Source organism: [Haemophilus] ducreyi (assembly GCF_900109315.1).
Taxonomy (GTDB): domain Bacteria; phylum Pseudomonadota; class Gammaproteobacteria; order Enterobacterales; family Pasteurellaceae; genus Haemophilus_B; species Haemophilus_B ducreyi.
In genome coordinates, this window is sequence record NZ_FOJC01000001.1 from 57,672 (window position 1) to 115,342 (window position 57,671).

A 57,671-nucleotide genomic window follows, 5' to 3' on the forward strand; every position below is an offset into this window, starting at 1 on the left:
CTTGAGCTAATTCTTCTTTATTGGTTGAGGAAGCGGATAGATTCTGTTCAGTAGGTTTATTTCCAACACGAATCGTAATTTTAAGCTGTTCGTTTTTTGATAAAAAGCGAGCTAAATCAATAATTTCGGTTAAGAATTTATCTTTTACCCAATTTTCAACAAATGGATTTTGAGCATAGAGTGTTAGTTCTTCATTGGCGAAGCTTGCTTGTAAAGGACGTAGCCAAGTGCTGTAATCAATTGGTGAAACTTTCGTTTGTAAGTGATTAAGACAATCAGACCAAAGAGAAGACACGATTTGCTCCAAAGGAAAAAAGTTAAAATGAACCTATAATAATACCTTAAAATCCTGTGGAAATCTTGTAGATTTTTATCAAAAATCGTACTTTTTAATGATTGACAATCAACGATTAGCCAGAATAAATATGATTTAACCTATTATATATTTTATTTATTGCTAATTTGTTGGTTGTAAAATATCCTTAATAGCTTGATAGGCATTATTGCTTATGTTTTTATACAAAGGAATTTTATGAAATTTAAATGTTCAACTTGGCAGCTTTCCTCTACTCAATTAGTTGCTATTGTTTCTTTCTATCTTACAGCTGTGCTTAACATTCCGTTTTTTCGTGAAAGTTTCAAGCTTTATGAGTTTACTCAGACATCTGCTGATTATTTTATTTATACGATGCCATTAGTGCTTTTTGTTGCACTTAATATTGTTCTTAATATTCTTGCATTACCGATTGTACATAAAATTATTATCCCTCTGTTATTAATATTAGGCAGTGCTATTAGTTATAACTCATTATTTTTTAATGTTTATTTTGACCGTAATATGCTGAATAATGTGTTACAAACAAATGTGGCAGAAAGTTATCGAATGTTGACACCTAGCTATTTAGCTTGGTTATTTTGTTTGGGGATTTTACCAGCGTTAGTTTACCTCAATATCAAAATAAAATATCGTAAATGGTATAAAGAAATAGCGGTCAGATTAGCCACTATTTTTGCAGCCTCTTTAGTTATTGGCTTGATTGCTTCACAGTATTATCAGAGCTATGCTTCATTTTTCCGTAATCATAAATACCTTACGCATTTAATTGTGCCAAGTAATTTTGTTGGGGCCACCATCGGCAAAATTAAGCGTGATCGTTTAGCGAACCAACCGTTTATCAAACAAGCGGAACAGGTGAAAATGCTGAAAAAGGATAACTATCGCACCGTAAGTGTTATTGTTGTTGGTGAAACAACACGAGCGGCAAACTGGGGATTAAGTGGTTATGCACGTCAAACTACGCCTAAAATGGCAGCGCGAATAGCACAAGGCGATAATCTATTTAATTTTAGTGAAGTAACCAGTTGTGGAACGGCTACGGCAGTTTCTGTACCTTGTTTATTCTCGTCGCAAACCCGTAAGCAATATGATGAAGTTATCGCTAAAAATCAGGATAATTTGATTGATATTCTCAATCGTGCGGGCGTGAAAATCGTTTGGATACAAAATAATAGTGACAGTAAGAATGTAGCGGACCGAATTGGTGAAATTAATGTATTTAAAGGCGTAGAATCACCATTATGTGTAGATGGTGAATGCCAAGATAATATTATGTTGCCTGAATTAGATAAAGCGTTGGCTGAAAATCCAACGCAAGATCTTGTGGTAGTATTACATACGATCGGTAGCCATGGACCAACTTACTATGAACGTTATACAGAAGCGGAGCGTTTATTCACACCTACTTGTGATACAAATAACATTAATAAATGCAGTAGAGAAGAATTAGTCAATACTTATGACAATAGCGTGGTTTATCTTGATCAATTTCTTGATAAAGTGATTGAGCGGTTAGAAGCGCATAATGAGTGGAAAAGTAGCCTATATTATTTCTCTGATCACGGTGAATCATTAGGTGAAAAAGGTATTTATTTGCATGGTACTCCTTATGCTTTTGCACCAGAAGAGCAAACGCATATCCCAATGTTGTTATGGTTTTCACCTACTTGGATAAAACATAAACCTTTTGATTTAGCGTGTGTGCGAAAAAATGCGGCAAAAGCTTATTCTCATGATAATGTTTTCCATACAGTCTTTAGCTTAATGGATATAGATATGAGTAAAGCATCATTACCTATGTATGATAAAAAACTAGATATGTTGGCTGAATGTGCTCATAAAGTAGAATAATATGCTTGTAAGCGGCTTTTTTAGCAAAATTTTTGTAAAAAAGACCGCTTATTTTCTACAAGCAATTCAAGTAAATTTCCGCTATAATCCCTACTATTTTATATCTACATTTAACCCAATAGAGAACAATGAAAGCATCTATTATTCATAAATTAGACTGTTTAAGTGAACGACACGAAGAATTACAAGCATTATTAGGCGATGCTTTAGTGATTGCCGATCAAGATAAATTCCGCGCTTATTCAAAAGAATATGCACAATTAGAAGAAGTAGTGGCAACCTTCAACCGTTGGAAAAAACTCAATAGCGATATTGAAGAGGCTGAGTTATTATTAGATGATCCTGATATGAAAGAAATGGCAACAGAAGAGATTGCTCAGAATAAAGCCGAAATAGAATGCCTTGAACAACATTTACAGATTTTATTGTTACCTAAAGATCCGAATGATGAATATAACGCCTTCTTAGAAATCCGAGCCGGTACTGGCGGTGATGAAGCGGGTATTTTTGCGGGTGATTTATATCGTATGTACAGCCGTTATGCAGAAAGTAAACGTTGGCGGATCGAAGAAATGTCCGCTAACGAAAGTGAACAAGGCGGTTATAAAGAAATTATTGTAAAAATTTCTGGTGAAAGCGTTTATGGTCAGCTTAAATTTGAATCAGGTGGTCACCGTGTGCAACGGGTACCTAAAACTGAATCGCAAGGCCGTATTCATACTTCTGCTTGTACAGTTGCGGTAATGCCAGAATTACCAGAATCTGAAATGCCAGAAATTAATCCTGCCGATTTACGGATTGATACTTATCGATCATCTGGTGCAGGTGGTCAGCACGTTAATACGACCGATTCTGCGGTCAGGATTACGCACTTGCCAACAGGCATTGTGGTAGAATGTCAAGACGAACGTTCGCAACATAAAAATAAAGCAAAAGCACTCGCCGTGTTAGCGTCACGGATTGTGCAAGTTGAGCAAGAACGTCAAGCAATGGCACAAGCAGATACACGCCGTAATTTATTAGGAACAGGTGACCGTTCAGATAAGATTCGTACTTATAATTATCCTCAAGGGCGGGTAACAGATCACCGTATCAACTTGACGGTTTACCGTTTAGATGAAGTGATGAATGGTAAAATTGATGAATTAATTCAACCGATTATCACCGAATATCAAGCGGATCAATTAGCGGCATTATCAGATCAGGCTTAATGGTTAAGGTGAGGTTACTCACCTTTTTTATTTTGGTAAAATCAATATTACCACTACTTGTGAGCGCCATAGCGTTCAGTAAGCGGTTTAATTTAGCGTAAATTTTGCAAAAAAGAATGAATTACACAGAATGGTTGAATTATGTAACTACGGTGCTTCAAGCTAACCTTGTCCACGATCCTTATCTTAATCCTAAAATAGATGCTAATTTATTGTTACAAGCGGTCACAAAAAAATCAAAAGCAATGCTGTTTGCTTTTGGCGAAACACACCTTTCTCACGATCAATTAGCTGAATTAACGCTATTATTGCAACGTCGGCAAAAAGGTGAGCCAATCGCTTATATTTTAGGCGAAAAAGAGTTTTGGTCATTGCCTTTGAAAGTGTCTAAACATACGCTTATTCCGCGGCCAGATACAGAAAGAGTGGTAGAAATTGCACTTGATTGGGCTTATAAGCGCTTAGAACAGCAAACGAATTTGCATATATTAGATTTAGGTACTGGCACGGGCGCCATTGCGCTAGCATTAGCTTCAGAGCTAGGTGATAAGGCCGTTATAACGGCGGTTGATATCAAGGCAGAAGCGGTCAGTTTAGCAGAAGAAAATCGCCAACATTTGGGTTTTAATTTTAAGCAAGTTACTTTTTTACAGAGTGATTGGTTTAGTGCGTTACAATCTCAACAATTTGATTTGATTGTAAGTAATCCTCCTTATATTGATAAAACAGATGAAAACCTAAAGCTGGGTGATGTACGATTTGAGCCACTTTCTGCTTTAGTTTCAGCGCAACAAGGGTTGAGTGATTTGTATAAAATTATTGAAAATGCCCCCCTTTATTTGACAGCTAAAGGTGCATTAATCTTAGAACACGGTTGGCAGCAAGCCACAGCCGTTCAGCAGTTTTTTCAACATTATGATTGGGACGAAATTCAATCTTGGCAAGATTATGCAGGTTTGGATCGTGTGACCAAGGGAGTAATAAAAGCAAAATAATGGACGATATTATTCAACAACTATTTAAAGAGGTAGAACGACCGCAATTGACTGTTAACGAACAAGCATTACAGCAATACTTATACCGTGAAATAGTCAGGCTGACTTTATTAGTTGAGCCAACGATCAGCAAACCGCAGATAATTGGCTTATTGTCAGCATTGGTCAAAAAAGCGCGTCATTATGTTAATGCGGATAATCAAGCAGAGTGTATCCAGCAATTACTTGATTTAGTTTATCAAGAATGGCGATTTCATTGCGATTATCAAGAATATTTTTATACGGATAATTTATTGTTACACCATGTTATCCGTTCGCATCGAGGTATGCCACTTTCTATTGGTGCTATCGTGCTTTATTTAGCCGCTAAATTGCAATTACCTATTTATCCCGTTAATTTCCCCACACAACTTATTTTACGAGCAGAAATAACCGAAAGTAGCGGTAAAAAAACGGTTCGTTTTATTAATCCTTGGGATGGACAATTTTTGCCATTAGAATTATTGTTGAAATGGTTAGAAGGAGAAGTTGGTTACGGCGTTGAGCTTTCACCTGAGTTATTACGTCGAGCCGATCCTGCTGAATTGCTAGAGCGCGTTGAAACGGTCTTTAAAATGGTACTCACGCGAGAAGGAAAATATGAACAAACGTTACGTTTAATTGAATACCGTCTAGCAGAAAACCCGGACGATCCTTATGAAATTAGAGATCGAGGTATGGTATTGGCGAGTATGGATTGTTATCAAGCGGCCTATGACGATTTAAGTTATTTTATTGATCAATGCCCAGATGATCCTTCAGCAGCTATTTTAAAATCAGAAGTTAAAGTACTTGAGCAAAAAAGCAAACAAAACCAAGTGCATTAATGCATTATTATTTAATTAAGGAACAAAGATGGCGAATAAATCTGTAACAGTTGGTCAGCTAGAGATCGCAAATGATAGACCATTTACATTGTTTGGTGGAATGAATGTGTTAGAAAGCCGTGATATGGCGATGCGTGTTTGTGAAAAATATGTAGCAGTGACAAATAAATTAAATGTTCCCTATATATTTAAAGCTTCTTTTGATAAAGCAAATCGTTCGTCTATTCATTCATACCGTGGGCCAGGTATGGAAGAAGGCTTAAAGATTTTCCAAGAATTGAAACAAACATTTGGCGTTAATATTATCACCGATGTGCATGAAATCTATCAATGTCAGCCGGTTGCTGAAGTGGTTGATATTATTCAATTGCCTGCATTTTTAGCACGGCAAACAGATTTAGTGGAAGCTATGGCGCGCACAGGCGCAGTAATTAATGTCAAAAAACCACAATTTTTAAGCCCAGGGCAAATGGGGAATATTGTTGAAAAAATTGTAGAATGTGGCAATCAGCAAATTATTCTTTGTGATCGCGGTACAAATTTTGGCTATGATAATTTAGTGGTCGATATGCTTAGCTTTAACATTATGAAAAAAGTCTCTGATGGTTGTCCTGTTATTTTTGATGTAACGCATGCCTTGCAATGTCGAGATCCATTTGGTTCTGCCTCTGGCGGTCGCCGTGATCAAGTGACTGAATTAGCGCGTTCGGGGTTAGCGACTGGATTAGCGGGGCTATTTTTAGAAGCACATCCAGATCCAAATACAGCAAAATGCGATGGTCCATCAGCTTTACCTCTTGATAAGTTAGAAGCCTTTGTTGCACAAATGAAAGCGATTGATGATTTAGTCAAATCTTTTGCTGAGCTTGATACTGCTTGTCGCGACTAACAAAAATGAATTTAACCTCTCTTTTTATTGCAGTTCGTTATTGGCGTTCAAAAAGTGCCGATCGTTTTGGTCGTTTAGTCACCAACCTTGCTAGTTTGGGCATTATATTAGGTGTAATGGCATTAATTACGGTGTTGTCGGTAATGAATGGTTTAGAAAATATGCAAAAGCGTAATTTACTTTCGGCTTTACCGCACGCCATCGTGTTGCCAGTAAATGGTTATTTTGAGAAAACGCAAACCTTAGATTTACCTGCTTTTGTGACACAAAGTGTTGCAATTAATCAAGCGAATGTCATTATTCAAAGCCAACAGGCGATTAATGCAGGGCAATTAATTGGGGTAGAGCAAGCCTCTGATGATCCGCTACTCACTGATCAAGATATTGAACATTTATTGCCAAGTGGTCGATTTAACGTATTGATTGGTTCTCGTTTGGCACATAAATTGAATATTCACCCCGGCGAAAAAATTCGTTTAATGATTACTGAAAATAGCCAATACACCCCGATGGGCAGAGTGCCGGTGCAACGTTTATTTACGGTAGTAGGTCTTTATTTTGCCGATCATGAAAGCAGTGAATATACGCTATTTGCAAATTTAGCCGATGTTGGGCGTTTATTACGTATTGATCCAGAGCAGTTACAAGGCAAGCGGTTATATTTGCAAGATCCTTTCATGGTGACCGAATTAGCCACTTTTTTCAGCACTACTCAGTACAAAATCAGCGATTGGCGTGAGCAAAAAGGTGAATTTTTCCAAGCGGTAAGAATGGAAAAAAATATGATGAGTTTATTGATTAGCTTGATTATTTTAGTGGCTATTTCCAATATAGTTACATCGTTAAGCTTAATGGTGGTGGATAAACAAGCCGAAATTGCCATTTTACAAACGCAAGGTTTAATGAAACGCCAAGTCATGCACATTTTTATTTTTCAAGGTGCAATAGTGGGCGTGATCGGTTCGATCATCGGTGGCATTATTGGTGTGATCTTAACACTTAATTTAAATACGCTAGTTGGTTTATTTAATCCGACTATTCATTTACCCATTCTTATTGCACCGCTACAAATTTTGATTATTGTGTTATCTTCAGTACAGCTTTCGCTACTATGTACGCTTTATCCTGCCTATCGAGCCACTAAAATTGAACCGGCACAGGCCTTGAGGTATGAATGATACGGACTTTATTTGCCTAGTTTGTGCTAAGCCATCTTGCCGTTGTCAAGCGAATATTTATTTTAAACAGATTTAGGAAAATCAATGACAGAACTACTTCGCTGTGAAAAGATCAGCAAATTTTATGAGGAAGGTAGCCAATCCGTACAAGTACTGAATGATGTTTCTTTTACGATTAATACAGGGGAACTTGTTGCGATTGTTGGTAGTTCTGGTTCGGGTAAAAGTACATTGTTGCATATTTTAGGTGGTTTAGATAAACCAACCACGGGTGAAGTGTGGATTAATCGCCAATCATTACAGCAATTAAGCGCTAATCAATTGGCGGAACTACGTAATCAACAGCTTGGTTTTGTTTATCAATTTCATCATTTAATGGCTGATTTTACCGCTTTGGAAAATGTGATGATGCCAATGTTGATTGGTAAACAAAATAAGCGTGAGGCGGCTGATCTTGCTGAAAAAATGTTACAAGCCGTGGGTTTACAACATCGCATTTGCCATCGTCCTGCGGCGCTTTCAGGTGGCGAACGTCAGCGTGTGGCGATTGCGCGTGCGTTGGTCAATAAGCCTGCATTGGTATTGGCAGATGAGCCGACCGGTAATCTTGATCAAAAGACGACCGAAAGTATTTTTGAATTGATTAAACAGTTGAATATTGAACAAAATATTGCCTTTTTATTAGTGACTCACGATCTCAAATTAGCGGATAAATTAACGCGTCGCTTAATAATGGCTGATGGCGTATTACGAGAGGCAAGCTAATGAATACACCATTTTTTATTAGTTGGCGTTATCAGCGAGGTAAGCAGAAAAATCGTTTAATTTCGTTAATTTCACTGTTTTCGAGCATTGGTATTGCTTTAGGAGTAGCGGTCTTAATTATCGGTTTAAGTGCAATGAATGGGTTTGAACGGGAATTAAATCAACGCGTTTTATCTGTTGTGCCACATGCAGAATTACGAGTATTTAATGAGGTCGAAAATAGTCCTATTTATGCGGGCGAAAAATTAGCAGAATTAGCAAAACGCAATCAAGATGTTATAGCGTTGGCACCATTTGTGAGTTTTACGGGGCTGATTGAAAATGGTCGTCAGCTGAAAATTGCCCAAGTGCGTGGCATTGATTCAACCAAACAAGATCAAGTTAGTTCATTAAGTCAATATGTTGCCAGTCAACAATGGCAAGCTTTTCAGCAACAAGGCGGTTTAATTCTTGGTGCTGGGATTGCTAAGGCATTGAATGTAACCGTTGGTGATGATGTAACCTTATTGCTTCCTCAGACAAGCGGTGAAAATAAATTAGCCCAGCCATTACGTTTTAATTTGCCTATTAGCGGTATACTTAGACTAGAAGGCCAACTTGATCATAGTTATGCGTTATTACCATTAGCTAAAGCACAGCAATTATTGGACTATCAGCCAACGGAATATACCGGCATACAATTAGCCTTAAAACAGCCTTTTAATGCACAACGATTGCAATTACCCGAGTTAGCTGAATTTGAACAGCCACTTTATTTGGCTACGTGGATTGATAAGTTTGGCTATATGTATAATGATATTCAGCTGATTCGTACAGTGATGTATATTGCAATGGTGTTGGTGATTGGTGTCGCTTGTTTTAATATTATTTCCACTTTAATTATGATGGTTAAAGATAAACAAGGCGATATTGCTATTTTGCGTACTTTAGGTGCGAATAGTCGTTTTATTAAACAAGTGTTCTTATGGTATGGATTATTGTCTGGTATGAAAGGCGCATTATTTGGCCTCGTGTTAGGCGTTCTTTTATCATTAAAATTGACCGCTATTATTCAGAATTTGGAACGTTTTTCGGGGACTAAATTATTATCTGATGGCGTCTATTTCATTGACTTTTTACCGAGTGAATTACATTGGCAAGATGTTTGTTGTGTGCTATTTGCTACGGTTATTTTGAGCTTAGTGGCAAGTTTATATCCTGCAACACGAGCGGCTAAATTAGCGCCGGCTAAAGTATTAAGCGGTTATTAATTTCATCAATTAAGCATAAGGCATTAGTGGTTTTACACTAATGCTTTTTATTTATTTTGCCCAAGCGTCTTCGGTTAGCATTTTGCCAAAATGGCTTTCAATTAGACGTGCGGTAATGGGATTCTGTGGATTCAGGAGCACTTCTTTAGTGTAGCCATATTCAATTGCTTCGCCTTGATGCATAATAATCAGTTTATCGGCGATATGTTTTATGATGCCTAAATGTTGACCAACATAAATAAAAGCGATGCCTAGCTTTTCTTGTAGATTAAGCATTAAATTGGTTAACTGCGTTTTCACTGAAAAATCAAGTGTGCTTAAAGTATCATCAGCAATAATAATTTCTGGTGATAGAATTAACGCCCTTGCAAGTGCAATCCGTTGTTTTTGGCTAGTTGAAGTTTCTTTAATCGGAATGAGCGCATACTCAGGATACATACCAACTAATTTCAAGGTATTAAAAATACACTCATTGCGTTCTTGTTCATTCATATCTGTGGCTAAACGTAATGGCGCATCAAGAATCTGCCCAATATTATGATTAGGATTAAAAGTATGATTAGGATCTTGAAACATCATACGAATATGTTTTGTCCTAAACTGATAATCGCCGTATGTTAATTTTTTATATCGAAAGAACATATCACCGCTAGTTGGTTTAGTAATACCGGCAATCATTTTAGCTAATGTCGATTTTCCCGCACCATTTTCACCAATAATTGCAATGGTTTCGCCTTCATTTAAGTTAAATGAAATATTTTTAACCGCGTAAAAACGCTGTTTATGAAATAAACTAATATGATCAGTAAAACGTTTATTCAGATTGTGAACTTCTAATAATGCCATAAAGATTGAAGCATAAGTGCTTTATATGTGAATATTGTGATATAAAAAGACCGCTTAGCAAGCGGTCTAATTTTGTAAAATGTACCAACAGTTTATGAATTATAATACATTTATGCAGTTTAAGTCTTCGAAAGATTGTTCTAAGCGTTTTGACATAGATTCTTCCATTTTACGTAACCAAACACGTGGGTCATAATATTTTTTGTTTGGTGCGCTAGGGCCGTCCGGATTGCCTAATTGACCTTGCAGATATGCTTCATTTGCTTTGTAGAAGTTTAAAATACCGTCCCACGATGCCCATTGTGTATCAGTATCAATATTCATTTTGATTGCACCATAGCTGATCGCTTGGCGGATCTCTTTGCGTGATGATCCTGAGCCACCATGGAATACAAAATTAATTGATTTTGCAGGTAAATTACGTTGTGCAGACACAAACTCTTGTGAATCACCTAAAATAGATGGTTTTAACTTCACATTACCTGGTTTATAAACACCGTGTACATTCCCAAAGGCAGCCGCTATGGTAAATCGCGGGCTGATCGGATGTAATTGATCATAAACATATAATACATCTTCGGGTTGAGTATATAAACGCGACTCATCTACATTAGAATTATCGACGCTATCTTCTTCACCGCCGGTAATACCAATTTCGATTTCTAGCGTCATATCCATTTTGCTCATTCGTGCAAGGTATTCACGGCAAATCGCCATATTCTCTTCCATTGGTTCTTCAGATAAATCAAGCATATGTGAAGAAAATAATGGTTTACCCGTTTCAGCAAAATGTTTCTCACTTGCATCTAATAGGCTATCGATCCAAGGTAATAATTTTTTTGCAGCGTGATCGGTATGTAAGATAACGGGCACACCATATTCTTCAGCCAGTAAATGTACTTGCTTAGCACCGGCAATCGCACCTAATACATCCGCTCTTGCCCCGCTTGTTGGTTTGATGCCTTTGCCTGCATAAAATGAAGCTCCACCATTCGAAAATTGAATAATAACGGGGGCTTTAACGCGTGCAGCAGTTTCTAAAACGGTATTGACTGAATTAGAACCTACACAGTTAACGGCTGGAATTGCAAAATTATTTGCTTTAGCATACACAAAGATTTTTTGAACATCATCGCCTGTTACTACGCCGGGTTTTACGATATCTAATAATGCCATATTGGTATTTCCTTAATCTAAAGATCTGAAAAGAGAACGCAAAAATTGCCTGTTTAGTATTTAATTAAGCGGTAAATTTTTGGCAAAATTGACCGCTTATCATTTGATTAGTTGTTTGCACGTTTTTCTAAAATTTCAACAGCAGGTAATACTTTGCCTTCTACAAATTCTAAGAAAGCACCGCCGCCGGTTGAGATATAAGAAATTTTATCGGCAATGCCAAATAAATCAATTGCAGCCAATGTATCGCCACCACCTGCGATAGAAAATGCCCCATTTGCAGTGGCTTCTGCAATTGCATTTGAGATAATTTCCGTTCCTTTACGGAAGTTCGCGAATTCAAAGACCCCTACAGGGCCATTCCAAAGAATCGTTTTCGCGGATTTAATAATATGAGCTAATTCTTCAGCGGATTTGTCGCCAATATCGAAGATAGATTCATCGGCGGTCACTTCTGATACTAATTTTTCGGTTGCTGTGGCTGTTTCAGAAAATTCTGTACCTACACGCACATCAACAGGAACAGGAATATGAGTGGTTGACGCTAATCGTTTTGCTTCTGGGATTAAATCACCTTCATATAAGGATTTACCTACATTATGCCCTTCTGCCGCAATGAATGTGTTGGCAATGCCCCCCCCGACAATCAGTTGATCAGCAATTTTTGAGAGGCTATCTAAAACGGTTAATTTGGTTGATACTTTTGAACCACCTACAATTGCTAACATTGGGCGTTGTGGTTCTTTTAATGCTTTACCTAATGCTTCAAGCTCGGCAGCCAATAATGGCCCTGCACAAGCTATAGGTGCAAATTCTGCTACGCCATAGGTTGAGCCTTCTGCGCGGTGTGCAGTACCAAATGCGTCCATAACAAAAATATCGCATAAGGCAGCATATTTTTTTGCTAGTTCAGCATCATTTTTTTTCTCGCCTTTATTTATGCGCACATTTTCAAGGACAACAATTTCATTTTGGTTGACTTCTACACCATCTAAATAGTCACGCACTAGCCGTACAGGCACACCTAAATCAGATGCATTTAAGTAATCAACTACAGGTTGTAATGAATTTGCTTCTTCAAATACGCCTTCAGTTGGACGACCTAAATGTGATGTTACCATCACTTTCGCACCTTTTTGTAAGGCTAATTTTAACGTCGGGATTGTAGCTCGAATACGAGCATCTGAGGTGATTTTACCTTCCTTTACGGGGACGTTAAGATCAGCACGAATGAATAAACGTTTACCAGTTAAATCAAGGTCAGCCATTTTTTTAACGGACATAGTGAGTTCCTCTATTAGTAAGTCTTAAAATGTAGACAGTTTAATTATAGCATTTTCTACCTATTTTGGGCGAATGTAGATCAAATTCTGCTTTCTTTTGTAAAAAGTTTGAACCGCTTATTTATTATAGGAAAAGTGGGAAGAAAATAGGCAATAACAGCATACTGAGTAAGACACTGATAATAATTAATGGTATTCCTGCTTTAGTATAGTCAGTAAATTTATATTGCCCAACGGACAAAATCATTGTATTAGCTGGAGTGGCAATCGGAGTGGCAAATGCGCACGATGAACCGATAACAACCGCCATTAATACAGCCCGTGGATCTGCATTTAATGAGTTTGCGATCGATAGGCCGATTGGTGCGAGTAAGGCAGCTGTAGCGGTGTTTGACATAAAGTTAGTTAATAGACAGCTTAACAAGAGAATGGTCAGTAATAATGCGGTTGTACTCGGATGGTCGCCTAGTAAACTTAATATTGAATGAGCAATATCTGCACCAGCACCGGTGCGTTTTAGTGCATCCGTTAATGCAAGGGTGCCTGCAAAGAGGAAAACGACTTGGCTATCAATGGCTTGGTAAGCTTGTTTTTCAGTGATAACGCGCATAATTACTAAAATCAGCGCGCCTATACAAGCGGAAATATAGAGCTTAATTCCGATCACTTCTTCAAAAACCATTGCAAATAAGGTAGCAATTAATACACAAAGTGAAAGCCATTGTTTCCATTTAGGGATAATATTATGGTGATGATGGAAAGCCTGATAATCCTGTTTTTTGACATGAGTATTGAGTGTTTGTGGTAAAAAACGATAGCCAATAAACACAAAATAAAGAATACCAACGATTAATAATGGTAAGCCAATTTTAGCGTATTCAAAAAAACCAAATTTTAGACCGGTTTGCGATAAAACACCTTGTACGACTAAATTATTGGGTGAGCCAATTAAGGATAAATTACCTCCTAGCGTTGAGGCAAATGCCATTGGCATTAATAATCTAGAACGAGCAAAATCAGATTTCATTGCGATGCCTAGAATAACCGGGATTAAAATGGCTGAAGTGCCGGTATTAGACAGTATGCCGGACATTAATCCGGTGATTAGCATTAACACAACCATTAATTGCCGTTCACTTTTGGCAAAACGGCTTACGACACCGCCAATTTTATTGGCCATACCCGTTTCAAATAACGCACCACCAATTACAAACATTGCAACAAATAAAATAACATTAGTATCAACAAAACCTAAAAAAGCCTCTTTGGCAGGCAATACGCCAGTAACGGCTAAACCGACGGTGACGATCATTGCGGTTACTGCGAGAGGAAGCTTTTCTAAAGCGAACATTAAAATAGCAAAGATAAGAAAACATAGTGTAATTGCACTTGGGGTCATAAAGGCTCCTAATAGTCAATGAAATGGCAAATTAACATACCATGCATTATTTTTAAAAAGTGTTGGTAATTTACTTTAAAAGATAATTTTTATGCAAAATAAATATGTTCTAAGTAAACCGTATAAATAAAAAACAGCCTATTTATTACATATATATTACAATGAGTTAACAAATTATTATTAAATATAAACAAAATTGTACAAGCCGCATAAATTGTTAGGTTTTTTGAAAATCTATGCTTTAAGGTGGGAGCAGCAAACGTCACGTAAATTAATAAAGCCAAGCTTTTGTTGGTTTCAGGCGTATAAGGTAAAGAATTGAGAAAAATAAAATTATTACGCACGTTTTTTTTATTCAGGGTAATAGTATTGTTTTCCATAAAATAACATTAATGGTTAATCTAAAGACAGGCTGGCACTGTACACAAAATTTTTCAGAATAAAATAGTGATGTTATAAATATGTGAAGGAGTTCAAATTATTTTTAACGTTTTTGGGTAGTAAAAAGCGGTTAGTTTTGGGCAATAATGTGTAAAAATAACCTAAAATTACCCGCTTATTTGCTTTAATGGTTATACACTTAATGCGGCTTCATTACCGCGTTTTTGTAACCATTGTTTCCGATCTTCGGAACGTTTTTTGGCTAATAACATATCCATAATAGCGAAAGTATTAAGAGCATCATCTTGTTGATCCTCTTCACTGTCATCTAGCACGAGTTGCACCAAGCGACGTGTACTAGGATCCATAGTGGTTTCACGTAATTGACTTGGATTCATTTCACCTAAGCCTTTAAAACGTTGTACATTTGGTTTGGCTTTTTTGTGAGCAAGACGTGCTAAAATAGCCTCTTTTTCCACTTCATCTAAAGCATAATGCACTTCATCTTTGCCGATATCAATACGATATAAGGGGGGCATTGCCACATAAACGTGTCCTTGCCGGACTAAGTTGGGGAAATGACGTAAAAATAGCGCACAAAGTAAGGTTGCAATATGCAAGCCATCTGAGTCAGCATCGGCTAGAATACAGATTTTGCCGTAACGTAATTCATCTAGTCTATCATTATCTGGATCAATTCCCATTGCCACGGCAATATCGTGCACTTCTTGCGATGCTAGGACTTGATCAGAAGAAACTTCCCAAGTGTTTAAAATTTTACCACGTAATGGCAAAATCGCTTGATATTCTTTATTGCGTGCTTGTTTAGCAGAACCGCCCGCAGAATCACCTTCGACTAAAAATAATTCGGTGCGTGTTAAATCTTGTGCCGTACAATCAGCCAATTTACCTGGCAAAGCAGGGCCACTCACTAATTTTTTACGTACCACTTTTTTGGCTGCTCGTAAGCGACTTTGTGCTGAGGCAATGGCCATTTCAGCGATAGATTTGCCTACTTGTACATTTTGGTTGAGCCATAAGCTAAACGCATCTTTCAAGGTGCTGTCAACATAACTGGAAGCTTGGCGAGAAGACAACCGTTCTTTTGTTTGACCAGCAAATTGGGGTTCTTGCATTTTTAGTGAAAGTACGTAAGCGCAACGATTCCACACATCATCGGCCGTTAATTTAATGCCTTTGAGTAACAAATTATGTATTTCACAAAATTCAACTATGGCTTTTAACAAGCCATTGCGTAAGCCATTAACGTGGGTGCCGCCTTGTGCTGTCGGAATTAAATTGACATAGCTTTCTGCCAATAATTCGCCCCCTTCCGGTAGCCATGTTAATGCCCAACTCACTGCTTCTGTTTCACTGGTTACGTTGCCAATAAAAGGCGGGTTAGGTAAACATTCTGTTTCTGCCAATGCTTCTGATAGATAATCGGCTAAACCATCTTCGTAATACCAGCTTTCTTGGTTGTGATTAATATGGTCAGTAAAATTAATCGTTAATTTGGGACAAAGTACCGCTTTGGCACGTAGTAAATGGCGTAAACGACTCACTGAAAAACGCGGACTGTCAAAATATTTGGGATTAGGATAAAAATGAACACTAGTGCCCGTCTGTTTTTTAGCACAACTTCCTACTACGTGTAATTCTTCCGTTTTGGCACCGTTAGCAAAAGCAATTTGATAAATATTACCATCACGTTTAATTTTAATTTTTACTTGTTCAGATAATGCATTGACAACGGAAATCCCTACGCCGTGTAATCCACCTGAGAAAGTATAATTTTTGTTGGAAAATTTACCGCCTGCGTGCAATTTAGTTAGAATTAATTCGACGCCTGAGATTTGTTCAGTTGAATGTATATCAATTGGCATTCCTCGACCATTATCAACCACTTCCAATGAGTTGTCTGAATCTAGAATAACATCAATTTGAGTAGCAAAGCCTGATAATGCTTCATCAACACTGTTATCAATCACTTCTTGAGCTAAGTGATTTGGACGGCTTGTATCAGTGTACATACCAGGACGAAGTTGCACTGGTTCCAAATCCTTTAGAACAGTAATTTGATCAGCTCGGTAGCGTTTATCAGACATTTTAATTTCTCTTGGTGTAAATAAAGACAGGTATTTTAAGTAAGAATAGCAGATTTTGCAAAAAATTTAGCATTTTAGCCCGCTTGTGAATGGTGTGGCTGAGTAATCCTCGCAGAGAATGTGGAATAAATGATGGCTGGATAGCAATTTTTAGTTGGTGGAATGCATTATGCTCACTAATTTTTTATCAGCATTTATTTGCTTTATCTATAATAGCCATTCCAATTGTAGCAGGTGTTGTATCCTCTATGGGGTTAATCCTATGATTGCTACAATAGCAATGGCATTATCATTCATTATGGTGGTAAGTGGTGTGAATTAAAGCTGTACTGGTTGCACTACTTCGCTAGGGTAACAGCCGACTACTTTTAAGTAGCACGTTATCTTTTGCAATTCAGCTAAAGTTTGTTGGGTTTTGGCTGAATCGATATTTGCTTCTAATTCAACGTAAAACATTTCTTCCCAATCTTCGCCATAAATTGGGCGTGATACTAATTTGAGCATGCGAATTTTATGTTGTTTAAAAATGCTTAATACATCAACTAAAATACCCGCTTGTTTTTTGCTTGTCATCAGTAACAATATTTTAGTCTGAAGTTGTGGTGAAACGGGCACGGCTTTTTTCGCTACAATGATAAAACGAGTAATATTATGTTCTTGATTGGTAATATTCGTTTTAATATTGGTCAGATCGTATAATTTACCTCCCGCTTCACCAGATAACGCTGCAATATTGGGTTTATTTAAACAAGCGGCTAAACTCATTGCATGCGAACTACTTTCGCAATATTTAATATCAATTTTGCCTAACTTTTCTAAGGCTTGACTACACTGTTTCTCATGTTCAGGATGCATATAGATGGTATCAATATCTTCTAATGTTGCTGTTGGATTGGCTAAAATACAGTGTTTAATCGGATAAACGATTTCATCAATGATAGTTAAATTGGTGTGTTGTAAAATATCGTACACTTCATTGATTGAGCCTGACGTAGAATTTTCTAATGGTAAGATACCAAATTGTGCTAAATCGCCTTCGACTTTTTCAAACACTTCTTGAAATGAATTACAGTTTAGCTCAATCATTACATTTTGTTGTTTTTTCGCAAATTGTTTGGCAGCCATACTTGAATAAGAGCCTGCCATACCTAAGAAAGCGATAGATATTTTCTTATTATTTTCTCTTTCTTGTTTTAGATTATCTTTGAAATAGGCTTGTTGTGTAAGAATAGAATCTTTCATAATGCGTTGAAAGATTTGAGTGATATATTCTTCATCAAGATCATATTTCTGTGCTTCAGCATATTTTATTAATGCATTCAGTAACTCAGTTTCCCGTGTACGATCGCGTAATGGGATCTCGGTTATTTGTTTATCACGCAGCACATCAAAGGCTAATTGATGACGTTCAGCAAGCAGTTTGAGTAAGTCGTGATCTAATTGTGTAATTTGAGTTCTTATGTTTGATAAATTTAAAGGCATGGTATATCTTTTTAATTTATATGATTAAGTTATACAATATGCATCATAAAAAAATAAAGGCGATTCATTAGCACATTGTTCGTAAAACAAAGGTAAGTTACCTTAAATTAGTTCATTATTATTTAAAACCATCCATATAGTGGATGGATAAGTTAGTTAATTTGTCGTTAATGCTGAATGAGTTAGTGTAATTTCATTGAAGGTCTTAACAGTCGGTTAATCTGACCGACTAATAAAATTAAGCCAGTTTTGAACCAACCATGTAATGCCACTTGGTGCATTCGATACAGTGATAGATAGGCCAAGCGGGCAATTTTACCCTCAATAAACATATTACCGCTGACTAAGTTACCCATTAAGGTGCCAACCGTGCCAAAATGAGAAAATGATAATAAAGAACCTCTGTCGTTAAATTTAAATGGTTTGAGTTCTTTGCCCGTTAAATCGGCGATAATATTATTGCCACATTGTGTTGCCATTTGATGTGCTGCTTGAGCACGTGGTGGAATTGGTTTTCCATCTTGTATGAGTGAAGCACAATCACCGATAACATAAACGGCATCATCTACGGTGGTTTGTAATGTCTCTTTGACTTCAATTTGATTTAAATGATTTGTTGCAAAACCTAGATTTTTGACAAAATCAGATGCTTTTACACCGGCAGACCAAACAATTAAATTGGCCTCAATTTTTTCCCCCGTTTGGGTAATTAAGCCATTTTCGACCGCTTCAGTGATCATGGTATTTAATTTTACATCAACCCCTGCTTTGCGTAATTCATATAGGGCTAAATTAGACACTTTTTGAGTTAGAGCCGGAATTAAACGTTCGCTTGCTTCTACTAAGGTTACTTTTAAACTTGCACGATGTAACTTACCAAAGCCGTATTCGTGTAAATGTTTCGCGGTGTTATAGAGTTCTGCTGAGAGTTCTATTCCTGTTGCACCGCCGCCGACAATGGCAATTTTTACATCTTGATTATCACTGTGTGAAAATTGTAAAAACAATTCCATCATTCGTTTTTGGAATAATTTAGCCTGTTTAATGTCGTCCAAGAAAATGCAGTGTTCAGCAACGCCTTTAGTACCAAAATCGTTTGATTTACTGCCGATGGCTATGACTAATTTGTCGTAAGCAACTTGACGTTCTTTGACCAGTAATTCGTTCTGTTCATTATAAATGGGCGCAAGGGTGATCTGTTTTTGTTTACGATCAACCGCGATTAATGTGCCTTGTTGAAATTCAAAACCGTGATTTTTTGCGTGTGCACGATAACTTAATGCATCAATACCTTCATCGAGTGAGCCTGTTGCCACTTCATGTAATAAAGGTTTCCATAAATGTGTTGTATTACGATCGATAAGTAATACGTGAGCTTTATTTTTACGGCTTAATTTATTACCTAAATAAGTCGCTAGCTCTAAACCACCCGCGCCTCCCCCAACAATAATGATAGTTTCTTTAGCCATGTAATTTTCCTCCGAAATATAATAAATTGATTTAAATCAAAAAAAGTAAAGTAATTGTATGCGCTTATCTAATAATGTCTAATTTGCCATTCTTTACCATGTGGCAAAACGCGGCCGAATTGTTGAAAGACAAGAATATGCGCTAGTTCATGTGGGATAACTTGTTGAATAAAGGCTTGGTCATTTTCTTGTGATAAAATGGGATTAAAACGAATTTGATTTTGTTGTAGATAGGCAACACCCGCTTTTAAGCCTCGCACGGTATAATTGACCGTAGGGGGCTTAAACGTTTTATTAAAGTAGCCATTGGCTTTTGCTAAATTACGGGTAATTGCGCGTTGTACTTGCATTTTAAGTTGACGTAATTCAGCGCTTGTATGGCAGTTCGTTCTCATTTTTTAGGGCAATTGATTGGTTGCCATTTTTTATCATAACAAATGTATAATTCTGTTACACTAGCACCTAAATACACATCTTTTAATTGTGGATTATACTTGCGCATCCATTGGAATAAATCATTTTTCCGTAAGTTTTTAGCGGGTAATTTTAAACTATAAAATAGCTCTTTTTGCTTTTGAAAATAGCTCGTTGGGTCTTGAAATGCACAAGCGCCGTGTTTTTCCCATTCACCTTGCAATAATGATGCACCAGGCGCTTCGGGTAAATATTGTTCAAGAATAGCGGGATCAATGGGTGGTAAGTCGCCTTGGCAATAACGTGGGTGATCGCTGACTGAATGCGCTTTCTTATTTTGTGGCTATAAGCCGTGGATAACCCAACCTAAATTTTGGTCATCACATTGATAATCAATATGATCTGGTAAATCAGTTAAATACCGTGCTTTTTGTGTTGCACAAAATGCAGGTGACCAAGAAAGCGCTAACATATAGTAATCAACTGGTGCGGTTTTATTTTGCCCAATTTTATCATCACGCATTTTGCTGTCGTAATTTATTGCTAAGGCTGCTTGAGTGTTCTTGCTTGGTTTAGCCCTAGGTGCTTTCGCAATTGGAACATCTAGATTATGCTCAATTTGGGCTAATTCGCTTGGGGTTATTTCACCGCGTTGTTGATATTTTTGATAATTATTGAAAACATAAAAGATCATCGCCGTGATAAGAAAGGTTATTAATCTAACAAGATTTTTTCTATTCATCTGATTTTAAAGGGAAAAAGTGAAAAAGGACGGTTACTATAAACAAAAATGGCGAGAGAATAAAGTAAAACAAGCGGTCACTTTTGCAAAGTTTTTATAAAAGTGACCGCTAGGCAAGCTTATTTTATCGTGCCACAAGTCAGGCAATATAAATAAGTATTTTGAGGGTCATTAAATTTTTGTAATAATTCAGCCGCTTGTTGAGTTTGGGGAACAAAAGGTAAACCCAACCAAACCGCTAGCGTTGATTTGGCTTTAAAACCAATATTTTTCAAGAGTGAACTGAATAAACCTTTATCACTTTCAATAAACCATTGCGCGGTGAAATGTTTAATTGCATTTTCGCCTTTGGCTTTACGTTTTTGATTGATTAAATCAGTTAGTACATCATATGCAGTATGGAAATCGCCTAGCTGATCGACTAAGCCGTGCTTAAGTGCATCTTCACCAGACCATACTTGACCTTGCGCAACTTTATCTACTTCAGCTTTTGACATATTTCGACCGCGACTGACTAAATCTAAGAAAGCATCATAGCCATTTTCAATATTGATTTGAATTAATTCAGCGTGCTCATTCGATAGATGCTGTAACGAGCTTGTTTTCGCTAATGGAGAAGTGGCTACACCATCTTCACTTATGCCTAGATGTTTAGCCGTTTTTTCAAAGGTCATGGCTAAGCCAAAAATACCAATTGAACCTGTGATCGTATTTGGGCTGGCAATAATTTTATCGCTCGTTGCTGAAATCCAATAGCCACCTGAAGCAGCTAAGCCTCCCATTGAGGTTACAACAGGTTTGCCGGCTTGTTGAATAGCCTGTAATTCTTGCAAGATTATTTCAGAAGCAACCACGCTACCTCCCGGGCTGTTAACCCGTAATATCACACCATCAACATTATTGTCTTCGCGTGCTTGGCGTAATAATTCAGAAATAGTCTCACTACCCGCTGATCTTTCTTTGCTTTTGCCAGAAATAATTTCACCTTCTACATTAATCACGGCAATTTTGTGTTCTGCATTGACAGCAAAACGATCTGTTAGATTCAAAGCATAATCGGCATAATTAATGTGTTGATAGATGCCTTTCTCATTTTTACCGAATTGTTCGATTAATGCTTGTTCAATTTCTGCTTTACTGCCGATATCGGTCACTAATTTTTGGTTTAAGGCATATTGAGCGTCATTGGCGTTAACGGCTTTGTATTTTTCAATCAAGCTTTTGGGTTCAGGTAAAACTTGATCGACAGCAATCATACGATTTTCAGCAATATCTGTACGGAATTGATGCCAAATTGAATTTAATAATGTTTGGGCATTTTGTTTTGCTTCATCAGACATATCATTGCGCAAGAATGGTTCAACCGCTGATTTATAAATGCCTACTCGGAAAATATGCGGTACAGCATCAATTTTATCGAGCAAGGCTTTGAAATAAAGCGAACTAAAATTCAACCCTTGCAAATTGATTGAACCTGCTTTATTTAAATAAATTTTATTGGCAAAACTGGCTAAATAATATTGTGATTGACTATAGTTTTCCCCAATGGCAATCACTGGTTTACCCGATGTTTTAAAGGCTTTTAATTCACTACCAATGAAACTTAATGATGAATGATCACTGCCTTCAAATTTTGAAAGGTCTAACACGATGCCCGTAATATTTGGATCTTTCGCCGCTTTGCCAATGGCACGCACGACATCAAAAGTAGACGCTTTGAGCGATTCGTCATTCGTTAATTCGCTTTGAATTAAGCGGTGAAAATTAGCAAAATCATCGTGGTTATCCGTTAAATAACCGCTTAAATTAAGCCGTAAGGCTACTTTTTCGTTAGGCTCTTTGCTTTTATTTGTATCACTTCCATTCACTAAAAAGGCGATAGAGGCAAAGCCCGTCAATATAAATAAAATAAAAAAGAGGTTTATTATACATTCGCGAATACAGCGAAAAATGGCATAAATACCTTTAAACAGTTTCAACATAATGGTCCTAAATTGATGAATAAAATTAGAGGATTAAATTAGCATAAAATGAACGTAGAATTAACAAAATATGCTATTCTTCTATTCATTTTTTCATTTTGACAAGAGATATGACCATGAAAACATTAGAGTTATTACAACGTCGTCGTTCAAATAAAAAATTAGGGCAAATTGCGCCTAACGCAGAACAATTGCAACATATGTTTAAAGCCGCATTACGTGCGCCTGATCACGGTAAATTGAAGCCTTATCATTTTGTGGTGATTGAAAAACAGAGTATGTCAATGTTAAAAGCGTGTTTGGTGGATGCGGCCATTGAGTTTGAGATGGACGAAAAAAATGCGCTTAAAGCGGATAAAATTGCTGAGCAAGCACCGCTTATGATTGGCATTGTGGCAAAAATAGATCATCAATCTGAAAAAGTGCCTGCTTGGGAGCAAATGATCAGTGCAGGCTGTGCAACTTATGCAATGCAATTAGCTGCGAATGCATTAGGGTTTGATACTGTTTGGATTAGTAATCAGTGGGTAGAAGGTAAAATGTTGCGACAAGCTTTTGGTTGTCAAACAGGAGATAAAATAATAGGGTTATTATTAGTTGGATCGCCTAAGGACGCAAGCGATGATATTTCATTAGCACGTGAAACAGAGAATACAGAGGGTTTTGTCAGTTATTTGCAATAGGATCATGTGATGCAAACAATTTTAATTACAGGTTGTTCATCTGGCATTGGTTATGCAACGGCTAAATTATTAAAACAACAGGGTTGGCGAGTGATTGCAAGTTGCAGAAAAGCGGCAGATATTGAGCGCTTGCAAGCTGAAGGGTTTGAATGTATTCAATTAGATGTCGTTGATTCCGCACAAATTGAGCAAGCATTTGCTTACATTAGATCAAGCGGTGGTTTGGATGCGGTATTTTGCAATGCAGGGCAAGGGCAGCCTGGTTGTGTTGAAGATATTCCGCGTAGTGCATTACGTGAATTATTTGAAACTAATGTGTTTGGTGTTTGGGAAGTGATGAATCAAGCGATTAAAATTTTTCGTGAGCAACAACACGGGCGAATTTTAGTAACTAGCAGTATTTTGGGGTTTGCGGCAATGCACTATCGTGGCGCCTATAATGCGACTAAATTTGCGATAGAAGGGATGGCAGATACTTTACGTCTTGAATTAGCCGGTTCAAATATTTATATTAGTTTAATTGAGCCGGGGCCTATTCTGAGTGATTTTAGGGCAAATTCAGTAGATAAATTAGCAAAATTTATTGAGCTAGAGAAAACGGCGGATCTGACTTTTAACCAGAGGCAATATCGCCGTTTAGCCTCGCGCGAAAATGATAACCCTTTTGCTAAACCGCCATCAGTTGTTGCTGATGGTTTGTTTAGTTGCTCTAACTGCCACTAAGCCTAGGGCGCGTTATCAAGTCACTTTTCCAACTAAATTATTTTGGTGGTTACGCCGTATTTTACCAACCCGTTGGTTTGATTTTGTGTGCCGTAAATCAGGTGGTTAAAGCGATTTGATTTTGAGATAGCCTAGCCATTCTTTAAATGATTGCATAACACTATCCATTGCACCAGATTGTGGAATAAAGTAACTAAAATCAAAATACACATTTGGCGTTACGCCATAACCTACACTCGCGGGCAAGACTTTGAAGCCTTGTTGTTCAAATAGTTTTTTGGCTCGTTGCATATGCCATTGATGTGTAACGAGAATGATCTTGTTAATGTTCGAATTAGCTAAAATTTCGTAAGAAAATTGAGCATTTTCTTGCGTTGTTTTAGCATTTTCTTCTAACCACGTGGTTTCTACCGCAAAGAATTGGGCAAATTCTTTCGCCATAATGTTCGCTTCTGAGTTGCCATTAATGGCACTGCCTGTCGCTAATAAAGGTAATCCGGTTTGCTTTTGTAGATAAGCCGCATAACGCATTCGTTCAAAGGTTGTGCTGTTAGTACTGATGGGATCAAAAAGCTCTTGGCTGTCACGAATTCCACCGCCTAGTACAACAATCGCTTGGGCTGTTTGGTAATCTGCTAAGCTAAGTTGATCTGCGATTACCAAGGAATTTCCTAGTTTGGTTGCAAAATAAGGCGTACTAAACAAATACAACATAAAAATACCAAAAGTAGTGAAACAATAGCTGAGTTTTTTATAGTTAAAGTAAGCAAATAAGAGTGAAATTAGCCAAAGCATTGCAATATTAAAAGGCGGTAAAACCAAAGCAGTAATAATTTTATTCACAAAAAACATAGCGTATTCCTCAGAAAGTTCGCCTATTTTCTATGATTTATTGATAAAATGCACATTTTATTTGTCTGAAGCATATCGTTTTATTAGGCTTGAGCTACAGCAAGCGGTTAATTTTTGGCAATGTTGCAAAGTATATGAAAGCAGTTCAAGATAGTCTGATTTATTTGGTAGGGGAGTTGATTTCAAAATCAATTCCTTTCTTACTGTTGCCTTATCTATCGCGTAAATTAGGCGTAGAAGGCTATGGTGAGTTATCCTATTACCAAACATATTTAGTGTTATTCTTAATTTTGGTTAGTCTTAGCCAAGATGGTGCGGTCGCGCGCTATTTTTATTTTTACGGTAAGCGGTCATTAAATGTAATTGTACATACAGGCTATTTTTATACTTTAATCGTTGGTGGCATTATTTTGGCTGTTTGTTGGTTGTTACAAGCGGAAATTATTGCTTATTTGGCGGTTTCAGCTATTTTTCAATCTTTTCTTGCAGTGCAATTGAGTGTCCGGCAATGTCAGAAACAGGCGTTGCAATATATGATTATTCAATCATTAACTAGCTTTACTTCTATTTTTCTGACCGTTGTGATGTTGGAGTTTTATCAAACGGATTTGGTCGAAAAGCGTATTTTGGCTATTTTGTTTGGTAATTTAATGGTTTTCTGTTTGGTTTATTTCTTTTATGTGGGCAAAGTAACGAGTAATAAACGTTATTCATTGCGGCAATATCAATTAAGTTTGGTCTATATTTTAACGTTTGGTTTGCCGTTATTATTAAATCAAGCAGGCTTTTATTTAAAAGGACAATTAGACCGTATTTTTATTTTCCATAAATTTAGCCAAGCTGATCTTGGTTTATATGCAATGGGCGCGCAAATTGCTTCTGTGTTAATGATTCTATTACTGGCGTTACATAAAGCGACACAGCCTTATTTTTATGAAGGTTTAAAAAATAAAACGATTACATTAAGCAAAGTGCATCAATGGGCGTTTTGTGCATTTATTCTTTCGCCAATACCTGCTTTATTTGTGTGGATAATGCCTGAACAATTGTTTATTTGGTTGTTGGGTGAACAGTTTTTTGGTACTAAATATTTTATTGTTTTATTTTTATTTTCTACCGCATTAACCGCGCCTTATCTGATTTTAACCAATTATTTATTCTTTTATGGCAAAAATAAAATGATTTCTTTTGCCTCTGTGCTGTCTAGTTTAGTCTATGTGGTAAGCTTATATGTGTTAGCCAACACAGAAATTGAATATGTGCCTTATGCAAGTATTATCGCGGGCTTAGTCTTTTTGCCATTATTGTATAGTATGACTAAAAAAGTCATTGTTTAAGTGGATGTTGTGAATAAGATGATGAAAAAATATTTAATTTCTTTGGCAAAAGATCAACTGCGTCGTGAGCAATTCTTTACTCAGGCGGATACGACTGATTTTCAGGTGTTTGATGCGGTAAATACGATGCAACAGGAATGGGATTCGCTTGCCGTAAAATACGATATCGCTCAGTTTGCACAACGTTATCAACGTTCAGTGACTAAAGGCGAAATTGGTTGTGCTTTGAGTCATTTAGGCGTTTATCAATGGATTGTGGCAGATCCGCAAATAGGCGACAATGATTATTGTCTAGTCTGTGAAGATGATGCTTTATTTAATCAAGATGTTCAGTCAAGTTTGACACAGTTATTAAGCCAAAATGTGCGTGCGGATATAGTGCTAGTCGGGCAGTCTAAAATATTCGGTTTTGATGATGCAATGCTAGAAATTGAATATCCGACTACCTTTGTGCCTCAAATGGTTGCGATTGGTAATTCGATCTATCGTTATGCTTATCCATATAAGAATTATTATGCGGGTACGGTCGCCTATTTAATTAAAAAATCGACCGCTCGCAAGTTGGTTTCGATAACGGATTTGCCATTTTGGTTGGCGGATGATTTTATTTTATTTGAACAGCAATTTGGCTTAGATATTATGGTTGTTCGCCCGCTTATGGCGATTGAAAATCCAGCATTATGCAGTAATTTGGAAACCGCAAGAGCCTCAACACAACAAGCGTTAAGCAAAAAATTATTAAAGTATCCATTTAAAAAATGGTTAGCCATTCAACGTAATATAGGACTAAAAAATGATCAGTGCGGTAATTAATTTATTTTATATTTATGATCCTTGGATTATGCACGTTATTCGTATGGCATTTATTGTCGGTGGGGTGTCGGTGCTATTCTTGGCTTATCAATGGTATCGTCGCAAAATTACCGATATCGCTTTTCCATTAGACAGTGTATTGGTAATTTTGGCACTGATTATTTTATCGGCTATTCCATTATTCGTGCACGGTACGCAAGATATTTCAGTGTTATTAATGTATGTAAAATCATTGATTTTATTTATATTTGGTATTGCAATTTATAATGTATTTTATCGAATGAATAGCCAAGCCAATCAAGCTAAGCTAGTAGATGATTTGAAAATAGGCGTATTGATTCAGGCGATAATGGGCGTGTTAGCATTAACCGGGATCAGTATTTTTATTGATATGGCATTAGGCACTAACGCCAACTATTTTTTGCCACGTTTTCAAGGATCTGAACAAGAATACCGTTTATATAACATTACTTCTTCAGCGTTCTTTCAATTGAGTGCTTTTTATTTAGTCTTATTGCATTTCTTGCTCGCATATAATGCAAAACATAATAGTATTCCGACTATTTTTATTTTTCTAATGCTGTTTATTGGGTTAATTTCAGGCAGAACATTTTTTGTCTTTTCTTTATTTAGTGTCTTATTTTACTTTAAATGGCGTTATTACAATTATGTGTTACTTTTTATTTTAGCTGTTGTGAGTTTTGCTTATTTTTTACCAGAAAATAAGTATGTCGGACACGCTTTAGAACCGGTTGTTAATTTATTCTCACAAAAAATTCAAGAATTTAGTTCTTCCACGACTAATTTAGTCCAAAATCATTTATTTATACCTAATCTAAAACAATTAATGATTGGTGATGGGTATTATTTTACTGAAGATGGCCGTTATTATGGCGGTTCGGATTCCGGTTTTATTCGTCAAGCATTATATGGTGGTATGGGGTATATTTTACTTTGTTTTTTATTTACGGTTTATTTTGTGAAACGGGTCGCGGATAATTGGTTTGAAGGCAGTTGGAAATTTATTATTTCTACCGTTGGACTATTAAGCATTTTAAATATTAAAGCTGATATTTATGCTTATCCGGGTATTATGTTTGTATTGTTAATGTTTTTATCTTTATTTGGGAATAAAGGTAAAATAATTACGTTATTCAACCGCTAAAAAATGCCTATGTTTAGTATTATTATACCGTCCTACAATCGTCAGGCAGAAATTTCGGCATTATTACAGCATTTAGCGCGCCAAACGGTCAAAGATTTTGAGGTGATTATTGTTGATGATTGTTCAACACACGCGGTCGTTATTCACCAAAAATATGCTTTTCCAGTCAGAGTGATTCGTAATCAAGTTAATCAAGGCGCGGCGGCTAGCCGTAATATTGGCGTTGCTAACGCTCAGTTTGAATGGCTGTTGTTTTTAGATGATGATGATCGTTTCGACGTGGCTAAATGTGCTCACTTAGCACAGGCGATTAGCCAAAATAAGCACGTGAATTTTATTTATCATCCTGCTAAATGTATTATGGTGAATGAAGGTTTTAGTTATCTTACTAAGCCAGCCACACCGGAAAACTTAACCCTCGATAATATGTTGTTAGCAAATAAAGTGGGCGGAATGCCGATGATGACTATCAAAAAAGATTTTTTTATTCAGCTAGGTGGTTTAGCGCCTGATTTAAAATCACTTGAAGATTATGAATTTGTCTTAAAATTAGTTACCAATCAACATTTAAAGGCCCTATTGCTTGAACAACCGATGACTATTTGCACCTTTCATACTAAGCGTGCCAGTGTTTCAACAAATATGCAAAATACGGTGGTAGCCTTGCAGGCTATTCGCCAAAAATATGTTAAGACAGCCGATCAAGCGGCTCATTTTGAGTTGAATGCGTTATATATTTTATCTTATCCGTATATTATGAATTTATCGCGTCAGGCCGCTAAAAGCTATTTTGCTATGTTTAAGCGTAGCCATCATTTCAAACATTTACTGATTGCAGTAATAACCTTTATTTCCCCTAAGTTGGCGATAAATATGAAAAGGTTTAGTTGATGAAATTTTCAGTCTTAATGTCTTTATATGTGAAAGAACAACCGGCATTTTTAGCCGAATGTTTAGCGAGTTTAACCGCACAAAGCTATCCAGCCGATGAAATAGTGATTTTATATGACGGTAAGGTGACGGCTGAATTAGAGGCGGTTGTGCAACAATATGCCCCAATTTTACCGCTTAAACAGGTTCGTTTTGCTGAAAATCGTGGTTTAGGTAATACATTGAATGATGGACTAAAGTATTGTTCGCACGAATGGGTATTTCGAATGGATAGCGATGATATTTGTGATGTTGATCGTTTTGCAAAACAGGTTGCTTTTATTCAACAACATCCTGATGTTGTCGTATTTGGCAGTCAAATTGCTGAATTTGGGCAAAATGTGCAGGATATTGTCGCATATCGTGCGGTACCGACCACTCACCAACAAATTGTAAAATTTAGTCGCTTCCGTTGCCCATTTAATCATATGACTGTTGCTTATCAAAAATCGAAAGTATTAGCCGTTGGCGGTTACCAAGGTTTGCAAGAAGACTATACGCTTTGGATTAAGATGATTGCAAGTGGTTTTCTGACCGCTAATCTGACGGATGTATTAGTTTATGCTCGGGTAGGCAATGGTATGGTGGGGCGTCGCAGAAATTTTACTCAATTTAAATATGAATGGCAACTTTACCGGCTTAAAACGCAAGCTAAGTTACATAGTAGAATAGTCGGTTTGGGCATTTTTGCGTTGCGAGCAATTCCTAGAATTTTACCGCTAGCGATATTGCAAAGGATTTATAAGCTATTACATAAATAATCGGTAAAAAGCGTATCAAATGATACGCTTTTTTAAATATTACCGCTTAATTGTGTATCAGCATTTTGTGCTTAAAGAGAAGCAAAATAAATAATCTAGATTGATGGTGGTGATGAATCACGGAAAGTGAAATTTATTTTAGCGGTTAATTTTGAGGACTAGTTCTCAATTTGAAAAATTTATCCAAGTATAATACAAAATTTTTACGGATTTTTTGCTGGAAAAAGGTATACTAGCCACACTTTTCTAAGTGTTTTTAGTCGATTCGACACGTTGTCTTACTTTCATTTTCGAGGTTTTCCATGAGTGCGTTAAATAGTATATTAGGTATTGTGGTACTCTTATTAATAGCTTTTGCATTATCTAATAATCGCAAAGCCATTAGTTTGCGTACAGTATTCGGTGCATTATTTTTACAAATTGGGATTGGTGCAATCATTTTATATTGGGAAACAGGTCGGCAAGCGCTATTAGCCATTGCGGAAGGCGTAAGTAAAGTTATCAGTTATGGTAATGATGGTATTAATTTCTTATTCGGTGGCTTAGTCAGCGATAAAATGTTTGAAGTTTTCGGTGGTGGCGGTTTCGTATTCGCATTAAAAGTGCTTCCGCCGATTATTTTCTTCTCCTCACTGATTTCAGTCCTCTATTATTTAGGCATCATGCAAATGGTGATTCGTATTCTTGGTGGTGCATTACAAAAACTATTGGGGACGTCAAAGCCAGAATCTATGTCTGCTGCTGCAAATATTTTCGTTGGTCAAACAGAAGCGCCTCTTTTAGTTAGACCTTATATTAAATCAATGATAAATTCAGAATTGTTTGCGGTGATGAGCGGGGGCTTAGCCTCTGTTGCAGGCGCAGTCATGATTGGCTATGCAGGTATGGGGGTACCGCTTCCTTATTTAATTGCAGCTTCATTTATGGCAGCACCTGGTGGATTATTATTTGCTAAAATTTTACATCCACAATTAGAAACATTTAAAGATGAATTAAGTGCAGATGATATGGACGACAAACCTGCTAATGTGATTGAAGCAGCCGCTGTTGGTGCGTTTTCTGGTATGCAGTTAGCGATGAATGTGGGGGCGATGTTATTAGCATTTATTGCATTAATCGCATTATTTAATGGTTTTGTTGGTTGGATTGGTGCATTAGCCGGTTTTGAAGGATTAACATTACAAATGCTATTTGGGTATATTTCCCAACCTTTAGCTTGGTTACTTGGTGTGCCATGGGGGGGCGAAGCACAAATTGCGGGTTCATTAATTGGGCAAAAATTGATCGTAAACGAATTTGTTGCCTATGCAGATTTTGTGAATTATTTAAAACCAGAGGCAGGTGTAGCATTAAGTCCAAAAACGATCGCTATTATCACCTTCTCTCTATGTGGTTTTGCCAACTTAAGTTCGATTGCTATTTTAATAGGTGGTTTAGGTGGTATGGCGCCAAGCCGTCGTAGCGATGTAGCGAGAATGGGGATCAAAGCAGTTATGGCAGGAACCCTATCCAACTTAATGAGTGCTGCCATTGCTGGTTTATTTATTGGTATCGGCGGTGCAGTAATGTAACTAGCTTTAATGATTAACGTATAACACCACTGTTTATCGGTGGTGTTGTTATTTAAGACTAAAGCAAACGTTTGCTTTGTGATGCTTGAATGATACAAGCAGGCAAATTTCGACAGTATTTTGCATATTTTTAATTAAAGGAGGCTCATATGAGTTTAAAAAGTTCAGCGAAAGTGGCATTATCATTAATGGATTTAACCACTCTTAATGATAACGATACCGATGAAAAAGTGATTGCACTTTGCCAACAAGGCAACACGGAATTTGGTACCCCTGCAGCTGTTTGTGTTTATCCTCTATTTGTACCGGTAGCACGTAAAGCCTTAAAGGCGCAACAGACAGAACAGGTGAAAATTGCAACGGTAACTAATTTCCCTCATGGTAATGATGATATTGATATTGCCGTTACTGAAACAAAAGCTGCCATTGCTTATGGTGCGGATGAAATCGATGTGGTTTTCCCTTATAAAGCATTAATGGCGGGTAATGAGCAAGTTGGTTTTGAATTAGTCAAACAATGTAAGGCAGTTTGCCAAGCCAGTGGAGTATTACTGAAAGTAATTATTGAAACCGGTGAATTAAAAACGCCAGCCTTAATTCGCAAAGCCAGTGAGCTTGCTATTCAAGCCGGTGCAGATTTTATTAAAACCTCAACAGGTAAAGTTGCCATTAACGCCACTTTAGAATCTGCTCGTATTATGTTAGAAACTATTCGTGATTTAAATGTAGCAGAAAAAGTCGGCTTTAAAGCCGCAGGCGGTGTAAAAACTACAGAAGAAGCCGAGCAATATTTAGCATTAGCTAAAACGATTTTAGGTGAAGATTGGGTGAATAGTACGCATTTCCGTTTTGGTGCATCGAGTTTACTTAATAATCTATTAGCCACATTAAACGATCAAACCGCACAAGTAGTGACAGGTTATTAAATACTGAATTAATCAGTATGCAGCAATTTGCAACAGTTTACGCGTAACAATTTATCATCTTAAGAGGAAATAAAAATGACTCCACATATTAACGCACCGGCAGGTGCATTCGCTGATGTTGTATTGATGTCCGGTGATCCACTTCGTGCAAAATACATTGCTGAAACTTTTTTAGAAAATGCTGAGCAAGTTACTAATGTTCGCAATATGTTTGGTTATACAGGCACTTACAAAGGTCGTCGTATTTCAATAATGGGACACGGAATGGGGATTCCATCTTGCTCCATTTATGCCAAAGAGTTAATTACTGAATACGGTGTCAAAAAAATTATCCGAGTAGGTTCTTGTGGTGCAGTGCGTGCGGATGTAAAACTACGTGATATTGTGATCGGTAGTGGTGCTTGTACTGATTCAAAAGTTAACCGTATTCGGTTTCGCGATAATGATTTTGCTGCAATTGCTGATTTTGAAATGACATTAGCCGCGTATCAAGTGGCTAAACAAAAAAATATTTCAGTGCAAGTAGGCAATTTATTCTCAGCAGATTTATTTTATACGCCCGATGTTGCAATGTTTGATGTAATGGAAAAATATGGCATTTTAGGGGTTGAAATGGAAGCGGCTGGTATTTATGCCGTTGCTGCGGAATACGGTGTGAAATCATTAGCTATTTGTACGGTCTCTGATCATATTCGTAGTGGTGAGAAATTAAGCGCAGAAGATCGTCAGTTAACCTTTAATGAGATGATTGAAATTGCGTTAGAATCAGTATTAATCGGTGATCAAGCTTAAATGGTACATTCTAACTAAATACTGACCGGTTAAATCCTTTAGTGCTGATGGCTAAGGGATTTTTTATTTTAAATCTTACTAATGGTGATTGAATCTTAGTGGTAATGAATAGACTAATCACCGACATTTAACTAGATTTTTTGAAGGAACGAAAATGAGCAAATATAAAATTTTTGTTGATGGAGCCGTTGGTACAACAGGATTAGGTATTTTTGAACGACTTCGTGCGGCTAAAGATATCGAACTGTTAACTTTAGCCGATGAACAGCGGAAAGATTTAAATGCTCGTTTAGCGAATGTTGCAGCTGCTGATTTAACTTTACTTTGCTTGCCTGATACTGCTTCTAAACAATTAGTGTTACATGCACCGCCTAGCGCTAAAATTTGTGATACGTCAACAGCACATCGTGTTGATCCAGCATGGGTATATGGTTTTGCTGAATTAAGCGGTCAATTTAATAATATTCAAACCGCAACGCGAGTTGCCATACCGGGTTGCCATGCTACAGGCTATATTGCATTGCTCCGACCATTGATTGAAATGCATTATTTAAATGCAGATTACCCTTTTACGTGTCATTCTTTAACCGGTTATTCCGGTGGCGGGAAAGCAATGATTGCAGCTTATCAAGCTCCTATTAGAGATGATAAGTTTAAGGCGCCTAGAATGTATGGATTAACATTACACCATAAACACCTTGCTGAAATGTGTGCTTTTACTGGTTCGTCAAACCCTCCGATTTTCACGCCAATTGTTGCTGATTATTACAGCGGTATGTTAGTTAATGTCCCTCTTCCTCTTTCCGCTTTTACTCAAGAGGCGAATGATGTCGAAAAAATTTATGGTATATTAGCAGACTATTATCGTGAGGCTAGCTTGATTAATGTTCATTATGTTAATGATCTGCCAACAGATGGCATGGTTGCGGCGAATAGCTTAGCAGGTAAAGATCGTTTAGATATTTTTGTATATGCTAATCAAACACAAGTCGTATTATCAGCTATTTTTGATAACTTGGGCAAAGGGGCTTCTGGTGCGGCTATTCAATGTATGAACATTATGTTAGGTCGTGATCAACTTGCAGATTTACATATTTAGGCATAAGAAATGAATCAAACAACTACATTTGACAAGTTATGTAATTATTCGACCGCTTGTTTAGCCAACTGGCAAGGAAAAACCATCGTTGTAAAATATGGTGGTAATGCAATGATCAGTGCAGAATTGAAACAGGCTGTGATGCAGAATATTTTGTTATTGAATCAGTATGGTATCAACGTTGTATTAGTTCACGGTGGTGGGCCTGAAATTTCATTGGGCATGAAATTGTTAGGCAAAGAACCACAATTTATTAATGGGTTACGCGTTACTGATCAAGATACAATCGATGTTGTATTACAAATGCTAGCAGGTAAAGTAAATAAACGATTAGTTGCACTGTTGAAAGGAAAAGGAATCGGGCTTTGTGGGATTGATGGTGGTTTAATTCAATGTGAAAAATTGGAAGCAGAGCTTGATTATGGTTTAGTTGGCAATATTGTGCAAGTAGATATAACCGTATTGCAAATGGTATTAGCGGCTAATTTAATCCCAGTGATTGCAGCAGTCGCAGTTGATCAGCAAGGCATAATTTATAATGTTAATGCAGATACTGTGGCCAGCGAGATTGCGGTAGCACTAGGCGCGGATAAGTTACTGTTAATGACCGATATTGCAGGTTTATTGGCAGATCGGAATGATGAACGTAGCTTGATGAGTCGCGTAGAGATTAGTCAAGTAGAAACACTTATTGCACAAGGTATTATCAGCGATGGAATGATTCCTAAAGTAGCTAGCTGTACAAGGTTCATCAATGCTGTCGGTATTGAAGCTCATCATATTATTGATGGACGTATTAAGCACGCTATTTTGCTTTCAATATTAAGTGATAAGCAAAATGGTACTCGTTTTTATAAGGAAAAATGATGACAAGCGATCAGATTAAACAGTTAGATGCCAACTATATCGCACAAACCTATGCTAGATTTGATTTAGCACTTTCACATGGGCAAGGCTGTGAAGTATGGGATTTTGATGGTAACAAGTATTTAGATTTCACGAGTGGCATTGGTGTTAATAGTTTAGGATGGGCAGATCCATATTGGCTAGAAGCTGTGATTGCACAATTACATAAGTTATCACATACCTCAAACCTATTTTATACTGAGCCATCAGCCCGACTAGCGAAGTATTTAGTGCAAGTAAGCGGGCTAAAACGGGTTTTTTTTGCTAATTCTGGTGCAGAAGCGAATGAAGGTGCGATTAAAGTTGCGCGTAAATATAGCCACGACAAATATGGTGATACACGTTCTACTATTATTAGCTTAGTTAATTCTTTCCATGGACGGACCATTTCAACGTTAGCCGCAACCGGTCAAAAATTATTTCATCAACATTTTTTCCCATTTACAGCCGGTTTTGAACACTTAATCGCGAACGATCTTAATGCATTTAAAACACGGATAGCACAAAATGATATTTGTGCAATTATCTTAGAAGTAGTGCAAGGAGAGGGTGGTGTTTGTTCACTTGATCAAGCCTATTTACAAGCAGTGCAAGGTTTATGCCAAGCACAAGATATTTTACTAATTATTGATGAAGTGCAAACCGGCATAGGTCGCACGGGCACAATGTTTGCTTATCAACAATTTGAGTTAAAACCTGATATAGTGACTTTAGCAAAGGGGTTAGCCGGTGGTTTACCAATAGGTGCTTTTCTATTAGCGGACAAAGTCGCTGAGACTCTTGCTAAAGGCGATCACGGTTCAACTTTTGGTGCTAATCCCGTTAGCTGTGCGGCTGCTAATGCCGTGTTAACTAAACTGGAACCGCCATTTTTAACAGAAGTGATGCGCAAAGGGCAGAAGTTACGCAATGCCTTACAGTCATTACCGCATGTTAAATCAATTTCCGGATTAGGTTTAATGATCGGTGTTGAATTTGATGAACACATTAACGTCGCTGATGTTGTCACCAATTGCCTGAAACAAGGAGTCCTTTTTCTGACCGCTAAAACTAAATTACGAATGCTACCGCCATTAATTATTAATGATGAACAACTTGAACGAGGTGTGACAGTATTAGCCCAAGTACTTAGCGAAATGTAATAAGCGGTATAATTTCAGCTGTTTTTAGCAAAAGAAAAGGCACTCAACTTTTGGAGTGCCTTTTGTAGAGTGATAACCAATTATGAACGTTTCATAATTTCAAAGAATTCATCATTGGTTTTAGCAACCATTAATTTATTAATTAAGAATTCCATCGCTTCCACTTCACCCATAGGATTAAGAATTTTACGTAAAATCCACATTTTCTGTAATTCATCTGGACTAGTCAGTAAGCCTTCTTTACGAGTACCTGAACGGTTAAAATCAATCGCAGGGAAAACACGACGTTCGGCAATTTTACGTGATAAGTGTAATTCCATATTACCGGTACCCTTAAATTCTTCAAAGATAACTTCATCCATTTTTGAACCGGTATCAACTAATGCAGTAGCAATAATAGTCAAGCTTCCACCTTCTTCAACATTACGTGCTGCACCAAAGAAGCGTTTTGGACGATGTAATGCATTCGCATCAACACCACCAGAGAGAATTTTACCAGAAACGGGTGTCACAGTATTATATGCACGTGCCAAGCGGGTAATTGAATCTAATAGAATCACAACATCTTTTTTATGTTCTACTGAACGTTTAGCTTTCTCAATCACCATCTCAGCTACTTGAACGTGGCGTGTCGCTGGCTCATCAAAAGTAGAGGCAATTACCTCACCACGTACAGTACGTTGCATTTCTGTCACTTCTTCTGGCCGTTCGTCTATCAACAGAACAATTAATTCACATTCTGGATAATTGTGTGTAATGCTTTGAGCAATGTTTTGCAGTAATACCGTTTTACCTGCTTTAGGTGGGGCTACAATCAAACCACGTTGACCTTTACCAATCGGAGCGGCTAAATCTAAGATACGAGCGGTTAAGTCTTCAGTTGAACCATTACCGCGTTCCATTCGTAAGCGAGAGTTGGCATGTAGGGGGGTTAAGTTTTCAAATAAGATTTTACTGCGTGAAACTTCAGGTTTATCGTCATTGACTAGATCTACTTTTAACAAAGCAAAATAGCGTTCACCTTCTTTAGGCGGGCGAATCTTACCTTCGATTTTATCGCCTGTTTGTAAGTTGAAACGGCGAATTTGGCTTGGAGAAACATAAATATCATCTGGTCCAGCTAAATATGAACTGTCAGCAGAACGTAAAAAACCAAAACCATCAGGTAAGATTTCTAAAATGCCTTGCCCGAAAATATCTTCACCGCTTTTGGCGTGTTGCTTTAAAATTGCAAAGATAATGTCTTGTTTACGTAAACGAGCTAGGTTTTCTAAACCCATCTGTTTTTCGCCGATCTGGACAAGTTCAGATACTGGCGTATTTTTTAATTGAGTAAGATGCATAGGAGATTTATTGAGGTGGATTATTTAGAAAGTTTGGCACGGGATTAACCGTAAAAGATGCGGCGTATAATACTGTAAATTATCACTGATTGCAAATCATTTGCAAAAATAGACCACTTATCCTTATATAAGGATCGCAAAAAGCAAAATGTCAGCTTGAGCTGACATTTTTGCTAGAAACTTAAATTTCAATTCCTTCAAATAATAAGGTACTTAAGTAACGTTCTGATGCAGAAGGTAAGACTGCTACAATTTGTTTATCCGAAAATTCAGGTAATTTAGCTAAACGATCTGCTGCTGCGACTGCTGCACCAGATGAAATGCCGACTAGAATGCCTTCTTTAGCCATAAGTTGATGTGCTATTTCAAGGGCTTCTTCGCTCGATACTTGTTCAACGCGGTCAATTAACGTTAAATCTAAGTTTTTAGGAATAAAGCCCGCACCAATACCTTGAATTTTATGTGGACCAGGTTGCACTTCCTCGCCATTTAATGTTTGTGTTATTACCGGGGATTCTTTTGGTTCCACTGCAACAGAGATAATTTGTTTGCCTTTGTCTTGTTTTATATAGCGTGAAACGCCTGTGATTGTACCGCCAGTGCCTACGCCTGCTACGATAACATCAATTTTGCCTTCAGTCGCTTGCCAAATTTCAGGACCTGTCGTTTGTTGGTGAATGGCTGGATTCGCTGGATTTTCAAACTGTTTTAGCATTATGTAACGGTTTGGATCGCTAGCAAAAATCTCTTCAGCTTTAGCAATAGCGCCTTTCATACCTAATGCGCCTTCAGTAAGCACTAAATTTGTGCCTAAGCCACGTAATAGACGTTTACGTTCATCACTCATGGTTTCTGGCATTGTTAAGGTGATTTTATAGCCACGAGCTGCCGCAACATAGGCTAACGCAATGCCTGTATTGCCACTTGTTGCATCCACAATTTCTTTATCTTTAGTTAAAATACCGTCTTTTTCCGCTTGCCATACCATATTGGCACCAATACGACATTTAACACTAAAGCTTGGATTACGGGCTTCAATTTTCACCAGTAAATTGCCATTTTGACCAAAATGTTTTAAACGCACAATGGGGGTATTGCCAATGGTATATGAATTATCTGCGAAAATTGTCATACTTGTGATTCCTTCTTAAGGTTGGTTAGGATCTTGTAAAGAATACGCTATTATTTTATATGATGTTAGTGATAAAAGTTATTTTATATAACTAAATTACATATAAAAAAACGTTAAGTAATAAATAAAAAGCTTAGTGTAAAAAATGCTATGTATTAGATAACTAATAAGAAAAAAAGTTAGTAGGCTTTTAGCTGACAAAAATAATGGGGTTATTGATAAATTGGAGCGGGAAACGAGGCTCGAACTCGCGACCCCGACCTTGGCAAGGTCGTGCTCTACCAACTGAGCTATTCCCGCGTATTGAAGTGATTTTTAGCTATTATCGAAATGGTGCCCGAGGCCAGACTTGAACTGGCACGCCCCGAAAGGCGAGGGATTTTAAATCCCTTGCGTCTACCGATTCCGCCACTCGGGCACAACTATTTTTAAACTTTAAAATTGGAGCGGGAAACGAGGCTCGAACTCGCGACCCCGACCTTGGCAAGGTCGTGCTCTACCAACTGAGCTATTCCCGCAATAAAAATGCTACGTGGTTGCGTAGCGATTTATATGCCATATTCTAGATTTTTTTTCTAGGTTGTCAAACATAAATTTATAAAAGTATTTTAATAGCCTAACTTTTGGTCAGTTTGTTGATTTTTAAAGCATAGCGGTTTCTTTTTAGTAAAATTAGTCCGCTTGGTTAGTTAATTCTGTAATTAGATCAGTGATGAATTGTAAGCGTTGTTCACCCTTTTCAAAAGGTTTGATAATTTTAAATTTTAATGGTCCATCAAATTTAAACATATTTTTGTCTGATTGAATCAGTTGTAAAAATTTGATTGGGTTTAGTTGTGCATTCGGTTTGAATTCTAAATAGCCACCATTAGCGCCCATTTCAATTTTTTTCAGATCAAGTTGTTTTGCCATATGGCGTAACTGTGTGATCCGAAATAAATTTTGGGCCGCTTCAGGCAGTAAACCAAAGCGATCGATTAGCTCAATTTTGAGATCTTTTAATCCTTCTTTATTTTCTGTGCTTGCAATTCGTTTGTAGAAGGACAACCGCATATTGACATCGGGGACATAATCATCAGGCAATAATGCTGGAATTCGGAGCTCAATTTCTACTTGGCTTTGTGTGATTTCATCAAGGGTGGGTTCAAGGCCGTTTTGTAATGCTTGTACGGCATTTTTGAGTAAATCCATATATAGTGAGAAACCAATAGACTCAATCTGTCCGCTTTGTTCTGCACCAAGTAATTCGCCAGCACCGCGTATTTCTAAGTCGTGTGTAGCTAAGACAAAGCCAGCACCAAGGTTATCAATTGAGCTAATTGCTTCTAAACGTTGTTGAGCATCTTTGGTTAAGGTTTTAGGATGTGGTGTTAATAAATAAGCATAGGCTTGATGGTGTGAACGTCCTACACGGCCACGTAATTGATGAAGTTGTGCTAAGCCAAATTTATTCGCTTGTTCAATAATAATGGTATTAGCTGTTGGTACATCAATGCCTGTTTCGATAATGGTAGAGCAAACCAATAGGTTAAAGCGTTGATGATAAAAATCGCTCATTACTCGTTCTAAATCGCGTTCTCGCATTTGTCCGTGTCCGATAACAATCCGTGCCTCAGGTACTAATTCAGCTAATTTAGTGGCACAATTTTCGATAGTCGCTATGTCATTATGTAAGTAGTAAACTTGTCCGCCACGTAAAATTTCACGCAAGATGGCTTCTTTGATGATGGTGTCGTCTTGTTGGCAAACAAAGGTTTTGATCGTTAAACGGCGAGATGGTGGGCTGGCGATGATAGATAAATCACGCATACCGTTTAGTGCCATATTTAATGTTCTTGGGATAGGGGTGGCAGTTAGCGTCAGAATGTCAATATTTGCTCTTAATTGTTTGATTTTCTCTTTTTGACGGACGCTAAAGCGATGTTCTTCATCAATCACTAATAAGCCAAGATCGTGGAATTTTACATTATCTTGTAATAGTTTATGTGTTCCTATTAGGATATCGACTTTGTGAGTGGCTACACGCGCTAGAATATCTTTTTGTTCTTTGGCGGTTTTAAAGCGGGATAGTACTTCAATATTAATTGGGTAGTTGGCGAAGCGATCTTTAAAATCTTCATAGTGTTGCTGTGCTAGCAAGGTTGTGGGCACTAATACTGCGACTTGTTTATGATTTTCTACCGCAAGATAGGTTGCTCGCATTGCAACTTCTGTTTTACCAAAGCCTACATCACCGCAAATTAATCGGTCCATTGCTTTCGCTTGGCACATATCGCTGATCACAGCATGAATAGCAAGTTTCTGATCTTCAGTTTCTTCAAATGGAAAGGAATGGCTAAATTGCATGAAAGCATCACGATCATAGGCAAATTTAAAGCCTTTTTGTGTTTCTCGTTTAGCATAAATATCTAATAATTCTGCGGCAATATCATGAATTTTTTCTACCGCTTTTTGCCGATTTTTTGCCCAGGTTTCAGATCCTAATTTATGTAAAGGTGCTTGTTCATCAGCTCTGCCGATATAACGTGAGATTAAATGTAATGCGGCGACTGGCACGTAAAGTTTGGCATCATTGGCATAATTCAAAACTAAATATTCCGCTTTGATACCACCAGTATCTAACACAGTTAAGCCTGCATAACGTCCAACCCCATTTTCTAAATGCACTACTGCTTGTCCGATTTTGAGTTCAGCCAAGTTGCGGATTAAGGTATCAGGATTGACGGCGTTGTGTTTATCTTTTCTGACTGTTTTTTGAACACGCTTACCTAATAGATTTGTTTCGCAAATAACGGCGTAATGTTGTCCGCTTGTATCTTCAAAAATAAAACCTTGATCAAGCGGTGAAATTAATAGGCAAATTTGTGAGTCAGCTTCAGATAATGTATTGATTTGCTTAGGCTTAAGCTTTAATGGTGCAAGTAATTCAAGTAAGGTCTCACGCCGACCTTCTGTTTCCACAGAAAAGATAATTTTACCGCTAAATGTGTTGCGAAATTGGTTAAAAGCCTGCAAAGGATCTTTTAAGTGTGTGTTGATGGCTAATGGGGGTAATGGCTGAACACTTGCATTCATTTTAGCCGTAGTTTCGCGGATCTTTTCTGTCGTTAATGTTAAGCGTGGATAGCCTTTTAATGCGCGATTGATTTCATCGGGTTTAAACCATAGTTGTTCAGGTTTGAGGAGTGGGCGCATTGGATCAAGTTGACGACTTTGGTAGCGTTGTGTTGTTTCTTGATAAAATTGTGTCGCTTTGTCATTAATGCCTGCATAGGTAATAAATAAGGTGTTGGGACTAAGATAATCGAATAGACTAGCCATTTCTTGAAAGAAAAGCGGTTGCCAATATTCAATACCGCCATTCAAAATACCTTTGCTGACTTGTTGATAAATATGTTCAGGTTCGCGTCTGATTTCGCCAAAGACTTCACGGAATTTCGTGCGAAAATGTTCAATACCTTGCTGATCAGTAGGAAACTCGTGGGCGGGTAATAAATTGATTTGTTCAATTTTGCTAATGGTGCGTTGTGTATCAACATCAAATGTTCTTAATGAGTCAATTTCGTCATCGAAAAAGTCCAAACGGAAAGGTAGGCTTGTGCCGATTGGGTAGAGATCAAGTAATGCGCCACGTACGGCGTATTCACCATATTCTAATACTTGTTCAACGGCACGATAACCTGCATTTTCTAATTGTAGGCGTAGTGAATCAATCGAAAAGCGGTCCCCTTTTTTGATCAATAACACGTTATTTGCTAGGTAACTTGGTGGGCAGATTTTTTGTAGTAATGTGTTGACGGGTAACAGTAATATTTGCTGTTTAGTTTGTCGTAAATGGAATAATACTGATAAACGTGCAGAAATAATTTCTTGATGAGGAGAGAAATTATCGTAAGGCAATGTTTCCCAATCAGGAAAAACGGCAACCGGTAATTGACTAAATTGGCGTAATGATTTTTCAAGACGCAATGCTGTGCGAATATTGGTGGTAACCACTAGGGTGCAACCGTTAAATTGTGTGGCTGCTTGTGCAATAATTAATGTATCAGCATCCCCTATTAGATTGCCAAGTGTTTGGTGATCCTGAAATTTAGCCGCTTCTGGTGAAATTAGGGGCAAATTGAAATGAAGTTCTAAAGACATATAAGCCGTCATATTTTTTGGAAAATTTGCAGTTATTTTAGTACAATTATGCTTGCTTCTCTATGGTCAGTTTGTCATTACTGTATAAATAGCGCGAATAAACAAGGATAAGATATGCAACCTAAAGCAAAATATAGAAAAGATTACCAGGCACCTGATTTTACTATTACTGATATTTATCTTGATTTTCAGCTTGATTCAGATCGTACTTTTGTTATATCTAAATTAAGTGTAGAACGTAAAAAAGCAGGCGCAACGGCATTGCGTTTAGATGGTCATAGCTTTGATTTTCTTTCCTTAAAGTTGAATGGTGAGCATTATTCAGCATTCGTAAAAGATGATCAATCACTGACCATTGATGTGAGCGCAGTGGCGGATAAGTTTGAGCTAGAAATTGAAACGGGCTTAAATCCCGCCCAAAATACTTCCTTGCAGGGTTTATATCAATCAAGTAATGCGATTTGTACGCAATGTGAAGCGGAAGGTTTTCGCCAAATTACCTATATGCTTGATCGTCCAGATGTATTAGCAAAATATCGCACTAGAATCACCGCTTCTAAAGCAAAATACCCTATTTTATTATCTAATGGGAACCGTGTTGCGCAAGGAACATTAACGGATGGGCGTCATTGGGTAGAATGGCAAGATCCTTTTTTAAAACCAAGCTATTTATTTGCTTTAGTGGCAGGCGATTTTGACTTGTTACAAGATACGTTTGTCACCTGTAGTGGTCGCAAGGTGGCATTAGAAATTTATGTGGATCGTGGCAATTTAGATCGAGCAAGTTGGGCGATGGAAAGTTTGAAGCGGGCAATGAAATGGGATGAAACACGCTTTGGACTTGAATATGATTTAGATATTTATATGATCGTTGCGGTTGATTTCTTCAATATGGGGGCGATGGAAAATAAAGGCTTAAATATTTTTAATGCTAAATTTGTATTAGCGAAGCCAGAGACCGCAACCGATAGCGATTATTTAGATATTGAAAGTGTGATTGGCCATGAATATTTCCATAATTGGACCGGTAATCGTATTACTTGTCGTGATTGGTTTCAATTAAGTTTAAAAGAAGGGCTCACCGTTTTTCGTGATCAAGAATTTACGGCAGACTTATGGTCCCGCTCTGCAAAACGAATTGACGATGTTCGTTTATTACGTGCGACACAATTTGCTGAAGATGCCAGCCCAATGGCGCACCCTATTCGTCCTGAAAAAGTGATTGAAATGAATAATTTTTATACCGTCACAGTGTATGAAAAAGGTGCCGAAGTGATTCGTATGTTACATACTTTATTAGGTGAGCAACTGTTTCAACAAGGAATGCAATTATATGTAGCAGAAAATGATGGTTCAGCAGCAACGTGTGAAGATTTTATCAGAGCAATGGAACGTGCTTCATCCATAGATTTAAGCCAATTCCGCCGTTGGTATAGCCAATCAGGTACGCCAGAATTAACGGTGAGTGATGAATATGATGAAATAAATCACACCTATCGTTTATTTGTTTCACAGTATACGCCGGCAACGGCTGATCAATTAGAAAAACTTAACTTACATATTCCACTGAAAATTGAGTTGTATGCGCAAGAAAATGGCCAAGCTATTCCATTAGAATTTGAAGGCAAGGCTGTTCATAATGTATTAGATATTTTACAAACGCATCAAACGTTTGAATTTGATAACGTGATGTATAAACCTATTCCTGCATTATTATGTGATTTCTCAGCGCCAGTGAAGTTAGATTATAACTATACTAATCAACAATTAACTGCATTACTGAAATTTGCTAAAAATAACTTTGTGCGCTGGAATGCAGCACAAACATTATTTAATAATGAATTACGTACTAATCTTGTACGCCATCAAACTGGGCAAACATTATCATTTTCTAGCGAATTAATAGAAGCGCTAATTTATGTGTTAGATAATGCTGAAAGCGATATTCAGCTGACAGCCTTAATGCTTCACTTGCCAAAAAGCACAGAATTTGCTGAGTTATTTAAAGTTATTGATGTAACCGGCATTGTGATTGTTCGCGACTTTGTGTTACGCACCATTGCGGAAACATTACGAGACCGTTTTATTCATTTGTATAACCGTTACCGTTGTGACAAGTATCAAGTGGTAGCAAGCGATATAGCAAAACGCGCATTACGCAATGTGTGTTTAACTTACTTAGCATTTACTGAAGTGGGCAATCATTTAACCTATAAACATTATCAACAATCGGACAATATGACGGACACGTTGGCGGCGCTTTCAGCCGCGACACAAGCACAATTAACTTGTCGTGATCAACTGCTTGCTGATTTTGAGCAAAAATGGCAACAAGATGGTTTAGTCATGGATAAATGGTTTATGCTACAGGCGATGCGTCCTGATGCAAACGTATTACAGCTAGTGCAAAGTTTATTAACGCACCCAAGTTTTAACTTGAATAATCCAAATCGTGTGCGTTCGCTAATAGGCGCATTTGCTAACCAAAATCCACAAGCTTTCCACGCGGTTGATGGTTCAGGCTACCGCTTTTTAGTTGATATATTGCTTAAATTAAATCAGCATAATCCACAGTTAGCATCACGTTTAATTGAACCTTTAATTAAATTATCTCGCTATGATAATCAGCGCCAAACATTAATGAGACGAGGCTTAAAACGTTTGATGGAATTAGATAATTTAGCACCAGATTTATACGAAAAGATCGAGAAAGCGTTACAATAATCACATCATTTGTTGGTTAGCTACAATTGCTTGCTTAAAAAGATTAAGCGGTCTAATTTAATCAAAATTTGCAAATAAAAGATTAAAGTAGGCCGCTTATTTTTGAACGGATTACTTACTTCTTAATTTATCCCATAGCCGTTCTTCTTGGCCACGCCATAATCTCTGAATATTATCGTGATGACGATAGATCAATAAACAACAGATTAATGCGACTGGAAAAGTAAATTCAGGTTTAAAACACCAAATATAAAAGGGCGCAGTCAACGCCATAATCACCGCACTCAATGAAGAAAACCTCGTGAGTAAGAATATGATTAACCAAGTACAGATCATTGTAGTTGAGGCAACAATACTAATTGGAAAGAATACGCCAAAGGCTGTTGCTACTCCTTTCCCGCCACGAAATTGAAAGAAAATAGGAAAAATATGCCCTAAGCAAGCCGCTAAGCCAATCAAGCCAATGGCAGATGGTGATAAATCGCAGCGAAAGGCGATTAGCACCGGCAAACTGCCTTTTAACGTATCAAATAATAACACACCGATAGCCGCTAATTTACCACCATTCCGCAACACATTCGTTGCTCCCGGATTATGAGAACCATTTTGGCGAGGATCGGGTAATCCTGCCAAACGGCAGAAAATAATCGCACTGCAAATTGAACCCAGTAAATAAGCGGTCAGAATCAGCAAATAAGCAGTGAGTGTCATAAAAGGTCCTTTCTCTCGATGTTCTATGCTATATTTCACTCAAATAGTACCATAACTTTATGAGGAAAACTAAAATGGCGGATAAAGTTTTTATTCACGAATTGACCGCATTTGCGGCTATTGGCGCTTATGATTGGGAGCATACGATTAAACAACGTTTAGTGTTTAATATCGAAATGGCATGGGATTTTACGCAAGCCGTGATGACGGAAGATCTGCAATATTGCTTAAATTATGCAGAGATTTCAGAAAAAATATTGCACTTTGTTGAATCTAAACCATTTAAATTAGTTGAAACGGTCGCACATCAGGTAGCGGATTTTTTGCAAGAAAATTATGCAATTCAAGCGCTTAGAATTGAATTGCATAAGCCAAAAGCAGTTGCTCAAGCAAGTAGTATTGGTGTGATTGTGGAACGAAGTGCCGATTAGCTGAGATTTCGCTTATAGTTATGAGCTATCACAACTCACACCACACTAGTTAGCTATAATAATTAATTTATTCAAGAGGGAAATGACTATGCCAACTTTATCTGCACTCCAACATCGATTAGCGCAGTTAGCAGAACAGAAAAACGAACCGCTTACATTAGCAATTATTGAACAGCTTAAACAGCAATCTTATCAAGGTGCGTTATCCGCACCACTAGTGCAACAATTTTGTCAGCAATTTTCGTTATCTAAAATTGAATTAGGCTTAGCTTGTGTACCTATTGCAGCTTGTTACGCATTGACACCCGTGTCACATTTTTACGTGGGGGCTGTTGCTATAGGGCTATCAGGCAGTTTTTATTTTGGCGCTAACCAAGAGTTTGCAGGGATCGCAATGCAACAAACTGTACACGCCGAACAAAGTGCGATCTCGCACGCTTGGCTTGCGTGCGAAGGGGCAATCAGTGATATGGTGGTAAATTGCACCCCTTGTGGGCATTGCCGTCAGTTTATGAATGAATTAAACACCGCTACAACATTGCAAATTCACTTACCACATCGGCAACACAATACATTACAACAATATTTAATTGATGCCTTTGGGCCGAAAGATCTAAATATTGCCAATGTATTGTTTGATCAACAACACATAGCGCTACCTTTACAAGGCGATGCACTAGTCCAAGCGGCGATCAAGGAGGCACAACAGGCTTATGCACCTTATAGTCAAGCAGTCAGTGCAGCCGCATTACAAGTAGGGGAGCAAATAGTTTGTGGTCGTTATGCAGAAAATGCGGCGTTTAATCCTAGTTTATTACCATTACAAAGTGCATTAAATTATCGCCGATTTTTAGGTTTATCTGATGTGGCGGTCAGTCGTGTAGTGATGGTGGAAAAACGAGCAGAGCTAAGCCATTATCATATGAGTAAAGCCTTAGCTGAAACAGCATTGGGATTAACACTAGAGTACATAGCGGTTTAATTTTTGACTAAAAAAGCACCGCTTAGGTGCTTTTTTAACTTTAATATTTGGATCCAATCCTATAAATATAACGATTTGTTGCCAGTTTTGCAGAAAGCCACCCCATAAAGACACACACAGTCACGATGAAGAAAAACTCACTGAATACTAGGCCATTTAACTCAAATTTGACAGTAAAAATATCCGTTACATATTTGACTACGCCAGTAAAATACTTAATAAGTAAGTTACTGAATAACGCTGCCAAAGCACTGCCTGCTAAACCATAAAGCATCCCTTTACATAGAAAAGCACGAGCAATAAAGTAGTCAGTAGCACCTAATAACTGTTGTACCTCAATTGAAGTTTTACTATTAGCAACATCAGTTCGCACCGCATTGCCAATCACTAAAAAAACGGAAGTGAGCATTAAAATAGTGCAGATAATCGCAATGCGGGCAATTAGCCACGTCAATGAAGTTAGTTTGGCAAGCCAATCATTATCTAAACGAACTTCTTGCACGCCTTTAATTGCTTGTAAGCCATTGCGTAAAGCTAACATTGAATCATTATTTGTAAAAGTCGCTTTTGGTTTTAAGGTAACGACGGCAGGCAAAGGATTATCATCAATAATATCTAAAGCTTCGCCAAAACCTGACCAAGAACGAAACTCTTCTAAACTTTGTTGTCGGGAAATATAGTTGAGTGATTCGATTTTATCCGCATCAAAATGGCGGATTTGTTCAACCACAGCATTTACGTCATGTTCTGCTAAATTTTTATGTAAATAAATGGTTAGCTCAGGTTCTGGATAAAATTCACTGGCAGCTTGATGGGTATTTTTCCACAACAAATAGCTTACTATCGGCATAGTGAGTGAGGCCGCAATCACTAATATCGTGAGAAAGGTGCCAAATTTACGTTGCATCAGGTCTTGCCAGACAGTACGTAGCGTGTAGCGTGTTTGTGCGCCAAAATGGCTATTAAATGAACGGACCATTCTCTCTCCTTAATTTTTAAGATGACCTTGTTCTAATATTAAGCATGGTTTGGGCCGTTTTGAAATCATGCTAGTATCGTGTGTCGCAATGAGCACGGTGGTCCCAGTCTGATTAAACTCTTCAAATAAACGAAAGATTTCAAATGAGAGTTTTTCATCTAAGTTACCAGTCGGTTCATCTGCTAATAATAAAATAGGACGATGAACAATTGCACGAGCAATATCGACCCGCTGTTGCTCTCCGCCAGAAAGATGTAAAGGGCGATAGTTTGCTTTATTGGCTAATCCTACGCGCTCTAAAGCGATTCGTGCTTCACGTTCAACGATTTGTTGGTTAATGCCTTGAATAATTAATGGCAAAGCGACATTATCTAGAATAGTTCGATCAGTTAATAAACGATAATTTTGATGTACCATACCAATTTGACGACGTAAAAATGGGAGTTCATGGAAGTCTAAACGCGTAATATCGTGACCATTAAAAATAATTTGCCCCCCGTTTGCCTGTTCAATGCCCATAATCAATTTGAGTAATGTACTTTTGCCTGCACCAGAATGGCCAGTTAAGTAGGTCATACCACCTGCGGGTAAATGAAAATTAATACCTTGTAAAGCAGGTTGCCCGCCTTTATAGGCCTTACTTACGTTTGTAAATGTAATCATTGTATTACCTTTTGCCGATCTTATTTGATTAAGGGATTTTATTCGTCGTATTCAAATAATGCGTCGATAAATTCTTCTGCATTGAATGGCCGTAAGTCATCAATTTTTTCCCCGACACCAATAAAACGAATCGGTAAATTAAATTGATCAGCAATGGCAAAAATAACGCCACCTTTAGCCGTACCATCTAATTTAGTTAATGTAATGCCAGTTAAACCGGTCGCTTCATTAAATAATTTAGCTTGGCTAATGGCATTTTGACCCGTGCCTGCATCTAGCGTCAACATAATTTCATGCGGTGCTGACTCATTATATTTTTTCATTACACGCACAATTTTTTTCAGCTCATCCATTAAATGATTTTTATTTTGTAAACGGCCTGCCGTATCTGCAATTAAAATATCAATGCCTTTGGAGGCTGCGGATTGCATTGCATCAAAAATAACTGATGCAGAATCTGCGCCGGTTGTTTGTGCCACGACCGGAATATTATTTCTTTCGCCCCAAACTTGTAATTGTTCAACCGCCGCTGCACGGAATGTATCGCCAGCTGCAAGCATTACAGATTTGCCTTCATCTTGTAATTTTTTAGCTAATTTACCAATGGTGGTTGTTTTACCTACGCCATTAACACCAACCATTAAAATGACATAAGGTTTTGTAAGCGGATCAATTTCAAGCGGTTTATCAATGGGCTTTAATACATTTGCTAATTCAATTTTTAATTGCTGATAAAGCAAATCTGCGTCTTTTAACTGCTTTTTAGTGGCGTGCGTGGTTAGGTTTTGAATGATTTTGGTGGTGGTGGGCATACCTAGATCAGCCATTAACAAACGTTCTTCTAATTCTTCAAACAGTTCATCATCAATTTTTTTACCGCGAAAGAATTCACGAAAGTTGGAACCAATATTTTGTTTGGTTTTAATTAAACCTTTTAATAAACGACTAAAAAAACCATTCTCATTTGTTTTTTCGGAATGGTTATCGACAGTAATAACCGGCGATATCGATGGTGTTATTGCATTTTCAGTGATCTCGATCGCTTGTTCGATCTCGGTTTCAGAGGGTAGTTTGCTGATTCCTGTGGTTTGAGTGAATGCACATGGCTCATCAGGCAAAATGGACGTGCAATCAGGTTGTATTGTTGGCAGGTCAATATGATCGGCTGGTTGTCTAGCCGTATCAATAATCGCAATCGATTGCAGTTTCTCTTCTTCGAAAGCGTGTTCAATTTTTTCGGCAGAAGCTTGGATAAATTTTTTTGTTTCTTCAACGGAATTATCAATGAATTCATCTATTTTTTCAGCTTGTTGCGCCACGAATTCATCTATCTTGGCTAATTTTTCTTCTGCGGAAGTCTCTAATTTTTCTAAATTATCCGATCGCTCGTATTGATCAATAATCTGTTCAACGTTATTTTCAAGCGGTTCAATTTGGTTTGTATCTTGCGGTAATGTTTGATTATCTTCAACCACCTGAGTTGCTAAGGGGGGTGCTTCTGTTATTGTTGTTTCAGGCTCTGCTGGTTTTGTGTGTTCTTTTTTGCGAAAATTTAACCACGACAAAAAGCCTTTTTTCTTTTCTGCCATATTTTTCTCACTTTTCCTTTTAAAATGGACTAAACTTAGCTAGTTTACCAAATAATCGTTATTTTTTCCTTTATATTATATGAAAAAAACTCGTAATCTTCCTAAACAGACTAAGCAAAGCGGTGAAGTTCGCATTATTGCAGGATTATGGCGTGGACGAAAGTTGTCCGTGTTAAATGCTGAGGGGTTGCGCCCTACTTCCGATCGTGTAAAAGAGATGTTATTTAATTGGCTAATGCATGATGTTGCTGGTTGTTATTGTTTAGATTGTTTTGCCGGCAGTGGTTCATTAGGCATTGAGGCGCTTTCTCGACAAGCAAAAGCGGTGGTTTTTCTTGAGAAATTTGCGAATGCTGCGAGCGTGTTGCGTAATAATGTTGCCCATTTAACCGGTGCTAATGCAAGTGTCATTAATACGGATACATTACAATACCTTGCACAAAAAAATACGCAACAACCTTTTGAACTCGTGTTTATTGATCCTCCATTCCATAATAATTTAGTGCCGGAGATTATTGCATTACTTGAGCGAAATGATTGGCTTGTTAGTAAAGCGCTGATTTATGTTGAAACTGAAAAAGATCATTTGGCGCTTCAATTGCCAGCTAACTGGCAACTTTTGAAAGAAAAAGTGACAGGGCAAGTAATAAGTCGGTTATTTCAACGTCTATAAATTTGTGGCATATTAAGCGCTCTATTTACTTATTTTGAAAACAATTATGCATAAATTAACACCAGATGAAGCAATTGATATTGCCTACGATATTTTTCTTGAAATGGCTGGAGAACATTTAGAACCCGCTGATATTTTATTGTTTAACTTGCAATTTGAAGAACGTGGTGCCGTGGAGATGGTTGAAACTTCAGACCGTTGGGAGGAAGAGATTGGTACGCTAATTGATCCAACCGCATTTGCCGAAGTTTGGGTTGGTTTGGTCAATGATAAAGATGAAATGGACGATGTTTTTGCCCGCTTCTTAATTTCACATCAAGCTGAGAACCGCGAGTATCACGTTATCTGGAAAGAATAACTTTTAAGGAGAACTATGTCTATCGTTCAAGCTCAACCGCCTACTGCGTTTTCACTACAATTTCGTGATGCTATGGCACATTTATCTGCTGCCGTCAGCATTGTTACTACTAATGGTATAGCGGGCAAAATTGGTTTGACTGTCTCATCAGTTTGTTCCGTGACAGATACACCACCAACATTATTGTTTTGTATTAATAAAAATAGTGGAGTACACGATATTATACAAGAAAATGGTAAGGTTTGTATTAATGTGTTAAACCACCAGCAAGAAGAAATGGCAAAACATTTTGCCAGTATGTTGCCGAGTACTATGGAAGAGCGTTTTGGTTGGGATATGTGGGATCAAGGAATTGATGGCTTGCCCATTTTGCGTGATGCGATTTCTGCTCTACAAGGTGATATTATTGATACTCATTCTGTTGGCACGCATACTATTTTTATGGTGCAACTGAAGCATATTGAGGTTAAGCCAAGTAATAGTTTGGTTTATTTTGGTCGTCAATTTAAAGTGATTACGATCTAATCACGGTTAAGTATAACCGACAAAAATAGTTGGTTTTTTATTGTTTACCCATAGGAAAGGGGTAAAATTTGTTATGCTTATTATTTATATTAAATGAGGATTTAAGATGGAAAACTTAATTTGCTATAAACAAATGCCAACGTGGACTAAAACAACATTACCACAAATGTTTCAGGAAAAGCATAATACAAAACAAGGTACTTGGGCGAAATTAACCATTTTAAAAGGGAGTTTAAAATTCTATGTTTTAACCGAGAAAGGAAAAGTGCTAAATAGCACAATATTTTCGGTGAATGAGCAACCTCCATTTATAGAGCCTCAACTTTGGCATAAAGTGGAACCGCTTTCCGATGATTTAGAATGTCAATTATCGTTTTATTGTGAGGCGAAAGATGTTTATGCGAAAAAATATAATTTAACTTCGGCTCACTCAGAAGTCGTTAATTTACGTAATTACATCACGGGCGGTAAAGCATTAGATTTAGGTTGCGGACGGGGGCGAAATAGCCTTTATTTGAATTTATTAGGTTTTGATGTTACGGCGGTAGATTATAGTCAAGATAGTATTGATTTCCTTAATTACTTAGTTGAAAAAGAAAATTTAATGCAATTTAATACCGCAGTTTATGATATTAATCAAGCTACTATTGGGCAACAAATAGGTGAGTTTGATTTAATTATTTCGACAGTAGTGATGATGTTTCTAGATCGTGCACGCATTCCTGCAATTATTGAGAATATGCAAAAAAATACAAAAATAGGCGGTTATAATTTAATTGTATGTGCAATAGATACATTGGATTATCCTTGTCCAATGCCATTTTCATTCACTTTCACAGAAGGCGAATTAGCAAGTTATTATCAAAATTGGCGATTAGTAAAATATAATGAAGATGTTGGTGAATTACATAAAACAGATGTAAATGGCAATCGAATTAAAATGCGTTTTGTGACTATGTTAGCTCAGAAAATCGCTTAATTTATAGTTTTATAATGAGAATGTAGCCTTGTTTAAGTAAGAGCAAGGCTACATTTTTATTAGGCAATTCCTTTATGGCGTAATAAAGCATCTAAACTTGGTTTACGGCCACGGAAACGTTCAAATAAAACCATTGGTTCTTCAGAGCCTCCGCGGGTCAAAATATGATCTAAGTAAGCTTGACCTGTTTGGCGGTTAAAAATACCCTCTTCTTCAAATTTTGCAAAAGCATCGGCTGAAAGCACTTCTGCCCATAAATAGCCGTAATAACCTGCGGCATAACCTCCTGCAAAAATATGGCTAAAACTGTGAGGAGTGCGTACCCATTCAGGTGCTTTAACCACTGAGACTTCGGTTTTGACCGCTTTTAGCATATCTAATACGATATTGTCGCTTGGTTCAGCTAAATGTAAGCGGAAATCAAATAAACCAAACTCTAATTGACGCAGTATAAACATAGCTGCTTGGAAGTTTTTTGCTTTCAATAATTGAGTCAGTTTTTCGGTGGGTAATGCTTCATCTGTCTGATAATGGCCTGAGATGAATTGTAATGCGGCTTCTTCCCAGCACCAATTTTCTAAGAATTGGCTTGGTAATTCTACCGCATCCCAAGGGACACCGTTGATGCCCGCAACGTCGGCAACGTCAATTTCTGTTAGCATATGATGAATGCCGTGGCCAAATTCGTGGAAAAGCGTGGTTACTTCATTGTGAGTAAAGAGTGCCGGTTTATTGCCGATTGGTTTATTAAAATTACAAGTTAAATAAGCAACCGCTTTTTGTAATGAACCATCAGCACGGCGTTTTTGACCAATACAATCATCCATCCAAGCACCACCTCGTTTATTTTCACGGGCATATAAATCTAGATAGAACGATCCGCGCTCTTGGTTATGTTGATCATAAATTTGGAAAAAACGTACATCGGGGTGCCATACGTCAATGTTGAATTGTTCTTCAATACGTAAGCCAAAAATACGTTTCATTAATTCGAATAAGCCGGAGATAACGCGATCTTCTGGAAAATATGGACGGCATTCTTCATCATTAATGGCATACAAGGCTCGTTTTTGTTTTTCGCTATAAAATGGAATATCCCAAGCTTGGAGATCCGTGATGCCGTATGTTTTCTTCACAAACTCAGCCAATTCGGTTAATTCTTGTTCGCCTTGTGCTTTGGCACGTTGAGCAAGATCCGTTAAAAAATCGACCACTTGTGATGGATTTTCCGCCATTTTAGTGGCAAGCGATAGCTCTGCATAATTAGTAAAGCCTAATAGTTGTGCTAGCTCTAAACGTAATTTGAGCATTTCATTCATATTGGCTGAGTTATCCCATTTACCGGCATTTTCACCTTGTTCAGAAGCGCGTGTAACATATTCTTTATAGATGATTGCGCGTAAGTCACGATTTTCACAATAAGTTAATACTGGATAATAACTAGGGAATTCAAGCGTGAAGCGATAACCGGTTTGATTTTTACTTTCGGCGGAAAGTTTAGCGGCTTCTAATGCGGAATCAGGTAAGCCTGCTAATTGTGCTTTATCCGTGATGAGGATATCCCATCCCATTGTCGCATCTAGCACGTTATTGCTAAATTGTGAGCTCAGTTCTGCTAAACGCGAGGTGATTTCGCCATAACGTTTTTGTTTTTCAGCGGGTAATGAGATGCCAGAAAGTTCGAAATCGCGTAGCGTATTTTCGATGGTTTTTTGTTGTGCAATTGAATAAGTAGCGAACTCAAGTGAGTTTTTTAGTTTGAGATAACCTTGGTATAAACCTTGATGTTGTCCTGCCCAAGTGCTGTACTCAGAGAGTAATGGTAAGCATGCTTGGTAAGCTTCGCGTAATTCAGGTGAGTTTTTCACGCCATTTAAGTGGCCAACCGGTGACCAAACACGTGAAAATTTATCGCTGACTTCTGCTTGTGGTATATAGAAATTTTCCCAAGTGGGGTGTTCGATTTGAGCGACTGTTTCGATTACGTTACGACATTGTTGGATAACGGCTTCAACGGCAGGTTGAATATGTTCAGCTTTGATTTTTGAGAAGGCAGGTAAACCTGTGTAATGTAAAAGTGGGTTTGACATTATGTATTTAATTCCTTTTTCCTTTTTGTTAAAAAGTATCGTTATAATTGGGGGAGTCTGTGAAAAATATCAAGTTGTTGAGTAAAATAATCGGGTCTATTTGGCAATCTTTTCGGCTAAATAGACCGCTAGGTTAGTATTTGACAGTATGTCCGTAACTTTCAATAATTGCTTTTAAACGTTCTAAATCTTCTTTAGAGGGGGGTAATACGTCTTCTAATTCGTATTTATAGCCTAATGTTTTCCATTTATGTGCACCTAGGTGGTGATAAGGCAATAATTCAACTTTTTCAATGTTATCCATATTCTGAGTAAATTGTCCGAGCTTATGGGCAGAGTCGTCGTCGTCAGTATAACCTGGTACGACGACATAACGAATCCATGTTTGTTTATGGATTTTATGTAAATAGCGGGCGAAATCAAGCGTTCGTTTGTTTGAAACACCGATTAAGTATTGATGAATTTCATCATTGAGTTGTTTGAGGTCTAAGATCACTAAATCTGTGACGGCTAACATTTCATCAACAACAGAATTATAATGGCGAACAAATCCATTAGTGTCTAAGCAAGTATTGATACCTTCAGCTTTACAAGCGCGAAACCAATCACGGACAAATTCCATCTGTAAGATGGCTTCACCGCCTGAAGCAGTTACACCACCGCCAGAGGCTTTCATAAAATGTTTATAGCTGATCACTTCTTTCATCAAATCTTCAACGCTGATTTGTGTACCGCCCTCAAGATCCCAAGTATCACGGTTATGACAATATTTACAACGCATTAAACAGCCTTGCAAGAATAGAATAAAACGAATGCCAGGGCCGTCTACTGTGCCACAAGTTTCATAAGAGTGATAACGTGCTATAGACATTTTATGTTCCTTTATACATAAGTTAGATATACCAGTTTAATTTGGGCTAGCATTTATGTGAATGGATAAAATTATTCATATTTTAACAGAATCTAAATAAATAAGCGGTCATACTTTGCAAAAAGTTTGCAAAAGCTGACCGCTAAGTTAGCTTATTTTCTCAAATAACTTACATTGATTCTGTAAATGTACGAGTGATAACGTCCATTTGTTGCTCTTTAGTTAAAGAGTTAAAACGTACGGCATAACCAGAGACACGAATGGTTAATTGTGGGTATTTTTCTGGGTGTTCTACTGCATCTAATAATGTTTCACGATTTAAGACATTTACATTTAGATGCTGACCACCTTCAATGCTTGTTTCGTGGTGGAAATAACCATCCATTAGGCCTGCTAAGTTACGTTTTTGTGCTTCGTAATCTTTACCTAAGGCATTAGGCACAATTGAGAATGTGTATGAGATACCATCTTTGGCGTATGCAAATGGCAGTTTAGCAACAGATGTTAATGATGCTACCGCACCTTTTTGGTCGCGACCATGCATTGGGTTAGCGCCGGGTCCAAATGGGGCTCCAGCACGGCGGCCGTCTGGGGTATTCCCGGTTTTTTTACCATATACAACGTTAGATGTAATCGTTAACACTGATTGAGTTGGTGTTGCATTGCGATATGTTTTGTGTGTTTGAATTTTTTTCATAAAGCGTTCAACTAAGTCACACGCAATATCATCAACACGGCTATCATTATTCCCGAATTGTGGGTATTCGCCTTCAATCTCAAAATCAAGCGCCACGTTGGTTGCGACAATATTGCCATCTTTGTCTTTGATATCACCACGCACAGGTTTTACTTTGGCATATTTAATTGCAGATAAAGAGTCTGCCGCGACAGAAAGGCCTGCAATACCACACGCCATTGTGCGGAATACATCACGATCGTGGAATGCCATTAATGCGGCTTCATAGCTGTATTTATCGTGCATAAAGTGAATGATATTTAATGCGGTCACATATTGTGTTGCTAACCAATCCATAAAGTGATCCATACGTGTCATTACATCATCAAAGTTTAATACTTCATCTGTAATAGGTGTTGATTTCGGACCAACTTGTAAGCCTGATTTTTCGTCAATACCGCCATTGATTGCATATAAC

47 protein-coding genes, 3 tRNA genes and 3 pseudogenes (2 of these 53 cut by a window edge) are annotated in these 57,671 nt (G+C 37.6%); 28 read left to right on the forward strand and 25 right to left on the reverse strand.

Annotation, left to right across the window (positions count from 1 at the left end; translation table 11 throughout):
- A protein-coding gene (gene dnaA / locus BMX01_RS00285; protein WP_196757908.1) for a chromosomal replication initiator protein DnaA crosses the window boundary here: on the reverse strand, positions 1-307 show its 5' portion. Its footprint begins 1,040 nt before the window's first position; the window shows 307 of its 1,347 coding nt (coding positions 1-307); it begins with the start codon at positions 305-307; its stop codon lies beyond the left edge, outside the window.
- Between the two features lie 225 nt (positions 308-532).
- Here dnaA and BMX01_RS00290 point away from each other — a divergent pair, with 225 nt between their 5' ends.
- The 8 genes from BMX01_RS00290 (at position 533) to lolE (ending at position 9,342) form a co-directional block, all read left to right on the forward strand.
- Positions 533-2,188, forward strand: coding sequence for a phosphoethanolamine transferase (locus BMX01_RS00290; RefSeq protein ID WP_064083341.1), 1,656 nt, complete (start codon positions 533-535; stop codon positions 2,186-2,188).
- A 128-nt stretch (positions 2,189-2,316) separates the two neighbouring features.
- On the forward strand, positions 2,317-3,399 hold the full coding sequence (gene prfA / locus BMX01_RS00295; protein WP_064082063.1) for a peptide chain release factor 1: 1,083 nt from the start codon (positions 2,317-2,319) through the stop codon (positions 3,397-3,399).
- 116 nt (positions 3,400-3,515) lie between these two features.
- Positions 3,516-4,394 (forward strand): peptide chain release factor N(5)-glutamine methyltransferase, encoded by an 879-nt coding sequence (gene prmC / locus BMX01_RS00300; protein WP_064082062.1) that lies wholly within the window; start codon positions 3,516-3,518, stop codon positions 4,392-4,394.
- Positions 4,394-5,260, forward strand: coding sequence for a SirB1 family protein (locus tag BMX01_RS00305; protein ID WP_064082061.1), 867 nt, complete (start codon positions 4,394-4,396; stop codon positions 5,258-5,260). The genes prmC and BMX01_RS00305 overlap by 1 nt, the downstream gene beginning before the upstream one ends.
- 28 nt (positions 5,261-5,288) lie before the next feature.
- Positions 5,289-6,149, forward strand: a complete 861-nt coding sequence (gene kdsA, locus BMX01_RS00310) for a 3-deoxy-8-phosphooctulonate synthase (protein ID WP_064082060.1) — start codon at positions 5,289-5,291, stop codon at positions 6,147-6,149.
- Positions 6,150-6,154: 5 nt separating this feature from the next.
- Positions 6,155-7,327, forward strand: coding sequence for a lipoprotein-releasing ABC transporter permease subunit (locus tag BMX01_RS00315; RefSeq protein ID WP_064082059.1), 1,173 nt, complete (start codon positions 6,155-6,157; stop codon positions 7,325-7,327).
- Positions 7,328-7,411: 84 nt separating this feature from the next.
- Positions 7,412-8,092, forward strand: coding sequence for a lipoprotein-releasing ABC transporter ATP-binding protein LolD (lolD, locus tag BMX01_RS00320; protein WP_064082058.1), 681 nt, complete (start codon positions 7,412-7,414; stop codon positions 8,090-8,092).
- The gene (gene lolE, locus BMX01_RS00325; protein WP_064082057.1) at positions 8,092-9,342 is read left to right on the forward strand and encodes a lipoprotein-releasing ABC transporter permease subunit LolE; all 1,251 of its coding nucleotides are present in this window, start codon (positions 8,092-8,094) and stop codon (positions 9,340-9,342) included. The genes lolD and lolE overlap by 1 nt, the downstream gene beginning before the upstream one ends.
- A gap of 51 nt (positions 9,343-9,393) precedes the next feature.
- On the opposite strand, the gene BMX01_RS00330 is transcribed toward lolE, so the two are convergent.
- From BMX01_RS00330 to sppA, 10 genes and pseudogenes are all read right to left on the reverse strand, one after another.
- Positions 9,394-10,188, reverse strand: a complete 795-nt coding sequence (locus BMX01_RS00330; RefSeq protein ID WP_064082056.1) for a peptide ABC transporter ATP-binding protein — start codon at positions 10,186-10,188, stop codon at positions 9,394-9,396.
- Between the two features lie 99 nt (positions 10,189-10,287).
- A complete protein-coding gene (gene fbaA, locus BMX01_RS00335) occupies positions 10,288-11,364 on the reverse strand; it encodes a class II fructose-bisphosphate aldolase (RefSeq protein ID WP_064083340.1) in 1,077 nt (358 codons plus the stop codon).
- A gap of 107 nt (positions 11,365-11,471) precedes the next feature.
- Positions 11,472-12,647, reverse strand: a complete 1,176-nt coding sequence (locus BMX01_RS00340; RefSeq protein WP_064082054.1) for a phosphoglycerate kinase — start codon at positions 12,645-12,647, stop codon at positions 11,472-11,474.
- Between the two features lie 124 nt (positions 12,648-12,771).
- The gene (gene sdcA / locus BMX01_RS00345) at positions 12,772-14,046 is read right to left on the reverse strand and encodes a sodium/C4-dicarboxylate transporter SdcA (protein ID WP_064082053.1); all 1,275 of its coding nucleotides are present in this window, start codon (positions 14,044-14,046) and stop codon (positions 12,772-12,774) included.
- A 572-nt stretch (positions 14,047-14,618) separates the two neighbouring features.
- Positions 14,619-16,535, reverse strand: a complete 1,917-nt coding sequence (parE, locus tag BMX01_RS00355; protein WP_064082052.1) for a DNA topoisomerase IV subunit B — start codon at positions 16,533-16,535, stop codon at positions 14,619-14,621.
- A 318-nt stretch (positions 16,536-16,853) separates the two neighbouring features.
- On the reverse strand, positions 16,854-18,017 hold the full coding sequence (locus tag BMX01_RS00360) for a chorismate mutase (RefSeq protein ID WP_064083339.1): 1,164 nt from the start codon (positions 18,015-18,017) through the stop codon (positions 16,854-16,856).
- A 182-nt stretch (positions 18,018-18,199) separates the two neighbouring features.
- On the reverse strand, positions 18,200-19,486 hold the full coding sequence (locus BMX01_RS00365; RefSeq protein WP_064082050.1) for an NAD(P)/FAD-dependent oxidoreductase: 1,287 nt from the start codon (positions 19,484-19,486) through the stop codon (positions 18,200-18,202).
- Between the two features lie 80 nt (positions 19,487-19,566).
- A pseudogene (locus tag BMX01_RS00370) lies at positions 19,567-19,836 on the reverse strand (SprT-like domain-containing protein); the annotation flags it as partial.
- 41 nt (positions 19,837-19,877) lie between these two features.
- Positions 19,878-20,642 (reverse strand): annotated as a pseudogene (locus BMX01_RS00375) (ribonuclease T2).
- Between the two features lie 119 nt (positions 20,643-20,761).
- Positions 20,762-22,624, reverse strand: coding sequence for a signal peptide peptidase SppA (sppA, locus tag BMX01_RS00380; RefSeq protein ID WP_064082049.1), 1,863 nt, complete (start codon positions 22,622-22,624; stop codon positions 20,762-20,764).
- A 116-nt stretch (positions 22,625-22,740) separates the two neighbouring features.
- Here sppA and BMX01_RS00385 point away from each other — a divergent pair, with 116 nt between their 5' ends.
- Positions 22,741-23,307 carry a nitroreductase family protein gene (locus tag BMX01_RS00385; protein ID WP_064082048.1) on the forward strand — a complete coding sequence of 189 codons (567 nt, stop codon included), beginning with the start codon at positions 22,741-22,743 and terminating at the stop codon, positions 23,305-23,307.
- Between the two features lie 9 nt (positions 23,308-23,316).
- Positions 23,317-24,139: pseudogene (locus BMX01_RS00390) on the forward strand (SDR family NAD(P)-dependent oxidoreductase).
- Here the strand turns inward: BMX01_RS00390 and BMX01_RS00395 are convergent.
- Positions 24,136-24,882, reverse strand: coding sequence for a YdcF family protein (locus BMX01_RS00395; protein WP_064082047.1), 747 nt, complete (start codon positions 24,880-24,882; stop codon positions 24,136-24,138). The pseudogene BMX01_RS00390 and the gene BMX01_RS00395 overlap by 4 nt on opposite strands.
- A gap of 134 nt (positions 24,883-25,016) precedes the next feature.
- On the opposite strand from BMX01_RS00395, the gene BMX01_RS00400 reads away from it, so the two are divergent.
- The 11 genes from BMX01_RS00400 to BMX01_RS00450 all read left to right on the forward strand — a co-directional run bounded on the left by BMX01_RS00400 (position 25,017) and on the right by BMX01_RS00450 (position 36,324).
- Positions 25,017-26,219, forward strand: a complete 1,203-nt coding sequence (locus BMX01_RS00400) for an oligosaccharide flippase family protein (RefSeq protein ID WP_064082046.1) — start codon at positions 25,017-25,019, stop codon at positions 26,217-26,219.
- A 21-nt stretch (positions 26,220-26,240) separates the two neighbouring features.
- Entirely contained in the window at positions 26,241-27,032 is a 792-nt protein-coding gene (locus tag BMX01_RS00405; RefSeq protein ID WP_064083007.1) for a glycosyltransferase family 25 protein, read from the forward strand.
- Complete coding sequence (locus BMX01_RS00410) at positions 27,016-28,197, forward strand: hypothetical protein (RefSeq protein WP_064083008.1); 1,182 nt, start codon at positions 27,016-27,018, stop codon at positions 28,195-28,197. The genes BMX01_RS00405 and BMX01_RS00410 overlap by 17 nt, the downstream gene beginning before the upstream one ends.
- A 9-nt stretch (positions 28,198-28,206) precedes the next feature.
- Positions 28,207-29,088: a glycosyltransferase family 2 protein gene (locus BMX01_RS00415; protein ID WP_064083006.1), complete on the forward strand. Its 882-nt coding sequence runs from the start codon at positions 28,207-28,209 to the stop codon at positions 29,086-29,088.
- The gene (locus BMX01_RS00420) at positions 29,088-29,888 is read left to right on the forward strand and encodes a glycosyltransferase (protein WP_064082045.1); all 801 of its coding nucleotides are present in this window, start codon (positions 29,088-29,090) and stop codon (positions 29,886-29,888) included. The genes BMX01_RS00415 and BMX01_RS00420 overlap by 1 nt, the downstream gene beginning before the upstream one ends.
- A gap of 302 nt (positions 29,889-30,190) precedes the next feature.
- Complete coding sequence (locus BMX01_RS00425; protein ID WP_074647569.1) at positions 30,191-31,459, forward strand: NupC/NupG family nucleoside CNT transporter; 1,269 nt, start codon at positions 30,191-30,193, stop codon at positions 31,457-31,459.
- Between the two features lie 149 nt (positions 31,460-31,608).
- Positions 31,609-32,385 carry a deoxyribose-phosphate aldolase gene (gene deoC / locus BMX01_RS00430; RefSeq protein ID WP_064082043.1) on the forward strand — a complete coding sequence of 259 codons (777 nt, stop codon included), beginning with the start codon at positions 31,609-31,611 and terminating at the stop codon, positions 32,383-32,385.
- A gap of 75 nt (positions 32,386-32,460) precedes the next feature.
- A complete protein-coding gene (deoD, locus tag BMX01_RS00435) occupies positions 32,461-33,177 on the forward strand; it encodes a purine-nucleoside phosphorylase (RefSeq protein WP_064082042.1) in 717 nt (238 codons plus the stop codon).
- A gap of 154 nt (positions 33,178-33,331) precedes the next feature.
- Positions 33,332-34,276 (forward strand): N-acetyl-gamma-glutamyl-phosphate reductase, encoded by a 945-nt coding sequence (gene argC, locus BMX01_RS00440; protein ID WP_064082041.1) that lies wholly within the window; start codon positions 33,332-33,334, stop codon positions 34,274-34,276.
- 9 nt (positions 34,277-34,285) lie between these two features.
- Complete coding sequence (gene argB / locus BMX01_RS00445) at positions 34,286-35,143, forward strand: acetylglutamate kinase (protein WP_064082040.1); 858 nt, start codon at positions 34,286-34,288, stop codon at positions 35,141-35,143.
- Positions 35,143-36,324, forward strand: a complete 1,182-nt coding sequence (locus BMX01_RS00450) for an aspartate aminotransferase family protein (RefSeq protein ID WP_064082039.1) — start codon at positions 35,143-35,145, stop codon at positions 36,322-36,324. Before argB ends, BMX01_RS00450 begins: the two co-directional genes overlap by 1 nt.
- A gap of 80 nt (positions 36,325-36,404) precedes the next feature.
- Here the strand turns inward: BMX01_RS00450 and rho are convergent, their stop codons facing one another.
- From rho to mfd, 6 genes are all read right to left on the reverse strand, one after another.
- A complete protein-coding gene (gene rho / locus BMX01_RS00455) occupies positions 36,405-37,667 on the reverse strand; it encodes a transcription termination factor Rho (protein WP_064082038.1) in 1,263 nt (420 codons plus the stop codon).
- 181 nt (positions 37,668-37,848) lie between these two features.
- A complete protein-coding gene (cysK, locus tag BMX01_RS00460; protein WP_064082037.1) occupies positions 37,849-38,799 on the reverse strand; it encodes a cysteine synthase A in 951 nt (316 codons plus the stop codon).
- Between the two features lie 224 nt (positions 38,800-39,023).
- Positions 39,024-39,099 (reverse strand) — tRNA-Gly (locus BMX01_RS00465).
- 31 nt (positions 39,100-39,130) lie between these two features.
- Positions 39,131-39,217: transfer RNA gene (locus BMX01_RS00470), tRNA-Leu, on the reverse strand.
- Between the two features lie 24 nt (positions 39,218-39,241).
- A tRNA-Gly gene (locus BMX01_RS00475) sits at positions 39,242-39,317 on the reverse strand.
- Positions 39,318-39,471: 154 nt separating this feature from the next.
- Entirely contained in the window at positions 39,472-42,942 is a 3,471-nt protein-coding gene (mfd, locus tag BMX01_RS00480) for a transcription-repair coupling factor (protein WP_064082036.1), read from the reverse strand.
- Positions 42,943-43,056: 114 nt separating this feature from the next.
- Between mfd and pepN the strand changes: the two genes are divergently transcribed.
- Complete coding sequence (gene pepN / locus BMX01_RS00485; protein WP_064082035.1) at positions 43,057-45,666, forward strand: aminopeptidase N; 2,610 nt, start codon at positions 43,057-43,059, stop codon at positions 45,664-45,666.
- Between the two features lie 111 nt (positions 45,667-45,777).
- Here pepN and plsY read toward each other — a convergent pair whose 3' ends face one another.
- Positions 45,778-46,377, reverse strand: coding sequence for a glycerol-3-phosphate 1-O-acyltransferase PlsY (gene plsY, locus BMX01_RS00490; protein ID WP_064082034.1), 600 nt, complete (start codon positions 46,375-46,377; stop codon positions 45,778-45,780).
- Between the two features lie 74 nt (positions 46,378-46,451).
- Between plsY and folB the strand changes: the two genes are divergently transcribed.
- Together folB and cdd are read left to right on the forward strand one after the other, a co-directional pair.
- Complete coding sequence (gene folB, locus BMX01_RS00495; protein ID WP_064082033.1) at positions 46,452-46,808, forward strand: dihydroneopterin aldolase; 357 nt, start codon at positions 46,452-46,454, stop codon at positions 46,806-46,808.
- Positions 46,809-46,896: 88 nt separating this feature from the next.
- Positions 46,897-47,790 carry a cytidine deaminase gene (cdd, locus tag BMX01_RS00500; RefSeq protein WP_064083337.1) on the forward strand — a complete coding sequence of 298 codons (894 nt, stop codon included), beginning with the start codon at positions 46,897-46,899 and terminating at the stop codon, positions 47,788-47,790.
- A 40-nt stretch (positions 47,791-47,830) separates the two neighbouring features.
- Here cdd and ftsX read toward each other — a convergent pair whose 3' ends face one another.
- The 3 genes from ftsX to ftsY are packed head-to-tail and all read right to left on the reverse strand — an operon-like array spanning position 47,831 to position 51,021.
- Positions 47,831-48,769 (reverse strand): permease-like cell division protein FtsX, encoded by a 939-nt coding sequence (ftsX, locus tag BMX01_RS00505; RefSeq protein WP_064082032.1) that lies wholly within the window; start codon positions 48,767-48,769, stop codon positions 47,831-47,833.
- Positions 48,770-48,778: 9 nt separating this feature from the next.
- A complete protein-coding gene (gene ftsE / locus BMX01_RS00510; RefSeq protein WP_064082031.1) occupies positions 48,779-49,432 on the reverse strand; it encodes a cell division ATP-binding protein FtsE in 654 nt (217 codons plus the stop codon).
- Between the two features lie 38 nt (positions 49,433-49,470).
- Positions 49,471-51,021 (reverse strand): signal recognition particle-docking protein FtsY, encoded by a 1,551-nt coding sequence (gene ftsY, locus BMX01_RS00515; RefSeq protein WP_064082030.1) that lies wholly within the window; start codon positions 51,019-51,021, stop codon positions 49,471-49,473.
- 79 nt (positions 51,022-51,100) lie between these two features.
- Between ftsY and rsmD the strand changes: the two genes are divergently transcribed.
- The 4 genes from rsmD (at position 51,101) to tehB (ending at position 53,556) form a co-directional block, all read left to right on the forward strand.
- Entirely contained in the window at positions 51,101-51,694 is a 594-nt protein-coding gene (rsmD, locus tag BMX01_RS00520; RefSeq protein ID WP_064083336.1) for a 16S rRNA (guanine(966)-N(2))-methyltransferase RsmD, read from the forward strand.
- Between the two features lie 46 nt (positions 51,695-51,740).
- Positions 51,741-52,052, forward strand: a complete 312-nt coding sequence (locus BMX01_RS00525; protein ID WP_010944915.1) for an HI1450 family dsDNA-mimic protein — start codon at positions 51,741-51,743, stop codon at positions 52,050-52,052.
- A 15-nt stretch (positions 52,053-52,067) separates the two neighbouring features.
- The gene (hpaC, locus tag BMX01_RS00530) at positions 52,068-52,577 is read left to right on the forward strand and encodes a 4-hydroxyphenylacetate 3-monooxygenase, reductase component (RefSeq protein WP_064082028.1); all 510 of its coding nucleotides are present in this window, start codon (positions 52,068-52,070) and stop codon (positions 52,575-52,577) included.
- A gap of 106 nt (positions 52,578-52,683) precedes the next feature.
- On the forward strand, positions 52,684-53,556 hold the full coding sequence (tehB, locus tag BMX01_RS00535; RefSeq protein WP_064082027.1) for an SAM-dependent methyltransferase TehB: 873 nt from the start codon (positions 52,684-52,686) through the stop codon (positions 53,554-53,556).
- A gap of 59 nt (positions 53,557-53,615) precedes the next feature.
- On the opposite strand, the gene prlC is transcribed toward tehB, so the two are convergent.
- The 3 genes from prlC to pflB form a co-directional block, all read right to left on the reverse strand.
- Entirely contained in the window at positions 53,616-55,646 is a 2,031-nt protein-coding gene (prlC, locus tag BMX01_RS00540) for an oligopeptidase A (RefSeq protein ID WP_064082026.1), read from the reverse strand.
- Between the two features lie 133 nt (positions 55,647-55,779).
- The gene (gene pflA / locus BMX01_RS00545; protein WP_064082025.1) at positions 55,780-56,517 is read right to left on the reverse strand and encodes a pyruvate formate lyase 1-activating protein; all 738 of its coding nucleotides are present in this window, start codon (positions 56,515-56,517) and stop codon (positions 55,780-55,782) included.
- A 169-nt stretch (positions 56,518-56,686) separates the two neighbouring features.
- On the reverse strand, positions 56,687-57,671 hold the end of the coding sequence (gene pflB / locus BMX01_RS00550; protein WP_064082024.1) for a formate C-acetyltransferase. The gene runs 1,328 nt beyond the window's last position; the window shows 985 of its 2,313 coding nt (coding positions 1,329-2,313); its start codon lies off the right edge, out of view; it ends in the stop codon at positions 56,687-56,689.

Excerpts from the sequence above, each read along its gene's own strand:
- argC (WP_064082041.1), top strand. The coding sequence starts at position 33,332 with ATGAGCAAATATAAAATTTTTGTTGATGGAGCCGTTGGTACAACAGGA.
- ftsX (WP_064082032.1), bottom strand. The coding sequence starts at position 48,769 with ATGGTCCGTTCATTTAATAGCCATTTTGGCGCACAAACACGCTACACG.
- cysK (WP_064082037.1), bottom strand. The coding sequence starts at position 38,799 with ATGACAATTTTCGCAGATAATTCATATACCATTGGCAATACCCCCATT.
- pepN (WP_064082035.1), top strand. The coding sequence starts at position 43,057 with ATGCAACCTAAAGCAAAATATAGAAAAGATTACCAGGCACCTGATTTT.
- fbaA (WP_064083340.1), bottom strand. The coding sequence starts at position 11,364 with ATGGCATTATTAGATATCGTAAAACCCGGCGTAGTAACAGGCGATGAT.
- BMX01_RS00420 (WP_064082045.1), top strand. The coding sequence starts at position 29,088 with ATGAAATTTTCAGTCTTAATGTCTTTATATGTGAAAGAACAACCGGCA.
- BMX01_RS00330 (WP_064082056.1), bottom strand. The coding sequence starts at position 10,188 with ATGGCATTATTAGAAGTTCACAATCTGAATAAACGTTTTACTGATCAT.
- BMX01_RS00360 (WP_064083339.1), bottom strand. The coding sequence starts at position 18,017 with ATGCCTTTAAATTTATCAAACATAAGAACTCAAATTACACAATTAGAT.
- mfd (WP_064082036.1), bottom strand. The coding sequence starts at position 42,942 with ATGTCTTTAGAACTTCATTTCAATTTGCCCCTAATTTCACCAGAAGCG.
- argB (WP_064082040.1), top strand. The coding sequence starts at position 34,286 with ATGAATCAAACAACTACATTTGACAAGTTATGTAATTATTCGACCGCT.
- prmC (WP_064082062.1), top strand. The coding sequence starts at position 3,516 with ATGAATTACACAGAATGGTTGAATTATGTAACTACGGTGCTTCAAGCT.
- BMX01_RS00525 (WP_010944915.1), top strand. The coding sequence starts at position 51,741 with ATGCATAAATTAACACCAGATGAAGCAATTGATATTGCCTACGATATT.
- BMX01_RS00305 (WP_064082061.1), top strand. The coding sequence starts at position 4,394 with ATGGACGATATTATTCAACAACTATTTAAAGAGGTAGAACGACCGCAA.
- BMX01_RS00340 (WP_064082054.1), bottom strand. The coding sequence starts at position 12,647 with ATGTCCGTTAAAAAAATGGCTGACCTTGATTTAACTGGTAAACGTTTA.
- BMX01_RS00385 (WP_064082048.1), top strand. The coding sequence starts at position 22,741 with ATGAAAACATTAGAGTTATTACAACGTCGTCGTTCAAATAAAAAATTA.
- tehB (WP_064082027.1), top strand. The coding sequence starts at position 52,684 with ATGGAAAACTTAATTTGCTATAAACAAATGCCAACGTGGACTAAAACA.
- cdd (WP_064083337.1), top strand. The coding sequence starts at position 46,897 with ATGCCAACTTTATCTGCACTCCAACATCGATTAGCGCAGTTAGCAGAA.
- kdsA (WP_064082060.1), top strand. The coding sequence starts at position 5,289 with ATGGCGAATAAATCTGTAACAGTTGGTCAGCTAGAGATCGCAAATGAT.
- prfA (WP_064082063.1), top strand. The coding sequence starts at position 2,317 with ATGAAAGCATCTATTATTCATAAATTAGACTGTTTAAGTGAACGACAC.
- BMX01_RS00405 (WP_064083007.1), top strand. The coding sequence starts at position 26,241 with ATGAAAAAATATTTAATTTCTTTGGCAAAAGATCAACTGCGTCGTGAG.
- ftsE (WP_064082031.1), bottom strand. The coding sequence starts at position 49,432 with ATGATTACATTTACAAACGTAAGTAAGGCCTATAAAGGCGGGCAACCT.
- BMX01_RS00450 (WP_064082039.1), top strand. The coding sequence starts at position 35,143 with ATGACAAGCGATCAGATTAAACAGTTAGATGCCAACTATATCGCACAA.
- prlC (WP_064082026.1), bottom strand. The coding sequence starts at position 55,646 with ATGTCAAACCCACTTTTACATTACACAGGTTTACCTGCCTTCTCAAAA.
- deoC (WP_064082043.1), top strand. The coding sequence starts at position 31,609 with ATGAGTTTAAAAAGTTCAGCGAAAGTGGCATTATCATTAATGGATTTA.
- sdcA (WP_064082053.1), bottom strand. The coding sequence starts at position 14,046 with ATGACCCCAAGTGCAATTACACTATGTTTTCTTATCTTTGCTATTTTA.
- hpaC (WP_064082028.1), top strand. The coding sequence starts at position 52,068 with ATGTCTATCGTTCAAGCTCAACCGCCTACTGCGTTTTCACTACAATTT.
- BMX01_RS00315 (WP_064082059.1), top strand. The coding sequence starts at position 6,155 with ATGAATTTAACCTCTCTTTTTATTGCAGTTCGTTATTGGCGTTCAAAA.
- folB (WP_064082033.1), top strand. The coding sequence starts at position 46,452 with ATGGCGGATAAAGTTTTTATTCACGAATTGACCGCATTTGCGGCTATT.
- deoD (WP_064082042.1), top strand. The coding sequence starts at position 32,461 with ATGACTCCACATATTAACGCACCGGCAGGTGCATTCGCTGATGTTGTA.
- rho (WP_064082038.1), bottom strand. The coding sequence starts at position 37,667 with ATGCATCTTACTCAATTAAAAAATACGCCAGTATCTGAACTTGTCCAG.
- parE (WP_064082052.1), bottom strand. The coding sequence starts at position 16,535 with ATGTCTGATAAACGCTACCGAGCTGATCAAATTACTGTTCTAAAGGAT.
- ftsY (WP_064082030.1), bottom strand. The coding sequence starts at position 51,021 with ATGGCAGAAAAGAAAAAAGGCTTTTTGTCGTGGTTAAATTTTCGCAAA.
- lolE (WP_064082057.1), top strand. The coding sequence starts at position 8,092 with ATGAATACACCATTTTTTATTAGTTGGCGTTATCAGCGAGGTAAGCAG.
- BMX01_RS00400 (WP_064082046.1), top strand. The coding sequence starts at position 25,017 with ATGAAAGCAGTTCAAGATAGTCTGATTTATTTGGTAGGGGAGTTGATT.
- lolD (WP_064082058.1), top strand. The coding sequence starts at position 7,412 with ATGACAGAACTACTTCGCTGTGAAAAGATCAGCAAATTTTATGAGGAA.
- BMX01_RS00415 (WP_064083006.1), top strand. The coding sequence starts at position 28,207 with ATGTTTAGTATTATTATACCGTCCTACAATCGTCAGGCAGAAATTTCG.
- BMX01_RS00365 (WP_064082050.1), bottom strand. The coding sequence starts at position 19,486 with ATGGCTAAAGAAACTATCATTATTGTTGGGGGAGGCGCGGGTGGTTTA.
- BMX01_RS00425 (WP_074647569.1), top strand. The coding sequence starts at position 30,191 with ATGAGTGCGTTAAATAGTATATTAGGTATTGTGGTACTCTTATTAATA.
- plsY (WP_064082034.1), bottom strand. The coding sequence starts at position 46,377 with ATGACACTCACTGCTTATTTGCTGATTCTGACCGCTTATTTACTGGGT.
- BMX01_RS00290 (WP_064083341.1), top strand. The coding sequence starts at position 533 with ATGAAATTTAAATGTTCAACTTGGCAGCTTTCCTCTACTCAATTAGTT.
- rsmD (WP_064083336.1), top strand. The coding sequence starts at position 51,101 with ATGAAAAAAACTCGTAATCTTCCTAAACAGACTAAGCAAAGCGGTGAA.
- BMX01_RS00395 (WP_064082047.1), bottom strand. The coding sequence starts at position 24,882 with ATGTTTTTTGTGAATAAAATTATTACTGCTTTGGTTTTACCGCCTTTT.
- sppA (WP_064082049.1), bottom strand. The coding sequence starts at position 22,624 with ATGTTGAAACTGTTTAAAGGTATTTATGCCATTTTTCGCTGTATTCGC.
- pflA (WP_064082025.1), bottom strand. The coding sequence starts at position 56,517 with ATGTCTATAGCACGTTATCACTCTTATGAAACTTGTGGCACAGTAGAC.